The sequence below is a fragment of the Pararhizobium qamdonense genome (genome assembly GCF_029277445.1).
GTDB lineage: Bacteria > Pseudomonadota > Alphaproteobacteria > Rhizobiales > Rhizobiaceae > Pararhizobium > Pararhizobium qamdonense.
Genome location: NZ_CP119569.1, coordinates 57,672 through 115,342, shown reverse-complemented (window position 1 = coordinate 115,342; position 57,671 = coordinate 57,672). Strand labels below are relative to the sequence as shown.

Annotated in this window: 50 protein-coding genes and 5 pseudogenes (2 of these 55 cut by a window edge); 25 read left to right on the top strand and 30 right to left on the bottom strand. The window is 56.7% G+C overall.

The genetic code is table 11. The features are described from left to right. Positions 1-4,570, top strand: the 3' portion of a protein-coding gene (locus PYR65_RS29035; protein WP_276122532.1) for a hypothetical protein. Its footprint begins 1,577 nt before the window's first position; only the last 4,570 of its 6,147 coding nucleotides appear in the window; the start codon falls outside the window, past its left edge; the stop codon is at positions 4,568-4,570. 405 nt (positions 4,571-4,975) lie between these two features. On the opposite strand, the gene PYR65_RS29030 is transcribed toward PYR65_RS29035, so the two are convergent. The 6 genes and pseudogenes from PYR65_RS29030 to PYR65_RS29010 form a co-directional block, all read right to left on the bottom strand. After that, positions 4,976-7,273 (bottom strand): hypothetical protein, encoded by a 2,298-nt coding sequence (locus PYR65_RS29030; protein WP_276122531.1) that lies wholly within the window; start codon positions 7,271-7,273, stop codon positions 4,976-4,978. Positions 7,274-7,318: 45 nt separating this feature from the next. Then, a pseudogene (locus PYR65_RS30685) lies at positions 7,319-7,564 on the bottom strand (GAP1-N1 domain-containing protein); the annotation flags it as partial. A gap of 8 nt (positions 7,565-7,572) precedes the next feature. After that, positions 7,573-8,415 (bottom strand): TRAFAC clade GTPase domain-containing protein, encoded by an 843-nt coding sequence (locus PYR65_RS29025; protein WP_276122530.1) that lies wholly within the window; start codon positions 8,413-8,415, stop codon positions 7,573-7,575. Next, the gene (locus PYR65_RS29020) at positions 8,412-9,464 is read right to left on the bottom strand and encodes a TRAFAC clade GTPase domain-containing protein (protein ID WP_276122529.1); all 1,053 of its coding nucleotides are present in this window, start codon (positions 9,462-9,464) and stop codon (positions 8,412-8,414) included. The genes PYR65_RS29025 and PYR65_RS29020 overlap by 4 nt, the downstream gene beginning before the upstream one ends. Then, positions 9,461-10,495 carry a GTPase-associated system all-helical protein GASH gene (locus tag PYR65_RS29015; RefSeq protein ID WP_276122528.1) on the bottom strand — a complete coding sequence of 345 codons (1,035 nt, stop codon included), beginning with the start codon at positions 10,493-10,495 and terminating at the stop codon, positions 9,461-9,463. The genes PYR65_RS29020 and PYR65_RS29015 overlap by 4 nt, the downstream gene beginning before the upstream one ends. Then, positions 10,492-11,940: a metallophosphoesterase gene (locus PYR65_RS29010; protein WP_276122527.1), complete on the bottom strand. Its 1,449-nt coding sequence runs from the start codon at positions 11,938-11,940 to the stop codon at positions 10,492-10,494. The genes PYR65_RS29015 and PYR65_RS29010 overlap by 4 nt, the downstream gene beginning before the upstream one ends. A gap of 44 nt (positions 11,941-11,984) precedes the next feature. Between PYR65_RS29010 and PYR65_RS29005 the strand changes: the two are divergent. Further along, a pseudogene (locus tag PYR65_RS29005) lies at positions 11,985-12,161 on the top strand (exodeoxyribonuclease III); the annotation flags it as partial. Between the two features lie 176 nt (positions 12,162-12,337). On the opposite strand, the gene PYR65_RS29000 reads toward PYR65_RS29005, so the two are convergent. Together PYR65_RS29000 and PYR65_RS28995 are read right to left on the bottom strand one after the other, a co-directional pair. Further along, a complete protein-coding gene (locus tag PYR65_RS29000; RefSeq protein WP_276122526.1) occupies positions 12,338-12,616 on the bottom strand; it encodes a hypothetical protein in 279 nt (92 codons plus the stop codon). 363 nt (positions 12,617-12,979) lie between these two features. Further along, on the bottom strand, positions 12,980-15,265 hold the full coding sequence (locus PYR65_RS28995; protein ID WP_276122525.1) for an FdhF/YdeP family oxidoreductase: 2,286 nt from the start codon (positions 15,263-15,265) through the stop codon (positions 12,980-12,982). Between the two features lie 157 nt (positions 15,266-15,422). Here PYR65_RS28995 and PYR65_RS28990 point away from each other — a divergent pair, with 157 nt between their 5' ends. Continuing rightward, the gene (locus PYR65_RS28990; protein WP_276122524.1) at positions 15,423-16,646 is read left to right on the top strand and encodes an MFS transporter; all 1,224 of its coding nucleotides are present in this window, start codon (positions 15,423-15,425) and stop codon (positions 16,644-16,646) included. Between the two features lie 10 nt (positions 16,647-16,656). Further along, positions 16,657-17,725 (top strand): annotated as a pseudogene (locus PYR65_RS28985) (FAD binding domain-containing protein). Positions 17,726-17,822: 97 nt separating this feature from the next. Here the strand turns inward: PYR65_RS28985 and PYR65_RS28980 are convergent. The 5 genes from PYR65_RS28980 to PYR65_RS28960 form a co-directional block, all read right to left on the bottom strand. Continuing rightward, positions 17,823-19,496 (bottom strand): FAD-dependent oxidoreductase, encoded by a 1,674-nt coding sequence (locus PYR65_RS28980; RefSeq protein WP_276122523.1) that lies wholly within the window; start codon positions 19,494-19,496, stop codon positions 17,823-17,825. A gap of 56 nt (positions 19,497-19,552) precedes the next feature. Next, on the bottom strand, positions 19,553-19,858 hold the full coding sequence (locus PYR65_RS28975; RefSeq protein WP_276122522.1) for a UBP-type zinc finger domain-containing protein: 306 nt from the start codon (positions 19,856-19,858) through the stop codon (positions 19,553-19,555). A 24-nt stretch (positions 19,859-19,882) separates the two neighbouring features. Beyond that, positions 19,883-20,254, bottom strand: coding sequence for a response regulator transcription factor (locus PYR65_RS28970; protein WP_276122521.1), 372 nt, complete (start codon positions 20,252-20,254; stop codon positions 19,883-19,885). A 91-nt stretch (positions 20,255-20,345) separates the two neighbouring features. Next, a complete protein-coding gene (locus PYR65_RS28965; RefSeq protein ID WP_276122520.1) occupies positions 20,346-20,987 on the bottom strand; it encodes a response regulator transcription factor in 642 nt (213 codons plus the stop codon). Beyond that, on the bottom strand, positions 20,980-22,557 hold the full coding sequence (locus PYR65_RS28960) for a sensor histidine kinase (protein WP_276122519.1): 1,578 nt from the start codon (positions 22,555-22,557) through the stop codon (positions 20,980-20,982). The genes PYR65_RS28965 and PYR65_RS28960 overlap by 8 nt, the downstream gene beginning before the upstream one ends. A gap of 259 nt (positions 22,558-22,816) precedes the next feature. Here PYR65_RS28960 and PYR65_RS28955 point away from each other — a divergent pair, with 259 nt between their 5' ends. Then, positions 22,817-23,335: a Dps family protein gene (locus PYR65_RS28955; protein WP_276122518.1), complete on the top strand. Its 519-nt coding sequence runs from the start codon at positions 22,817-22,819 to the stop codon at positions 23,333-23,335. A 67-nt stretch (positions 23,336-23,402) separates the two neighbouring features. After that, a complete protein-coding gene (locus PYR65_RS28950; protein ID WP_276122517.1) occupies positions 23,403-24,374 on the top strand; it encodes an alpha/beta fold hydrolase in 972 nt (323 codons plus the stop codon). Between the two features lie 205 nt (positions 24,375-24,579). On the opposite strand, the pseudogene PYR65_RS28945 reads toward PYR65_RS28950, so the two are convergent. Then, positions 24,580-24,690 (bottom strand): annotated as a pseudogene (locus tag PYR65_RS28945) (cupin domain-containing protein); the annotation flags it as partial. A 117-nt stretch (positions 24,691-24,807) separates the two neighbouring features. Here PYR65_RS28945 and PYR65_RS28940 point away from each other — a divergent pair. The 3 genes and pseudogenes from PYR65_RS28940 (at position 24,808) to PYR65_RS28930 (ending at position 25,650) form a co-directional block, all read left to right on the top strand. Next, positions 24,808-25,008, top strand: coding sequence for a hypothetical protein (locus PYR65_RS28940; protein WP_276122516.1), 201 nt, complete (start codon positions 24,808-24,810; stop codon positions 25,006-25,008). 258 nt (positions 25,009-25,266) lie between these two features. Then, positions 25,267-25,464: pseudogene (locus tag PYR65_RS28935) on the top strand (hypothetical protein); the annotation flags it as partial. After that, entirely contained in the window at positions 25,453-25,650 is a 198-nt protein-coding gene (locus PYR65_RS28930; protein ID WP_276122548.1) for a hypothetical protein, read from the top strand. The pseudogene PYR65_RS28935 and the gene PYR65_RS28930, both read left to right, overlap by 12 nt. A 93-nt stretch (positions 25,651-25,743) precedes the next feature. On the opposite strand, the gene PYR65_RS28925 is transcribed toward PYR65_RS28930, so the two are convergent. Beyond that, on the bottom strand, positions 25,744-26,772 hold the full coding sequence (locus PYR65_RS28925; RefSeq protein WP_276122515.1) for a calcium-binding protein: 1,029 nt from the start codon (positions 26,770-26,772) through the stop codon (positions 25,744-25,746). Positions 26,773-27,031: 259 nt separating this feature from the next. Then, a complete protein-coding gene (locus PYR65_RS28920; RefSeq protein ID WP_276122514.1) occupies positions 27,032-27,310 on the bottom strand; it encodes a hypothetical protein in 279 nt (92 codons plus the stop codon). Between the two features lie 377 nt (positions 27,311-27,687). Between PYR65_RS28920 and PYR65_RS28915 the strand changes: the two genes are divergently transcribed. Beyond that, on the top strand, positions 27,688-29,442 hold the full coding sequence (locus PYR65_RS28915) for a flagellin N-terminal helical domain-containing protein (RefSeq protein WP_276122513.1): 1,755 nt from the start codon (positions 27,688-27,690) through the stop codon (positions 29,440-29,442). Between the two features lie 252 nt (positions 29,443-29,694). Here the strand turns inward: PYR65_RS28915 and PYR65_RS28910 are convergent, their stop codons facing one another. Continuing rightward, positions 29,695-30,003 (bottom strand): DUF6894 family protein, encoded by a 309-nt coding sequence (locus PYR65_RS28910; protein ID WP_276122512.1) that lies wholly within the window; start codon positions 30,001-30,003, stop codon positions 29,695-29,697. Positions 30,004-30,604: 601 nt separating this feature from the next. Between PYR65_RS28910 and PYR65_RS28905 the strand changes: the two genes are divergently transcribed. Continuing rightward, complete coding sequence (locus tag PYR65_RS28905) at positions 30,605-30,886, top strand: aminotransferase class I/II-fold pyridoxal phosphate-dependent enzyme (RefSeq protein WP_276122511.1); 282 nt, start codon at positions 30,605-30,607, stop codon at positions 30,884-30,886. Between the two features lie 516 nt (positions 30,887-31,402). On the opposite strand, the gene PYR65_RS28900 is transcribed toward PYR65_RS28905, so the two are convergent. The 4 genes from PYR65_RS28900 to PYR65_RS28885 are packed head-to-tail and all read right to left on the bottom strand — an operon-like array spanning position 31,403 to position 36,039. Further along, entirely contained in the window at positions 31,403-32,227 is an 825-nt protein-coding gene (locus PYR65_RS28900) for an alpha/beta hydrolase (protein ID WP_328518533.1), read from the bottom strand. A 48-nt stretch (positions 32,228-32,275) separates the two neighbouring features. Beyond that, on the bottom strand, positions 32,276-33,724 hold the full coding sequence (locus tag PYR65_RS28895; RefSeq protein WP_407951382.1) for an NAD-dependent succinate-semialdehyde dehydrogenase: 1,449 nt from the start codon (positions 33,722-33,724) through the stop codon (positions 32,276-32,278). Between the two features lie 57 nt (positions 33,725-33,781). Continuing rightward, the gene (locus PYR65_RS28890) at positions 33,782-35,008 is read right to left on the bottom strand and encodes an iron-containing alcohol dehydrogenase (RefSeq protein ID WP_276122508.1); all 1,227 of its coding nucleotides are present in this window, start codon (positions 35,006-35,008) and stop codon (positions 33,782-33,784) included. Then, positions 35,005-36,039, bottom strand: coding sequence for an Ldh family oxidoreductase (locus tag PYR65_RS28885; RefSeq protein ID WP_276122547.1), 1,035 nt, complete (start codon positions 36,037-36,039; stop codon positions 35,005-35,007). The genes PYR65_RS28890 and PYR65_RS28885 overlap by 4 nt, the downstream gene beginning before the upstream one ends. A gap of 106 nt (positions 36,040-36,145) precedes the next feature. On the opposite strand from PYR65_RS28885, the gene PYR65_RS28880 reads away from it, so the two are divergent. From PYR65_RS28880 to PYR65_RS28860, 5 genes are all read left to right on the top strand, one after another. After that, positions 36,146-36,829: a GntR family transcriptional regulator gene (locus tag PYR65_RS28880; RefSeq protein ID WP_407951380.1), complete on the top strand. Its 684-nt coding sequence runs from the start codon at positions 36,146-36,148 to the stop codon at positions 36,827-36,829. A 10-nt stretch (positions 36,830-36,839) separates the two neighbouring features. Then, positions 36,840-38,417, top strand: a complete 1,578-nt coding sequence (locus tag PYR65_RS28875; protein ID WP_407951379.1) for a sugar ABC transporter ATP-binding protein — start codon at positions 36,840-36,842, stop codon at positions 38,415-38,417. After that, the gene (locus PYR65_RS28870) at positions 38,414-39,406 is read left to right on the top strand and encodes an ABC transporter permease (protein WP_276122506.1); all 993 of its coding nucleotides are present in this window, start codon (positions 38,414-38,416) and stop codon (positions 39,404-39,406) included. Before PYR65_RS28875 ends, PYR65_RS28870 begins: the two co-directional genes overlap by 4 nt. 56 nt (positions 39,407-39,462) lie before the next feature. Continuing rightward, a complete protein-coding gene (locus PYR65_RS28865) occupies positions 39,463-40,413 on the top strand; it encodes a substrate-binding domain-containing protein (RefSeq protein ID WP_276122505.1) in 951 nt (316 codons plus the stop codon). Between the two features lie 61 nt (positions 40,414-40,474). After that, positions 40,475-41,089 (top strand): DJ-1/PfpI family protein, encoded by a 615-nt coding sequence (locus tag PYR65_RS28860; protein WP_276122504.1) that lies wholly within the window; start codon positions 40,475-40,477, stop codon positions 41,087-41,089. Between the two features lie 212 nt (positions 41,090-41,301). On the opposite strand, the gene PYR65_RS28855 is transcribed toward PYR65_RS28860, so the two are convergent. From PYR65_RS28855 to PYR65_RS28840, 4 genes are all read right to left on the bottom strand, one after another. Beyond that, positions 41,302-41,529: a DNA cytosine methyltransferase gene (locus PYR65_RS28855; protein WP_276122503.1), complete on the bottom strand. Its 228-nt coding sequence runs from the start codon at positions 41,527-41,529 to the stop codon at positions 41,302-41,304. A 292-nt stretch (positions 41,530-41,821) separates the two neighbouring features. Next, entirely contained in the window at positions 41,822-42,598 is a 777-nt protein-coding gene (locus tag PYR65_RS28850; RefSeq protein WP_276122502.1) for a FadR/GntR family transcriptional regulator, read from the bottom strand. 158 nt (positions 42,599-42,756) lie between these two features. Further along, positions 42,757-44,148: an APC family permease gene (locus tag PYR65_RS28845; protein ID WP_276122501.1), complete on the bottom strand. Its 1,392-nt coding sequence runs from the start codon at positions 44,146-44,148 to the stop codon at positions 42,757-42,759. Between the two features lie 23 nt (positions 44,149-44,171). Further along, positions 44,172-45,092, bottom strand: a complete 921-nt coding sequence (locus PYR65_RS28840) for a proline iminopeptidase-family hydrolase (protein ID WP_276122545.1) — start codon at positions 45,090-45,092, stop codon at positions 44,172-44,174. 732 nt (positions 45,093-45,824) lie between these two features. Between PYR65_RS28840 and PYR65_RS28835 the strand changes: the two genes are divergently transcribed. The 7 genes from PYR65_RS28835 (at position 45,825) to PYR65_RS28805 (ending at position 51,912) form a co-directional block, all read left to right on the top strand. Then, positions 45,825-47,183: an NAD(P)H-dependent oxidoreductase gene (locus tag PYR65_RS28835; RefSeq protein WP_276122500.1), complete on the top strand. Its 1,359-nt coding sequence runs from the start codon at positions 45,825-45,827 to the stop codon at positions 47,181-47,183. A gap of 11 nt (positions 47,184-47,194) precedes the next feature. After that, positions 47,195-47,503, top strand: coding sequence for a putative quinol monooxygenase (locus PYR65_RS28830; RefSeq protein ID WP_276122544.1), 309 nt, complete (start codon positions 47,195-47,197; stop codon positions 47,501-47,503). Between the two features lie 18 nt (positions 47,504-47,521). After that, a complete protein-coding gene (locus PYR65_RS28825) occupies positions 47,522-48,406 on the top strand; it encodes an NAD(P)-dependent oxidoreductase (RefSeq protein WP_276122499.1) in 885 nt (294 codons plus the stop codon). Between the two features lie 46 nt (positions 48,407-48,452). Continuing rightward, positions 48,453-49,448, top strand: a complete 996-nt coding sequence (locus PYR65_RS28820) for a DctP family TRAP transporter solute-binding subunit (protein WP_276122498.1) — start codon at positions 48,453-48,455, stop codon at positions 49,446-49,448. Between the two features lie 77 nt (positions 49,449-49,525). Next, positions 49,526-50,077 (top strand): TRAP transporter small permease, encoded by a 552-nt coding sequence (locus PYR65_RS28815; protein WP_276122497.1) that lies wholly within the window; start codon positions 49,526-49,528, stop codon positions 50,075-50,077. A gap of 3 nt (positions 50,078-50,080) precedes the next feature. Next, complete coding sequence (locus tag PYR65_RS28810; RefSeq protein WP_276122496.1) at positions 50,081-51,361, top strand: TRAP transporter large permease; 1,281 nt, start codon at positions 50,081-50,083, stop codon at positions 51,359-51,361. Positions 51,362-51,363: 2 nt separating this feature from the next. Further along, entirely contained in the window at positions 51,364-51,912 is a 549-nt protein-coding gene (locus tag PYR65_RS28805; protein WP_276122495.1) for a gluconokinase, read from the top strand. Here the strand turns inward: PYR65_RS28805 and PYR65_RS28800 are convergent. Beyond that, complete coding sequence (locus PYR65_RS28800) at positions 51,904-52,815, bottom strand: LysR substrate-binding domain-containing protein (protein WP_276122494.1); 912 nt, start codon at positions 52,813-52,815, stop codon at positions 51,904-51,906. The two genes, PYR65_RS28805 and PYR65_RS28800, sit on opposite strands and share 9 nt — an antisense overlap. Before the next feature lie 196 nt (positions 52,816-53,011). On the opposite strand from PYR65_RS28800, the gene PYR65_RS28795 reads away from it, so the two are divergent. Next, positions 53,012-53,137 carry a hypothetical protein gene (locus PYR65_RS28795; RefSeq protein ID WP_276122493.1) on the top strand — a complete coding sequence of 42 codons (126 nt, stop codon included), beginning with the start codon at positions 53,012-53,014 and terminating at the stop codon, positions 53,135-53,137. Between the two features lie 182 nt (positions 53,138-53,319). On the opposite strand, the gene PYR65_RS28790 is transcribed toward PYR65_RS28795, so the two are convergent. The 4 genes from PYR65_RS28790 to PYR65_RS28775 form a co-directional block, all read right to left on the bottom strand. Beyond that, positions 53,320-53,943: a plasmid pRiA4b ORF-3 family protein gene (locus PYR65_RS28790; RefSeq protein WP_276122543.1), complete on the bottom strand. Its 624-nt coding sequence runs from the start codon at positions 53,941-53,943 to the stop codon at positions 53,320-53,322. A 260-nt stretch (positions 53,944-54,203) separates the two neighbouring features. Beyond that, positions 54,204-55,664, bottom strand: a complete 1,461-nt coding sequence (locus PYR65_RS28785) for a PAS domain S-box protein (protein WP_276122492.1) — start codon at positions 55,662-55,664, stop codon at positions 54,204-54,206. A 337-nt stretch (positions 55,665-56,001) separates the two neighbouring features. Next, positions 56,002-56,277 carry a hypothetical protein gene (locus tag PYR65_RS28780; protein ID WP_276122491.1) on the bottom strand — a complete coding sequence of 92 codons (276 nt, stop codon included), beginning with the start codon at positions 56,275-56,277 and terminating at the stop codon, positions 56,002-56,004. Positions 56,278-56,427: 150 nt separating this feature from the next. Then, positions 56,428-56,637 carry a cold-shock protein gene (locus PYR65_RS28775; RefSeq protein ID WP_027687039.1) on the bottom strand — a complete coding sequence of 70 codons (210 nt, stop codon included), beginning with the start codon at positions 56,635-56,637 and terminating at the stop codon, positions 56,428-56,430. Between the two features lie 387 nt (positions 56,638-57,024). Here PYR65_RS28775 and PYR65_RS28770 point away from each other — a divergent pair, with 387 nt between their 5' ends. Beyond that, positions 57,025-57,671, top strand: partial view of an ATPase domain-containing protein gene (locus PYR65_RS28770; RefSeq protein ID WP_276122542.1) — the 5' end (the start) only. 796 nt of this gene lie beyond the right edge of the window; 647 of the gene's 1,443 nt are visible here — the first part of the coding sequence; it begins with the start codon at positions 57,025-57,027; the stop codon falls past the right edge of the window.

Below are 57,671 nucleotides of genomic sequence, written 5' to 3'. Positions count from 1 at the left end.
CTTCGCCGATGCCATACGCACTGGCAAGGGCACGCCGAGCCATGTCGTCGTTCTCGCCATGATGGCAGCAGGACGGGCGAGCCCGGACAAGGGCATTGCTCAGATCGACAAATTCGCTGCGATCTTTCCTGAAGCAACTGCCTTCTTCGATGCGTGGCGCCAACAGTTCGGAGCAGACGGGGGCACCGGCGGGTCCGCGTTCTTTGCTCAAAGCCTTCGTGACAGTCTTGCCACCGATAATGCCGCATCGGTCTATGGCTACCTCTCAAGCCATCTTTCAGAAGTCGAAAACCTCCTCGCCGGTGCCGATTTCCTTGCGTCCCGAGGTGCCTTCGACCTTGTCGATCAGCTTCGTCCAGCGCTCTCAAAAATACTATCCGCACGTGCTATCGAGCTTGCGGCGGTGGCAGCGCTCAACAGCGACGATGCGAGAGCGTCCATCGAGATCCTCGATCAGGCACTGGCACAAGGGATGGATAATACGCGCCGGCTTTCCTATGTCCGGATCCGTGCTTGGAAGGCGCTTGGCAATCACCATGCCCTCATAGACGATATTCAAGAACAGCTTCGAGACCGGGAAGACCCGGAATTGCGCGAGGAGCTGCTCGAAGCCTATCTGCGGATCGGCGCGCTCGATCGGGTCAAGGAGCAGGCTGAGCTTGCCCTGGACAACGGCATCATCGACAAACGCAAAGCAGTTCAGCTCGCGATTGCCTTGCAAAGCTATGCGCCCGATGTTGCACGTCGCGCGCTGGAGGGTCTTGGCAGCTACGATGTGCCAACCGACCTTGAAAATGTGGTCCTTGAGCTTGCGAGCAACCTCGGTATCGCATCCCTGCAACAGGAGATGATCCGCAAACTCGTCACCGATCCTGAAAAGAAGGCCAACTTCAGAAGCTTTGACACTGTTGAAGAGCTTCTGGCGATGCTCGAGGAACAGGCAAACGGATATCGGGCACTGCTTGACCAATGGCTACATGGGACGATCCCTGCGGTCGCTGCCATGCGAAATGACGGCAAGGATTTTGTATCGCTTTTCCTCGCCAGCAAAACGGCACGCCGTCACCGCGCCGGAAACCCCATCCCGATGATGTTACGATCGGGCGCCGAACGGCCGGACGTGCGCATCCCAGCCGGCGAGCGCCCGACCTTACGCCTCGACCTCAGCGGGCTGCTGATTGCCCACAGGGTGGGCATTATTGACGCGCTGGACGACGTATTCTCGATCCAGGTTCCGGCATCTCTTCCGGAAGCCCTGGTTCTGCTGGAGACCCAATTCCACGACGTATCAAAGGTTATAGCCGAAGGCATCAGAGCCGTTGCGCGCGGCGACAGCTCGGTCGCTATTCGCAAAACGATACCCGCAGGCGTTCCGGAGTTGTCGGTCGTCAGGGGAGGGGTCGAGGGCGACGACTTGCACCGCGTTGCTTATATCCTCGATCGGGCCTTCCAAACCGGCCATATCGACCGCTCACAGCTTGAGAGCATGTCCGCGCAGCTCGAAATCTCACCCGAGACACCTCGCCAGCAGATTGCAGAACTCGCTCTTGGTCAAGATGCCATCACCGCCTTCGCTCAGGCGGGCCTGCTGGAACCGCTTGCCAGATCCATCTTATTGATGACCGAACGACGAACAGTCGATCATATGCTGAGGCAGCTGGATTTCGCTGAGGACGAAGAGGAGATCAAGTCGAAGCTGCGTAGCCTGACGAAGGTTGTCGCCACCAGACTTGCCACTTCAAAATGGACGACGATTGCGCCGGACAGATCGGCTCGAGAGGACGAGCGGTCGGGCATGCTTCCGTCGCATGCACGTTGCCTGGTGGAAGTCTTGCCAAAAGACCATGCCACATTTGACGACTTTCTGTGGATCGAAGATCGGACAATCTCTAGGCAGCCTATCAAACACCTTTTTACGCTGCCGGAAGTTTTGGCGGTCCTGCACGAACGAGGCCTTCTCGATAAGCCGAGCTACGCCCGTATTCGGACGTCGCTTCGTCAATGGGGCTACCTTTGCCTTCCGATCGATAACGAAGAGATCGCGACAATCGTCGAGGCAGCGCCAGTTGTTGACGGCGCAATTGTGGAAAATGGGCCGCTTGGCGATTTGCGGCGTTGGTTTGCCAACGAGCTCCAGCATCTTAGCTATGTTGATCAGAGCCATCAGGCGGATAAGCAAGGTCGCATCATCGGGGAAGTGCGCCGAACGATCGATCTGTCTTCGCTCTCCAGCAAGCTCATCAAGCGGTTGTGGTTAGACGGCAAGGGTTCCGACGATGAACTGAATGCGCGCTCGACCTGGGTCTGGTCAAACCTGCGCCTTACGCACCTGCCTTCGCCGCTCGGAGCTCCTGACCCCGATGGAAGACGATCAGTTGCAGCCTTGAATGCCGCACAGATGCTGATGGTGCCGGTTCACACCAGTCTCGACCGTCGAAAGCTTAAAAAAGAGCGCTATGCCGGGCTGATCAACTGGACCATAAATTCGGTCATGAGCCCGCTTGCAAAAGCAGATCCCGAAACCGCTGACCTGACAGCGGACACGGTCGCCTCGATGCTGTCGCATCTGGTCGAGATCCCCGAAGGACTAGAAATCGACGTCGCGCAGGCGCTCAAGATGCAGATGACGCTATCGGCCCGCCGTTTTCTGGATTTGTTGCCAGATGACTGGGAAGAACGGATCACCAGCCGGGGCGACCTGAAACAGAAGCTATCGATCGTCATGGTGATGTTGCTGACGGTTGATGGCGACCTGCAGCTCAGCGTCAAAGTTCTGGAAGAAACACTGCAGCGTTGTGTTACGGAAGGGCTCACGCGCTGTGACCTCGCCCTGCATAATTCACGCAGGAAGGCGAAGCTCGAATTGGGCACGGATGCCCAGGGCTTGCCAACCGGTACGCTCGTCATCGGGCGGCGTCGCCTCCCGATCCACCCAAGCACAATGGGGCTGGCTCATCCCGACAAGGCCGTTCGCGCGAAATTGCTGCAGACAATCGGGGAAGAGGGACCCGTCGGACGACCGATCACGTCGGCCTATCTGGACGATCTTGCAAGCAACGAGAACGTCGAGTTTCGCGTCGACAATTTTCATGGACGGCTGAGATCTGACTTTCGACGGACAAAGCAGCTGTTGTGGGAACGGTTGTCAAAGACCGGTTCGGTCGAGCTTGCCGATTTCGACCTTCCATCACCAGACTATCTTTTCGATTATCTCGGCGTTTCAAGGGAATTTCGGGGTTCGGCTTCTGACCTTGTCTCGGCGTCCATCGAAGCGCTTCGCCCAGCTGTGGGCATCGAGCAGGCGATCTACCGTGTGTCGGCTATCCCCTACAGGTTCGAGCGCAAACTTCTTCTGGAATTCGAGGCTGCGGTCTCGCAAGCAGGACAAGGTACCTGGGCGCCACGGTGGGAATCGATCAATACGTCGCTTGTCTGGCTGCTTGCATCGGCATCAGCCGGGAAACCGATCCGCGACGACGAACCCGGCCTTGACTGGGGCCTTTCGCTGAGCCACGCCAAGCTCGTCGTGCGTTTGCTGCGACATAGCGCGCGGCAGGCGACAAAGGACCCCGCTTGGCGGGCGCTCCCGGCCGAACTCGCGTTCTGCCTCGTCTGGCTGCATGCCGATCAGCTGGCGCGCGTTGTGGCTGGATCGGGGATCGATCCTCACGAATTTGGACGATGGCTGTCGGCGCGCACACGGCCGATGATATTCGACTTCAAGCACGAGGAAATCTGGGACGACTGCTTGCGCCAAAGCTCCATTCAGCTGACAGGTCATCTTCTTCTTGCAAAGGCGGTATCAACTCTGCTGTCTGCGGGAATTTCGGTCCCGGAATGGCTGAAGACGATGATCGGGCAGGCCGGAGAAAAGCACTGGACGCCACTGCCAGAGGTGATGGTCGCAACGCCTGAAGCGCTAGATGCCCCATTCTGGATTTCGGTCGATCCGATCCCCGCGATGATGACTGCCGGGTGGATGGGCCTTGATCACCCCTTGCGCCACCGCGACCAAAATGCGCTCCTGGCCAGTATTCTTGAAGAGAGCAAGGAAGCGGAGGCCGGTTTCCTTGCCTCCCTCGTCCTGGTCATCGTTGACCTTGATCGCGTAAGCGCCGAGCCTCTAAACTTGTTGCGCGAGCGTCTCAAGGCAACGATGGAACGATCACCAGTGCTCGATGATCATGTCTTCCTCGCCGTTACGGACGCGCTTGCTCGGGTCTTTGCACGACTGCACGATCTCTCCGGGTTCGAGAGCTGGCTTGCAGGCCTTGCCGAATACTGTGCGCGGAAATGGGCGCGCGCCCGCGTGGGTTTGAATGAAGACAACGAGTCCAGCAAGGCGGCTGTCGCGTTGTTTAACGCAGTCTACGTTTTTTCAGCTACCAACAGGCGTCCGCTAATGGAGATCTGCAATTTGCTTGCCAAGAATATTGTCGCCATTGCCGACGCGTGGCCGGCCACGTTAAAAGCCGCGATCAATTGCCTAGATGGCATATCGCACCATGTCGACATAGCGACAGCCGCCGAGGCGATCTTTCCCGCTCTTCTTCAATTGAAAGCGCGCTAGACACACCGACTGACTTCCCGCGTGTTCGAGTGTGATTGATTGGGGCGTGCGCGGGCTTTTGCCGGTGCGACAGCAGACATCAGAGAGCTATTCGGATACGCTAAGCAAGTTTGGCGTTCTCCAGTGTCCGAATGAAATTTTCAGCTATACGGTTGCTCTCAATCTGCACGCCGAGCTCGCGCATTGATCGAGATCGATACTCGTTCCCAAAACTTGGCCGTAAATAGCATTTCCGCCTAGAACGTTATATTCAGCACAAGGCGCAAACTACTGAAATTATGCACAAATTCGGCTAGCGTACGATTTCGCACTAACCTTGTTCTGACCCGCAGATGAGATTCGATCGTAGAAATGTGATCATGGGAGCTGAGCAGCGGGTACGTTAGAAATTGTGAAAAATTGCCATTAGATGCCCTTGATTGCCTGCCCGATATCCGAGCGCCACGGCTCAGGAATACTGGAAATATTTTCCGCAATCGTCTCGATAACCGCCGATCCGCCCAGTTTGTCGATCCGCCGGAGTATCCTCACAGCATCGCCAGCACGGGATGCGGCCAATGCAATATCCGTTCCGCGCCAATCGGAAACAAGGAACTGATCGACTAGATCGTGACGGGCAACTTTGCACTTATCCCAATCCACGAACAGAAAAAATCGTAAGAAGTCCGGTGCTTCGTCTGCCTTCTTCAGCTCGTGGTATACCGGCGGAAAGACTGCTGCGATGAGCGGGCCAGCAGGTTCTCTGATAGACTTCATGACAAAGGGGAGCAGCGAGCTGCTGGCCTTGACGAAACCAGCGGGGTTAACTCTCGATGCATCCCACAGAAGTGCCGCGGCAGCTTCCGCTCCGCCGTAGCCATAATCAATCGCGCCTCGAGCAGTCAGAGCTCTACCGAAATCCTCAACGTTCTTAAGAAAGCGAACTCTTGTATCTTCGGGCGAGCTGTTGAAGACACTGATATTCGCGGCTGCGATAGTTCCGGGAACTGCCTTCGAAAGCCCGACGCGAATGATGCTCGAGATATCAATCTTGTGGCCGAGCTGAGCGAGCAATGTTTCAATGATGGACTGACGGTCTGGCCATTCTTGCGCCAGCAAGGCTTCAATAGCCCTTCTAGAAAGCCTCGTTTGACTTTCGCCAGTTGCATGCGGAAGGATGTTGAGAAGAGTCCGCACGACAGCTTCGCTGTTTTGTTTCACCTCACGGAGGAAAGCATCTATCAACTCAATGTTCGAAGCAGGATCCACGGCAAGGAGCGTCAACAAATCAGTTGCGACATCATAGGCCGCAATCGATCGGATACGGTCCGGGCTGACCTCAGACAAAATGCGCGAAATCAGATGCGATTTCCTTTCGTCCGATAAATCATGCTTACTAATGAGCCAGGTTAGACCTTCCTCTGACGGACCAACGAGGCCTGATAATAGGAAGTCTGCACCAGGTCCCGAACTAACATGGGAGGCAATGTCCCTCAGAACCGCAACCTGTCCGAGCTGGGCGGCACGATCGATAAGTACACGACCGATCTCTTGGGAGGCGTAACCGTTTATTTTCGCGAGCCATTTAGCTTCATTCACGAGATCTTGTTCATCAAGTAAAGGAAAAATCGCCCTTGCGAGTGGCGCATCTTCATCTCGGACGAGGTGGCGCAAAAGAGTTCGGCGTGCTCTATCTTGCACCGCCGCTGATGAGTATTCAATCTCAGAGGCGAGCTGTTCCGCAAACTGCGGCATGCTTTGCAAGGTCGCCTCGGCGAAGGAGCCGTTATTAATCAGCAGAAGCAGCAGTTCGCTCGGTGGTAACATCCCGAGAGTTTCCACCAATTCGGGAAGGCCAAAATTAGATAAGCCTTCACCTATTGCTCCCAAGAGAAGTTGCTTACCTTTTCCCGATGAAACTATAGGTACGTTCGCCAAAGCCTCTTCGGGGCTTCTCTCTGCCAACTTTATCGCGGCTGCCCTAATGACCTTTGCGGCCGACAAATTAAGGCGAATCTCGCGCAGCTTTTCGGTCAGGGCATAGAGAAAGCGCCAGGCGTCGCTGGGAGAAAGCTGAACGACAGCTCTCTTGGCGGCATCTGCCAATGCAGGTTCGAGCGTCCGAATTGCATCGAGACTACGCTTCGCACGACTGTTTGCGATATCGAGCAAGCCAAGCACTGCGTTAGGAGAGTGCTGCAGCTTGGTATGAAGTTCGTTCCATAGTAGCGAGATTCTGAAGTCAGCCTCGCCGCCACCAGAGCTTAGCTCGCCTAGCGTATCCTCCTTCAGCAAGGACGGCCATTCAGCTCCGAATACCCGTTCGGCAATTTGAATTGACCAACGGTGCCGCGGATTTGTCTCCTTCCTGACATCGATCTTACGGCCATCCCAATCGGAGAAGCGCGAGCGGGCGTCTCTCGAAGAGAAAATAAGATCGAAGTTGCGGCCACCAATGGATCTTGGAGATAGCGCAAACGTTGTAGCCGCGAACTGACGTCTGAACGAAGGCCAAAAAGCTATAAAGAGCCTGACGGTGATCGCTTCTGGCGAAAAAGCATCGAAAACGACTACCGGTTTACGCTCTTCTAGAAAAATAGCTTCTATAAGTTCAATAGTTTGAGACGGCTCTACCATAGGCAGAGTAGACTTTTCATTTACAAGACTGAAGGTCGTGGCTGGGGAAACAGGACCTTCGAAAGAAAGCTTCGACGCCAGTTCCATCACGTCTATGCCTTTTACCCATTCCTCCATCGGAAGGACGGCGCTACGCGTTCTCACGCAGCCGGCGCGAGGCGCATCAAAGTCCTGCCAAGTTCTCGCGACGACATAATGCTCGCCTGAGGGGAGAGGGTAGAAGGTTAAATACGGTTCAAATTTCTGCCCAGGCCTGAGAGGACCCGCAACGTCCGAGAGTCGGTCAATCGAATTCTGATCATTCTTGCTCAACTTAATGGAGGTCGAGAGTAGTTCGTGCCCCTGCCTGTATCCATGTAGCTGCTGCTCAAGACGCATTGTTCCCATCAACTAATCGCCCAAGAGATAGGCAGGGTAACATCGTGGTTGACCTCCACGCCCGTAGTGCTCTCGAATGTGATGGAACCCGCATCTGCTAGATTAGATGCCAGAATCTTGTCCTTGAAAGCCTGATCTCTCTCCGGATCGCCATCGACGATGCTGACGCCGTAAACACCGACATCAGCTCTCACGAGATCCCCTAACGCTCCCCAAAACAGTGGAAACTGACGCCTTAAGAATTGCATCGGGCCAGCAGCTCTCGCGGCAGGATCGAGTAGGTCCCAGGCCGTGACTAGCACGGCAATTCTTGGTCGCACTTCGGGATTTTGAGATCCCAGTCGATCTTCCAGAAGCCTTAGCAACTCGCATAAGACAACTTGTGTAGGAAGCTTGTGATCGTCATCGTTATTTCCTGTCAGCCGCAATACTTCGCGCGCCGTAACCCAATCTAACGGTTGGATGTTCTGCGGCGAGAGGACGCGCACGAATAGAAGAGCGCTGTCAGCCTTCTCGATTTCATCTAGCCAGTCCTGCGGGAGTTCCGAGTTGACGACGGCATTTAGCCACAACTCGCCTGTGAAATCTGGAACGACGAGTTCTGTTATGTCGCCTTCACCAAATTGCACCGGAACGCAGAAATCCTTTCGCTCCATGTTTCGATCGGTACGACCGGCGAATTCACCTTTGAGGATGTGCGCGCAAATAGCCTCGATGTATTCGATGTCGCTGGGCATGCCTGCGCGTTTCAGCGAACTCTTGCGTTCCTTCAAAGATAGCCAAACGCGGCCCACGTAATTGGTCTTTCCAGAGTCAGGCCCACCGACCAAGATGATCGATTTTTTTCTCATGCTTGCCTCCGAAAGTCCAAATACAAGCGCTCTGACGGGTTCGGAAGGCTTTCGGAGTGAGGCCACGGGTTTTCCCGTTTCGAACCAGCGGTCAAGGACGCGACGATTAGCTCCGAAATGCCGATGCCCGGCCTGACTGCGTCATTCTCAGAGAAAGACGCAATGGAAGCAAGCTCTACATCAAAACCTAATGGCTTCGCATAAGCCTCAATTCGATCGAACGCATCTCTTGGGAAGTCCGAAATATCGCGCCAAGTGGATACCAGTATAAGCCGCGGGCGAGCGTTTTTCAAAAGCTCTGAGAGGCGCTCTATCAAATTGGTCGTATCGTGTATGGCTGCTTGCCGCGTCGCGCTTTGATAGAAGTCACGCCCGTTGACCATGACCCAAAGGACTTCGGCCGATCCAAGAAAGCTAAAACGGTCGGAATCTGCATGCGTGATCAGCTGCCTTGACCACTCACCAGGAAGATCCGGGACGACAATATCTATTTTCTTTGAGTCGGCTTCCCGTAAAAGTCTGAGATGGAGAAAGCCTGCCTGACGGTCATCGGCCAGCTCGGTGTGTAGTGTCATCTGTTCCGGATAACCGTTATTCCATCGACGAGCGCCTCGCGAAATTTCGTCGAGGGCGATCAGCGTTTTACTGTTGGCATAGGTGAAGCCATCCAGCATTCCATGCGCTAGAAGTAAATAGAGGCTAGCAATGCAGGCAGTTTTTCCTGCGTCCGGTAATCCGACAATGCCTATCAAATTGACATAACGGTCCCGCATCAGGAGATCTAAGTCTCGTGAGCCCAATGTGCCGCTTCTTGGCAAACTCGGGTCGACTACGGGGGCGGAAAGGACTGGCTCACCAATTGTTGTGACTACGTTGCCATCCCCGACGCTTTGCACCATTCTTCCCGCCGACGATCCTCCAGCTTTTTCATTCAGCTGACCACCGGTGCCGTTCCTGTATGGACATTCCTCCGGATCGCTGTAACTCCGGGCGCATACCCCGGTCAGGCTGAACGAGCACTCCGTGTCTGCGCAAACCGTTTCCGTCATAGCATTTTCACAGAAGAGAACTGCAGCTGATAAATCGCATTCTCAAGAAGCGATTTGGCGGCCCACTCTCTCGCTCCAAATTTTTGGCCGGCAATTAGTTTGGTAGTTTTTCCAGTTTGAATTGAGGCGAGCAAAGGAAATACTGAAGTCAGGTTCTCTAGGGGTGATTTAACAATGGATGCAATTTTTGCTTGATCCGAACCGAACGCGTTCAAAATCTCATCGAACGACATCTCACCATCGTCCTCGATATTGCGCTGAACCATGTGGCGGTGCGCGTCGGCCGGAAGCTTTTTTAAGCGGAGAGCAGCGTCAAATCCAGTAATGACAGCTCTGGGTCCGTTCTCAAATTGCCTGAATGGCCTGTCTAACGTGTCGCTCCGATCTGACAAAAGCCACCAAGCAAAGTCGAGCTCTTCTCGATCCAAAGCTGCGTTCTCCAGCAGGGCGTCAAGCAGAGGCTGTACTGCTTTTGCAAAGGCTGTATTGACTTTCTGTCCAGAGGGGGAGTCCTGTCCAATGTTCACTGGTCCGACTTGTGGGACATCTCGTCGCGAGCGAGACGAATTTGCTACTGCAAGGACATGGTCTCGACTTGCCCTAAGCAAGTCCGTTCGTAATTTCTCCAGTTTCGCTTGAGTCACTGGTATTTGAAACCATAAGGCCGACCATAAACCGGCTGCGAGCGCTTGTTGAGCATTCCAACCGCCATTGCTACTTTCTTCGCTAACTAGGTCCACCGCGGCCGAGAGCATGACGACAAGAATTTCTAGATCCCCGTTTTCACCGTCCCGTAGGAAGGATGGAGCATACTCCTGTATTGTCGCTTCACCTTTTATAGCGAGCTGATTTGGTAAGGAGTAAGTCTCTAAGATCGCTGAGGACAATGCGGATGCAGCTGTGAGAGCATCCAAAGTGGTCAAGCCGCGATACCATTCAGTAATTTTGGCGGCGGCTTGCTTCCGTTTGACGACCCAATCGTCGTCTACTCCGGTGCCCAAGATCCGGGCATACTCTGCCATACTGCTCATGCTTCTTTCCCCGTGGTTCCCATATGCCCCCGCAAAGCGTCGCGGACTGTATTTTTCAGATCATCAAATCGACCGGCCTTAACAATATTCCGCAAAAGGCGGCTTTCAGTTTCATGATTGAAATTTACGTTCAAGCCGGCCGGAATTGCCCCTAAGTCTACAAGAATGCGAAGGCGATCTCCCTCCGCTAAATCTCTGAAGAAGCGAAGATAGAGATTCTGATATTCGCTTTCGTCAATCTTGATGTCGGTGGCCAAAGCTACCTCCTCCTGCGATACCATGATCTCGACCTCAGGTGATTGCGGTGGCGAGGGGAGGATATCCGCACGTTTCTCCGGCGTTTCACCTTGACGGAAATAAGGCGATCCTAGCACGAAACGAGCGTCACGTCCGCCGAGGCGTCCTTCATCTGCCTCGAACCTTTTCATTCCATCGTTCCACCGCCGCGGGTGGATAGTGACGGCTAGGGAGTCGGTCGGTTCGTCCCAGTCAAACTCGATGACGTTGTAGGCGTATGTGTAGACATCATCAACTAGGTCCGGGGTTGTTGCGCCGGAGGCAATCATCAAGATGTCGCAGCCTGGCTCAACCTCTTCAACGTCAACCGCGGCGAGATGCTCATGCCCCGACATGCATACGCGAGCCCTCCCATGGAGAAATTTACGCATGTCATCACTATCGGATATCCAGTTGAGCGGGTGATGAACGAGGACGATGAGTTCTTCCCCCACGCTCTCTTCCAAGATTCTTTGACGTTGGCCCAGCAGGAGCTTGCCCTCTTCGTCTCGTCCCTTTGTACATATGAGGGCAGAGTTTAGCCGCACAAATCTAATGGCACGGCCTTCAGCCAGCTCAACACGGCGATCAGCGCTATTGTGACCTTCGCAGTCCAGGGGGCACCGGTAGGCTTTTGCAAATGGCAAATAGCCTTCAAAACGAGAATAGAGCACTTCGCGGTCCATCGGATTCCCGAGAAAGGCCTCAAGCTTTTCCTCGCCTTCATCGTGGATGGTAGTTAGCATCCACTCGGCTGCGCCTGTGATCTTGTCGCGATCGATGTCATGGTTGCCAGGTATCACCTGAACGGTGGATGGCTCACAGCCAACGCTTTCGGCGAGCTGATCCAGCCATCTTCCGGCTTCATCGTACTCGTGCGCCTTCCCGGCGTACGCGATATCTCCGGTGACAATAATTCCGGTTGCTTTTCTGCTCGGAAGCCCTGCTACAACGCTTGCAGCATCACCCATAAGCTTTCTACGCGCATCGTCGTTGGCAGCTCTAGCGCCGCCCTTCTTTTCCTGACCAAAGTGAATGTCTGAAAGATGGACAAATACAGCTGGCAACTGAATTTCCTTGGAAATAGAACTCTGGCGCAAGGTATAACGAGGTTGCATGCGGCTGCAACTTAATGGCGCGCTCGGTGAAAGCATTTCCTCATTATCCACCGGAATGTCTTGAGCATTCAGCTCTGGTCATGCGGGCGTAGGCGGGGCTGCACCTTGGCTGCCTCTATTTGCCCAGCGGCAACCCAGTGCCCGGCCCCAAGTTCGATTACAACCTGCGTTGGTTCCACCGTCTCAGCGCCTATGCGGCGGAACTGATGAAACTCGAAGTTCCGGTCGCGCTGGTTGGCGACTTCAACGTCTTGCCTTCAGATCTTGATGTCTAGTTCGCCGGTACGGCTGGGATCAACCGTCGGCGATGATGGTTGGGCGAAACACCACGCCGAAACATAGCGGATCTCGATCCAGCCGCGTCCATCTTTGGTTTAGTCCGCCTTGAGATCGAGGCCGACAATCTCGGAGCGGCGAAGGCCACCGGAGCCAACAACGGTTCTGGATCCTACCAAATGGATAGGAACGGATATTTAAAGGCCAACAACTGACTGGTGCAAAGCAAGGCGAAAACTCCGGACAAGGTCATCCAGAACAGGCTGGCAACAAGCCAAAATTTCTCTTTGAAGGTGGGTGTTGCCTGCGCGTTCTCTTCAAGCTTTCGCCTCTCAGACGGCCAAGTTTCGTCTACCATTCCAGCAACCGTTGAAGACGAATTGGCACTAAATTTACCCCAAGCTAATGCCAAAACCGTTAGTGAGGCGACCAACCCAAGAAACCATCCCATGACCACCCCCTTGTTTGATATCCCTGGCTCGTACCTCTGAGATCTTAAAGAATGAAGTCGTTATTCTAACCATTTTGAACTACTTCGCATTCAGAGCTTTCGACTTGGGAAACCGTTAATTTGGCTGCTGGGTTCACTGGGACGAATCCGATCGAAAGTTCATAACCAGGCTACGCTGAGCCGCCATTTCGTATTCCTGAAAGGAAAGACGTTTCAGTCACTTAGCGGAACTTGTCGGCAGGTCGTAGGTTCGAATACCTTCAAGGCAACTAAGTTCGAAAGCAGGCAATGTGAACGAAGCCGAGATGGTCCGCCGTCTGTCCTTCACGACAACTTGCGATCCCGACCATGCGGCCAGGCGTCTCATGCGGATCCGCGTATCCTCACTGGAACGCCCTTATATGCGGGCGTTCCAGATTTTCTGTCGTAATCCGCCAGTGCAATGACCTGGTTCATCTCGGGGTAATATCCGGCCACCGAGCCGGGCGGAATATCATAGACAACAGCAGTAAACCTGGCCACGGTTTTTGCACCAGTTTCCGAAATCGCTTCGATGTCGATCAGGTCGCCGTCGGCAAGACCGCGCGTTTCCAGGTCGTATCGGTTCATGAAGATCACATCGCGGCGGCCGAAAACACCCCGATAGCGGTCGTCGAGGCCGTATATGGTGGTGTTGTACTGGTCGTGACTGCGCAATGTGGTCAGCACGAGAGCATCGGGGTCCCGCAAACGGGCGTCCTCATCAAGACCAGGGGCGATAAGAAATTCGGCCTTGCCGGACGGTGTATTCCACACCCGGTCCGACGCTGCGACAGTAAGGCGAAAGCCGCCAGGCGTTTTCACGCGCGTATTGAAGTCATGGAAGTCTGGAAAGACGATCTCGATCTTGTCACGGATCAGGCCGTAATCGCCAGCCATACCCTCCCAGTCGATGCCGTACCGATCGCCGAGCGTCGCCCTGGCCATGCTGGCGACGATCCACGGCTCCGAGCGCAACTGATCGCTTGGCGGTTTAAGGAATCCCCGCGACGCATGCACCATCGACATAGAATCTTCCACCGTGACGGACTGGCGCCCCGTTGCCTGAATGTCCAGATCCGTCCGGCCCAGCACCGGAAGGATGATCGACGTCTTTGCCAGAAGCAGATGCGAGCGATTGAGCTTTGTCGCGAGGTGGACGGCCAGATCGAGCTTCCGCATTCCTGCGAATGTGGCTTCCGGATCCGACATGGCGACGGCGAGGTTGCCGCCAAGGCAGATAAGCGCTTTCGACCTGCCGTAGCTAATCGCTTCGATTGCCTCCACGGCGTTGTGGCCCTTTTCCGCAGGCGGTCGAAAACCGAAGGCTTTCTCCATGCCATCCAAGAGAGCCGCATTGGGGATTTCAGTAATGCCGACGGTCCGGTCGCCCTGAACATTGGAATGGCCGCGCAAGGGGCAGATACCGGCGCCCGGCCGGCCTATATTGCCGCGCAGCATCAGGAAATTGGCGAGTTGCTGTACGTTGGCCGTGCCATTGGCGTGTTGGGTAATGCCCATGCCGTAGCAGAGGATGACGTTCTTCGCTTTGAGGTAGACGTCGACGGCGCTGTCCAGCGCTTCAAGCGACAGACCGGACTTTTCGATGATCTCAGGCCATTCGGTCTGCTCGACATCGGCTTTCAGCGTATCGAGCCCGATCGTATGGGCGTCGATGAATTCGCGGTCGAGCACGCCCGGACCACCTATGGCGATATCGTCCGCGTCGCGTTCGAAGATGCGCTTCATCAGCCCCTTGAGCGCGGCAAGATCGCCGCCGGTGCGAACCTGATGATAGGCGGACGCGATCGGTGTCGAGGACATTGTCGCCATTTCGACCGGATCCTGCGGCGCCGCAAACCGCTCCAGCGCGCGCTCCTTGAGCGGATTGAAGACGACGATGGGCACGCCCCGGCGCGACGCGTCGTGAAGTGTGGTCATCATGCGGGGATGGTTGGTGCCGGGATTGTGTCCGAAAGAGAAAATCGCGTCGACATGGTCGAAATCTTCAAGGGTCACCGTTCCCTTGCCCACGCCGATCGACAGCGGCAAGCCGACGCTGGTCGCCTCGTGGCACATGTTGGAACAGTCGGGAAAATTGTTGGTACCGTAGGCGCGTACAAACAGCTGGAAGAGGAAGGCAGCCTCGTTCGACGCGCGGCCGGAGGTGTAGAACTCGGCCATGTCAGGGCTGGGCAGGCTGTTCAGTCCTGAGGCAATACGGGCGAATGCGGCTTCCCATTCGATCGGCACATAGCGGTCACTCGCCTGATCGTAGATCAGTGGATGTGTCAGACGGCCCTGGTCTTCAAGCTTGTGGTCGGTCCACTGCCAGAGGTCGGTGACTGTATGAGCGGTGAAGAAATCGGGGCCGACGCGCTTGGCCGTCGATTCCCAGGTAATCGCCTTGGCGCCATTCTCGCAGAACTCAAAAGAACTTGTGTGCTTGGGGTCCGGCCAGGCGCAACCGGGACAATCGAAACCGTTGGGCCGGTTGGCCTTCAACAGTGTCACAGCACCCTCGGCAATGATCTGCTGGTGCGCAAGGGTTTTGGCAACAGCCTTGAGTGCGCCCCAGCCGCCGGCTGGCGCCGTATAGCTTTCAATCCCATCCGGCCGCTTCTCGCTCATCGCAAATCCCTTCAACGTGTTTCGGCAAATCTAACATCCAACGCATCGATGCTAACCTAGACCGATGTATAGGTCCTGATAGACCTCCATTGAATGTGCCTGCACCGCCATCCGGCATACCGTCTGCACAGATCAGGATTGGAAATGGAGCAGGATCATGGAAAAGACAGGACCGATACAGGCCGGGATGGCGCCGGATGCTCGTAGTCGGGAAATTGGGCAGGTGGCGCTTCTGGCAATGGCCGTTGCTGGCGGCATTGCGGTTGCCAACATCTATTACAATCAGCCAATGCTCGGCATCATCGAGAGTGAGTTCGGCGACCAGCCCATTACCGGCATGGTACCGACCGCAACGCAGCTCGGCTACGCGCTCGGGCTGTTCTTGCTGTTGCCGCTAGGCGACCTGGTGAACCGGCGCAAAATGATTATCGGCCAGTTCGTGGTGTTGGCGGCGGCACTGGCGCTTGCGGCACTGGCACCATCGGCCTGGACGCTGGTTGCGGCGTCGGTCATCGTCGGAGCCTGCTCGACGGTCGCCCAACAGATCGTGCCATTTGCCGCATCGCTGGCAGCACCGGAAAAGCGCGGCACTACGATCGGCACGGTAATGGCCGGGGTGCTGTCGGGTATATTGTTCAGCCGCACCCTGTCGGGCTTCGTCGGCGAACATGCCGGCTGGCGTGAGATGTTCTGGATCGGAGTGCCGCTTGCCCTCCTAGCCGCAGGTCTCATGTTCGCAGTCCTTCCCCAGCACCGGCCCACATCGACCCTGCGTTATCATCAGGCGATCCGGTCGCTCGGTCAGCTCTGGACACGTCATCCGGCATTACGGGCTGCGACCATCATCCAGGGATTTCTGTTTGCTTCGTTCACCGCCTTCTGGACAATCCTGGCGCTCTATCTCGCTGGGCCGAAGTTCCAGCTGGGAGCGGACGTTGCAGGTCTGTTCGGTATCGTCGGTGCGGTGGGTGTCTTTGCAGCGCCTCTCGCAGGCAGGGTTGCTGACAAACGGGGACCTCACTTTGTGGTCTGGCTCGGCGCGGCGCTCACGATTGTTGCCTGGCTGATCTTCGCCGCCTGGGCGTCGATCGCTTCCTTGATTGTCGGCGTGATCGTGCTCGATTTCGGCACACAGAGCGCGCTGATTTCTAACCAGCATCTCATCTATGCGCTCGATGCGGATGCGCGCAGCCGGCTCAACACCGTCTTTATGACCGGCATGTTTCTCGGTGGGGCGGCCGGCTCGGCCCTGGCGACGTTGGCGTGGGGGCAGGGCGGCTGGCACCTCGTCAGCCTGCTGGGCGCGGCACTTGGCATCGCAGCCTTCGCGGTGAAAATCTTTCATCACCGTCGGCATTCGCCGACGGTTGTCGGGCAATGAGGGCGGGACGATGAAACAGCTCCGTATCAGAATCGTCGGCGGGTCGCTCGCCGGTCTGTTCGCCGGCATCATGCTCCAGCAGGCCGGCCACGATGTTCGCATCTACGAGCGAACGACCTGCTGCATCTACTCCGGCTGATCGGCTGCGAGCATGTAGCGCGCGTCGGCGTGGTGGCAAAGGAACGCATCTATCTCAATCCGACGGCAGTATCGCCCATACCGTGCACATGCCCCAGACACAGATATCATGGGATTTCCTGTTTGAGACCGTCGCATCGCGTATCGCCCCGGAGACCTATGTACTGGGCCGGGGTGTGGCCGATGTGCTCGACGGAAACGAAGGCGCCCAGCTGGTTTTCCAGGATGGGACGCGGGAGCTTGCTGATCTTGTCATCGGCGCCGATGGCCTCGGCTCCGTGGTGCGCCGTGCGGTCAATCCGCAGGATCATGAGAACCGCTATGCGGGTTATGTCGCATGGCGTGGACTTATCCCTGAGACCAGCCTTCCTGCGGCAGCGGAGCTGCTTGTCGATCGCTTTGCCTTCCATGTCAGACCAGGGGTCCATGTGCTTGGCTATCTGGTACCGGGATCGAAGGGCGAAATGAGTAGAGGTGATCGCCGCTATAACTGGGTCTGGTTTCGCAAGGTGCAGCCAACCGAACTTGCCAGCACGTTCACCGACCTCGATCACCGGAAGCATGCTTTCTCGCTGCCGCGCGGCGGTTTGTCGAACGAGCGCCTGCAGTCCTTGCGCACTGACGCCGCGCAGATGCTGCCGCCGCAATTCGCGCTGGCGGTCGAGGCAGAGCCAAGTCCTTCTGTCCAGGGCATTTTCGACTACGAAGCACCCCGTATGATTGGGCGATCAATCGTGCTGATCGGTGACGCCGCCTTCGTCGCGCGCCCGCACACTGCGATGGGCGTGTCGAAAGCAGCCGGGGACGTCATGGCGTTAAGCAACTGCCTCGCGTCGGAGATTGACCTTCCCGCCGCCCTGCAACGGTTTGAGGCTGATCGCATTGTCGTTGGCAGGGAAATCGTTGCCTACGGTCGCCAGCTTGGTGCGTCGGCAATTTGAGCACTGTCTGGATGTCTCTCACATCCCTTATGAACGACAGGTTCGACCCGCCGGCATTTGCCAGTGGGTCGTTTGATTTTGACAAATGTCGCATGCTTCAGTGCGGGGTCTTCATCAGGCTGAGCGCATTGTGGATCTGCGAGACGACGGCGGCACCTTCGCCCACCGCTGCAGCAACCCGCTTGGTCGAGCCTGACCGAACGTCGCCGATGGCAAAGACATTCGGCAGGCTGGTTTCCAGGGGCATGGGCTTGCGGGCGAAGCTGCAAAGCGCATCGAAGGACTGGCCGGTAACAATAAAGCCCTTGTCATCGGTATGGACGCGGTTGCTGATCCAGCCGGCATTGGGATCGGCTCCAATGAACAGGAAAAGGTGATGAAGTGACAGCTGTCGTTCGCTTCCATCCAGCCGATTGCGCAGGGTAGCGGAATTCAGGCCGCCTGCGGGATCACCTTCGATCGCGTCCACTTCGCAATGCATGTGCAGTTCGACATTGGGGAAAGCCTTGATGCGGTCGATCAGATATTGCGACATCGTTTCTTCGAGCGCGCGCCGGACGACGAGATGCAGTTTCTTGACCTGAGGTGCGAGAAAAGCGATGGCCTGGCCGGCCGAATTGCCGCCGCCCACCAGGGCGATCTCTTCGCCGGCGCAGAGTTTTGCCTCGATTGGCGAAGCCCAATATGAGATGCCGTTGCCCTCGAAGCTCTCTATGTTGGCAAGGTCGGGCCGCCTGTAGCGGGCGCCGGAGGCGATGACCACGCTGCGGGCCGTTACAGATTTTCCGCCGCCAAGTTCGAGTGTCAGCGCACCGGCATCATCTTTCGGGGGGATCAAACCGCTGACACTGACGGGCAGAACCATTTCCGCCCCGAATTTAAGTGCCTGGTTATAGGCGCGCCCGGCCAGCGCCTGGCCGGATATACCGGTCGGGAAGCCGAGATAGTTTTCGATGCGTGAGGAAGCGCCTGCCTGTCCTCCCACTGAGCGTTCGTCGATGACAATGACGTCGAGCCCTTCGGAGGCGGCATAAACGGCGGTGGCAAGGCCTGCCGGCCCGGCCCCGACGACGGCAACGTCATAGAGCTTGCCGGGCGTCAGCTCCGGCGTCATGCCAAGGCACGCGGCGGCTTCCGTGTCGGTCGGGTTTTTCAACACCGTTCCGTTGGGGCAGACCATCAGGGGAAGTTCTGAAGCGACGATGCCGAGCCGTTCGATCAGTGCGCGGCCTTCGCCTTCGGCCAATGAATCGAGCACGATATAGGGAAACGCGCTGCGGGCGAGGAATCCCTGCAATCGTGAAAGTGCTGCATTGCCCGGAGCACCGATGAGCACCGAGCCAGCGCCGGCATCGATCAGTCCGACACGCCGCAGGATGAAGGCGCGCATGATAATCTCGCCGACATCGGCTGATCCGATAACAAGTGCGCGCAGATGGGCTGCGTCGAAAGGAATTGCGACACAGCCTGCGGCCCCCGCACGCGCACCGGCCAACGTTGGGCGTCCGGAAAGCTGGTTGACCTCGCCGGATAGCTGGCCAACGCCATGCGTGGTGATCGGTGCCTCATGCGAGAGGCCTTCATGGCGAAAGACATCCATCGCGCCTTCCAACACCAACCACGCGGGTGCGGCGTGATCGCCCACCTTGTACACGAAGTCACCGGCTTCGAAACGCTGCGGCTCGCCACTGGCAAAGCGTTTTGCCGTCTCGACCTGACGAGGGCTCAGCTCCGGAAACATCTGGTGTTGTCTTGCGCTGAGATCCGCCATCGATTCTTCCCTTGGTTTGATACGTGTCTAAATTGGCGTCGCCGTTTCGAGATGGTCTAGTAATAGCGAGGTATCGGTCCGCGCTGGGGTGTCTGGTCCGGCAATTCCACCATCGTCTCGTCAACAAAACACCATCCCCAGCCTTCCGGCGGATCGTAACCTTCTATGATCGGATGCTGCGTGGCATGGAAATGCGCGGTGGCGTGACGACCGGGGGATTGGTCGCAGCAACCGACATGGCCGCATTCGCGACAAATCCTCAGATGAAACCAGGCTTGTCCGGTCTCAAGGCATTCCTCGCAGCCGAGCGTTTTGGGATGAACCGTGCGGATCGTCGATGTATGCGAACAACCGTGCGACATGCATTTGCTCCTTGTTGGCAGGGATCAGTGCTTCAGCGCCTGTTCAAGACACTGCACCAACTGGCTAAAATTCACGGGCTTGCCGAGAAAGGCAAAAGCGCCGCCACTCATCGCCGCAGCCTTGGTTTTGTTGTCGCTATAGGACGTCATGAAGATCATCGGCGGCTTCAGCGCATCTTGTTCGTTCAGCGCCGCCTGCAACTCGATGCCCGTGAGACCGGGCATTTTGACATCCACGAGCATGCAGTCAATCGACGAGCGATCCGGGGCAGCAAGATACTCTTCCGCAGACGTGAAAAGCCGGCTCTCGTACCCGCAAGACAAAATGAGATCGTCAAGCGCTTCGCGGATCGACTGATCGTCGTCAACAATGGCTATGACTGGTGTTCTGGACAATTTCTCTGGCCTTGCCGTGTTAGATCAACAGCCCGGTATATGCGCCTTCGAGCCCGGTCCTTGTACCATACAAGGGTCTAGGTTTTGCCATTCACAGCCCAAGCAGCTCGGCTTTGCGGACCAGATCTGCGACCGAGCGCGCCTCCATCTTGCGCATGACATTGCCACGATGGAGTTTGACCGTGATCTCGCTGATGCCGAGGTTGAAGGCGATCTGCTTGTTCATCAGGCCCTGAACGACAGCCGTCATGACCTCATGTTCGCGGCGGGTCAATGACTTGGCCAGTTCCGTGACGGCGCCATTTGCAGCAGACTGTTGGCGCAGGTCCCGGTCTTTCTGGAAAGCGACGGCGACAGCATCGAGGATATCCTGATCCCGGAACGGTTTTGCCAGAAAATCCACCGCGCCGGCCTTCATCGCCCGCACGGTCATCGGTATGTCGCCATGGCCGGTCATGAAGATGATCGGCATCCGGTTACCGAGTTTTTCCAGATGAAGCTGAAAGTCCAGGCCATTTGCGCCGGGCAGCCTTACGTCGAGCAGGATGCAGCCCGGCCGCTTGAGATCGGCATTGTAAAGAAGGTCCTGCGCGCTTTCGAAGGCCAGCGCCTCCGTGCGGACCGACAGGAAGAGATCGACCAGTGCCTCTCGGATCGAGGGATCGTCATCCACGACGTAAACGACAGGCGTATCGTTGCTCGTGGTTTTGGCGGATTTTCTGGCATCATTCATGGACAGCCTCCATTGGCACGATCATTTCGAACAGCGCGCCGCCTTCCGCATGGTTGCTCGCGGTCAGAGAGCCGCCACGGGCTTCCAGCATGCCGCGGCAGATGGCAAGCCCCATGCCAAGGCCTGTTTCCTTGGTGGTGGAGAACGGCTTGAACAGGTTTTTGAGGATTTCGTCGCTCAGACCAGGGCCGCTGTCACGAACACTGACCCGCATGCTTTGGCCCTCTGCCGGGTTGATCGACACCGAAATCCGTCGAAGCTCTTCTGGCGTCTCCGCCATGGCCTGAATGGCATTGGTGATCAGATTGATCAGCACCTGCTGCAACTCGATGCGGACCGCACTAACGTTGGTGATCCCGGGAGCCTCGCTCGTTTCGAATGTGATCCGGTTCCTGGAAAGCTCATTCTCCATGAGAGCTTGCGTCTCACTGACAAGATCGGCCAATGACACTGCCTTGAGGACCGGCGTACGCTCGCTCAACATCGATCGGGTGCTCTGGATAATGTCGCTGGCGCGTTGGCTGTCGCGCACGATGCGCTCGGCCGAGCGGGACACCGCCGCCAGATCCGGCGGATCCCGATCGAGCCAGCGCTGCAGGGTTTGGGCATTGACGACAATAGCACCGAGTGGCTGGTTGAGTTCGTGTGCGAGAGACGCCGAAAGGGCTCCGACAGTTGCCGCACGCGATGCGAGTGCGAGTTCGGCCTGGGCCTCGAACAACGCCTTCTGGGCCAGTTCGCGCTCCGTAATGTCGAACATGCCGACGATGACGCGGTTGAAGTTGGCGACGTCCACTGGAAAGCCCACCGTCAGCAAAACCAGCTTGGTGGGGCCGTCGCTGGTGATGATCGTGCCCTTGCCCTCGAAATAGCTCTGATCATCGAAGATCGCCACCATGAGATCGAGAAAGGTCTCGTCGTCCTGCGCGATGTAGCGGCGCATCGAGCCTGCATTCTTTGCACTGACATTACCGAGAAGCTCGAGCGCCGCGGCATTGGCAGCGACCGTGGGTATGCGGGCAATGCAGTCGCCGATGAAGTTCGGATTGTGTCGGGCATAAGCACGCAGATCGGCGACGCCCTGCGCTTTAAGGGCCATCAACGACGCGCGTACCTCGGAATAATCACGCTCCCACAGAGCGACGCGGCTCTGCTCGAAAATCGTCCGGTAGCGTTCTTCGCTGCTCTGCAAGGCGATATTGGATTTTATCAGATCCAGCCGCGCACGGTGGTTCCGTATGATCAGCGCACAGGTAATCGAGATGGCAGCAACGGCCACCGCCAAGCGCAATATTGCCGCAAGGTCGGCGTCTGTACCATGGGCCGCGGCGTAGGAGAGAATTGACAGACCGATGCAGACTGCCGTCAGCAGCAGCGTTCCCTTTTCCGTCAGCGTTTCCGCCGAAAGAAGCAGCGTGATAACATAGAGCGTGGCAAGCGCGCTGTGGATGTCGGTGAATGTATCGAGATAGAAAACAGTAGCCGCAAGAACGAATGCGAACGACAGAATGCCGGTTTCGTAGCGAGCCGATAACCGTCGTTTCGGGTTCACAAGTCCAAGCGAAGGCATGTCGTTTCCCATGTTGACGGCGATTGCCTCATCAAGCCATCCCGGTTGGTAAAACGCAAACTCAAAATCGACTATTCCCGTGTAAAACCAGACCGATAGGTTGGCGCTCGCAGCATTGATAGCGGGGGTGTTTCGAAATGCCGAGAGTTCCGAAACTATACCTTGGTGTGGGTTTGACTAGCCAAGCATTGGATACCGAGGGGTCGCTCGCCGATCTAGAAAAATCCTCAGCAGCCCACACAATCCAAAGGAGATCATCATGGACCGCACGCTCGCCGAGAAACATCGAAAATCGCCGCTCGCAACGCCGACGACCCTCGGTGCCAACGCAACGACCGACATCTCCGGTGCGCTAACCGCGCTTCTGGCCGATGTCTTCGCCCTTTACCTCAAAACCAAGAATTTCCATTGGCACATGAGCGGGCCGCACTTCCGCGATTACCACCTGATGCTCGATGAGCAGGGTGAGCAGATTTTTGCCATGACGGACGATATTGCCGAGCGAGCTCGCAAGATCGGCGGCACCACCATTCGTTCGATCGGCCACATTTCCAAGGTGCAGCGCCTGCTTGACAACGATGCCGATTTCTTGATGCCGGCCGACATGCTGGCTGAACTTCGTGAAGATAACCTCACTCTGGTTTCTTTGATGAGGGAGACCCACAATCTTTGCGATGAGCATGGCGATATCGCCACTGCCAGCCTGATCGAGAACTGGGTGGACGAGGCCGAGCGCCGTGCCTGGTTCCTGTTCGAGAGCACCCGCGGCGCCGAGTAAGCGCAACAGTGCGTCAACGGCTGAGTTGGCTGTTGGTTTGGCCGGCTCGAAATCCTGGAGACATCTCATGACCAGCGAATTTTCCGTCTCCCGTCGGCAGGTTCTGCTGACCGGCACCACCATTTCTCTCGCCCTGGCCATCCCGGCTTTGGCTTCTGAAGAGAAAATCTCTCCTCATCAGCAAGGAATTGAACCAATGACCCATAGTTACGTGACCACAAAGGACGGCGTTGAAATCTTCTACAAGGACTGGGGTCCGAAGGAGGCACAACCGATCGTGTTTCACCATGGCTGGCCTTTGTCGTCCGACGATTGGGATGCCCAGATGCTGTTCTTTGTCAGCAAGGGCTACCGCGTCGTCGCACATGATCGCCGCGGCCACGGCCGTTCGTCTCAGGTGAGCGGCGGTCACGACATGGATCACTACGCCGCAGATGCGTCAGCTGTTGCCGAGCATCTGGACCTGCACAACGCCGTCCATATCGGCCACTCGACAGGCGGCGGCGAAGTCGCTCGTTACGTTGCCAAATATGGGCAGCCGCAGGGCCGCGTTGCAAAGGCCATTCTCGTCAGCGCAGTTCCACCGCTGATGGTCAAGACCGCAGGTAATCCTGATGGCACACCGATCGAAGTGTTCGACGGTTTCCGCAACGCTCTCGCAGCCAATCGCGCGCAGTTCTTCCTCGACGTTGCCTCTGGCCCATTTTACGGCTTCAACCGCGAAGGCGCGAAGGTCTCGCAGGGCGTGATCGACAATTGGTGGCGCCAAGGCATGATGGGCAGCGCGAAGGCCCACTATGACGGCATCAAGGCCTTCTCGGAGACCGACCAGACCGAAGACCTCAAGGCGATCACCGTGCCGATGCTGGTCACACAGGGCGATGATGACCAGATCGTACCCTACAAGGATGCCGTGGAAGTTCAGGCCAAGCTGCTCAAGAACAGCACCCTGAAAGTGTACAACGGGTTCCCGCACGGGATGCTAACCACCCATGCCGACGTGGTCAATCCGGATCTGTTGGCGTTCATTAGGGCGTAGTTTTTAGCTCCAGTGCGAGTATGGCGGCTGATGATCGGGCTGCCATACTCACTTATCTCTGCGGCCTTGGCTGGGAACAATTCTGTTTCAGCAAGGCACTGTTCAAATCGGTTCAATCCGTTTGGCCCTGCGTCGTGTAAAATCTGTAGAGGGTAAAGCCGCACAACAAGGACATGCCCTTCCATGCCCTGTCGGGCGATGCGCCTTACTTTGACGGAACGACCAAAGTTTTTCCGTCCTCGACGATATAGGTGGCAAGCTCTGAGGCTTTACCGCTCCCCACGTTTCGCGCCGCGCGAACAACATCTGTTGGAATGACAGTGACCGACCGGCGGAGAGGGGTCATCCGAAGCGATAGTCAGAGAGATCGACGCCGACGATGAGGGGCTCGGCCGCCGGCGTGTTGTCCGGGGTCCTGGGGAAGACCAGGAACTTGGAAGGCAGCACGATCCCGTGGACGGTTAACCGGCTCGGTCCTCAGTGGAAATCAACACTCGTCAATTTCGACGCGCTCGCTTTCATTGTTAACTTCGCCCGCGCTGAAGTTGGCGCGGCCTATATCGATACTTTCTATTTCGACGAGGCGACGACCGTTTGGTGGCCGATCGCACGGGCGTTAGTGGCTTTCGACTGAGGCGGCGCAAATGCCATAACCATGGAGGTTGGCAAACCCACAACGGCCGCAACCCAGACCGCAACGGCAGCAATTTTTCGGACGCGTGCTCGCCGTGCGCGTTTCTCATTCCACTCGTAAGCCATCTGCAATCTCCCCCACCTGCGTGAAATCAAACACAGACACCCAAGAGAGTCGAGTCTGCTGTGAGCTCCGCAAGTCAACTAAGGAACTTCTGCCCTCTCGACTGGTTGCCCCTCTATTCAAAGGAGAAAGACCATGGTCAGTAACACACCTGCAGACGGCGCAGCCGGCACAACCGATCAGTCCCCACGTTGGGAAGGTCCGGAGGAAACCCGGCCACGGGGCTATCTTCCCGCGAAGGACAATCCAGACGTCGATCGGGACGCCTTGGGTGAAAACAACCAAGACCCGAAGCGCAACAGCCCTTCGGACGCTCTCAAGATCAAGGAAGACGCCAAGGGCCAGTACGCGAAATCTCGCGCTGACGGAGAAAGCACCGGTGTCGCCAGTGCCAAGCCGACCGTGGTGACGGGATCCGAAGACATGACTGGCCATCGCACTCCACCTGGCGGCAAGGGGCCAGATAAGGATTGGGACGTCAACTTCGACCAAACTGAACGGGATCGTTCCCGCGAATAGTCGATTGTGGAGACGAAATAGGTCTTAACAAGATTCGGGTTGGCTGCCCGGATTTCCTTTATGGCCAAATCCCAGCAGGCTGCTCGTCATGAATTAGAGAAAGAAAAAATCATGGCTGTCGAGATACTTCAACCGAACGTCGGCCAGTAGTAGGGTGCCTTCTTCATATGTGATCACGACGCCTCGGGGAGTATCTTTTGCGTGGTCAATGACATCAGAGAACGAATGCAAGTCAGTGCCCTGGAATATGATCAGGTCCTTGCCTGCCTTACCTGGTTTAAAGTCAAAAATAGTGTCTCGGCCAGCGTTCTTTTGGAAAATGAATGTGTCGGCGCCTAAGCCTCCATGCAAAGTGTCGTTGCCAGTGCCGCCATAAAGGCGATCCTCTTGACTGCCACCCGTTAGCCCGTCGTCGCCGCTCCCGCCATATAACTTATCCGAGCCATCACCGCCGTAAATGTAGTCTTTGCCGGACCCACCTTTCAATATGTCCTCGCCGCCTGCTCCGTAGATTTTGTCGTCACCGTTTTCTCCATAAATGACGTCGCCGCCATCGCCCCCTACAACCTTGTCGTTGCCATCGCCACCGAACAGACGGTCGCTCGCTCCGTTTGCGCCTCTACCGTAGATGCGGTCATCACCGGCGCCGCCGTAGATGGTACTCCCGGCCGAGCCTCCGACAAGACTGTCTTTGCTTGAAGAGCCCTCAACGAAGAACTGCCCACCACGTATCGAGTCGTACAAGTAGTCGAACTCTCCGTCCGCAGCCTGATCGAAAACCCGCTGAAGGTCGGCCGGCGAGATTTCAAGCCCGCTCATCTGCATCTCGGTCGTCTGCGTGAACGAGCCGTCAGCGTTGCTCGTGGTTTGCTGCCCGAACGAGATGCTTTGGAGTTCGCCGACTACATGACCGGTAACAGGATCGACGGTCCAACCTGTATCGGAATGGAAGACGATACCGCCACCATTGGGATCGACAAAAGCATACCCCGTCACGTTAGTGTCAGCTGAAAGAACGCCCGCCACGCCGTCGAACGCGGCGAACTTCTGATTCAAATACTGATCAAAATAAATGCCGATGCCGTTGTTGTCAGGATCATAAGCGTTGATCTGAACTGTCATGTTTTTCTCTCCAGATTTTGTCACCGACAGGTATAAGCGCAGCTATACGAAAACATATACTGCACGAGCAAGCGCTCAAATATTTGCGAGAAAATCAATAGTTTTGGGGACGCCGATCCTCGTTCTAGGCGTACCGGCCTAGGAAATTTGAGTGCGACGTGGAGTTTTCAACTCACATGTTGAAGTTGAGTAGCGCGTAGTTTGTCCGGGTTGCCTCGCACTCAAAGCGAAGTGCGAGGCATTGCACAGGAGCGGTTACTCAGCCCCCGCAAGGGCTTTCAGCAAATGGTTTGCCGTCTATCACGCCGTAGCATGCCTCGACACCATCCACGTCGATGATCTCCATCCAGTCGCCGCTTCGGTTACTGGCCGTTTTGTTCCTCACACCCTTGGGGGTGAACTTGAGGATTTTGCCCTTTTCGACACTGGCTTCTCCAGTGGCTCTGGACAAAATCATTGAAATTTCCGCCAAGCGCCCACGAACTTCTTCCGATAGCCTGGCAAGTCGTTGAATGTCGTCGATGCGTATCTCTGCCATGTTGTCACTCCGGGCTGGTGGGTTTTACATCCCATAGTTTGGTTTCGGCAGTATTAGCTTATTTGAATGTAAAGGTGTCGGCTAGAGCTTTGCCGACAATACGGCACCCAACATTATTCGGAGTCGATCTGCCAGGTAGGTCGTTTGCCTCAGAACAAAAAGGGAGCAGCTTTCGCCTACCGGCTCTTGGACCACAGCGAACACTGCGACCAAACCAACCTACAATATCAGCAAGCGGTAAATAAAGAATCGGCTAAAATAGTGCAATCGTTGAGTAATTTTCGCTCGTTAGTAAAAGATTAACCATTGCGGCAACATATTCCGTGCAACCAAACCGCCCATGATGGGGCCTTCAATCAATTTTAAGATGAGCTAAAATGACGAGCATTCTCACGAATGTCGGCGCAATTTCTGCGCTCCAAACACTGCGATCAATCAATGCCAGCATGGCAGCTACCCAGGGTCAAGTGTCTTCGGGCTTACGAATTGAGAGCGCAGACGACAACGCTGCCTATTGGTCGATCGCAACAACAATGAAGTCGGATAATAAGGCTCTCTCCGCAGTGGCCGACGCGCTTGGGTTTGGGGCAGCGAAAATCGACGTGGCCTATTCTGGTATGGATGCGGTGATCGACGTCATGTCTGAATTTAAGGCTAAGCTCGTCGCAGCGAAGGAGCCAGGCGTTGACAAGGCCAAAATTCAGAAGGAGTTGGAGCAACTCAAAGAACAGGTGGTTAGCATCTCCACGTCGGCCAGTTTCGGCGGGCAAAATTGGCTGAACACCGACATCGCCGAACTCGTTGACCCCGCCCTAAACAAGGTATCGTTCGTTTCCTCCTTTGTCCGATCGCGCGGCGGCTCCGTGGCAGTGGAGACTGCTGACCTCGGCCTCGACGAAATATCGCTGTTTAACAAGACGGGAGGTGGCCTTCTGCAGTCAGCGAAGATCACAAAGACGGTCAGCACTCCAGGTGGCTTGGTTTCCAATATTGGCGGCCTTCAGAATGGTGCGGCCTCCGATCTGCCCCACTACGGGCACTCGTGGTTCATTTTCTCTGGCGCCCGCAGCCTCAGTGCTACGGACCAGATTTCCTTCGACATTTCAATTGATGCCAACGGCGCCTATACCGCCGGCAGCAGCTATAGTGTGACGATAGACCAGGCACTGGTGAACGCGGCGCTGGGCAAAAGCGACGGATCGATCACAAACTCCTCCGAAATGTCGATCGTCCTCAAGTCTGCCCTGGCGGCTGCGGGAGCGCCTGCAGACAGTTCGCGTGACTATCATTACTGGCCAACGTCCACCGGTAGTAGCCTCGTAGATATTTTCTCAGTCGAGGCACTTTCGCCGGGTCTGGGATCGAGCATCTCGATCAGCAATGTCACCTCGACGCTTGCTGGCGGTTATAACTTTGGCATGTCCCAAATCAGCAGCCACAACAACATCACGCCTTCCGCCTACGTACCATTCACGGCCGGCTTCCAGTTCCAGATGACCGCCACCTCGCAGTTCTCCTTTGACGTGAATTTCCCAACGGCGGGCACAAGCCAGAGCTACACTGTGACAAAGGCCGACGTCGATGCCGCCCTCGGCACCAGTGACGGGATCGTGGGCAACTTAACCGATTTCGCGACGGTTCTTGGTTCGGTGGTCAGCGACCTGACCTTCTCTCAGAGCAGTGGTAATCTTTGGATATCGCCTGATCCGTCCGGTCCACATATCGGTCGGCATGCGATCTTCAGCGTATCGAACATGACCGTCACCGATATCCTGACCGTAGAAACGACCTCCACCTATGTCACCATAAGCGGGTTCGACTTCCTGTCCATTGACGTCACCGATCCCACTGCGAACATCGATGACCTTATCTCCGCCGTAGACGTTATGACGGAAGCCGTCGTTTCTGGCGCCTCGGTCCTGGGTGCCTTGCAGTCCCGTATCGATATGCAATCTAAGTTTGCCGCAGAGCTTATGGACACAATAGACAAGGGCATCGGCCGGCTGGTCGATGCCGACATGAACGAAGAATCGACCCGACTCAAGGCGCTTGAGACGCAACAGCAGTTGGGTATTCAGGCCTTGCAGATCGCGAATTCTAACTCCGAGAACGTGATGGCTTTGTTCCGGTAAATAAGCAACATTTCAATGATTTTTTGCGCGCCTGTTTCTGGATATAAAGCGGCATTTTCATCTACCATTCGTCCACGCTGCCTTCGTTGTGGGCGCAGGTGCTACGGGCGTGCACATCGGCCTCGAGAGTCCTGGTCGGGCGGGGACATGCCGGCGGGTCCAAGACGCGCACATAGTCTCGAAGCTCATCGATTGCGGGCACATCCTGCACGTCTTGGCGCCCTGGCACTCGGATCGTTTAGGCATAGATATTCATGGCTTTTCCGCGCCTCCACGCCCGTGAATGAAAGCGTGGCCTTCATTGCTGTCTTTTGCCTCTTCCAAGTGCTGGCCCTTGTTATCATCGCCCATTTTCACGGACGCCAACACAGTCCTTTGTCCGTCGGTAATGTCGATGCCGATCATCTTGCTCTCATGCTCACCGGACAGTTCATCAGCTGCCATCTCGAACAAGCTGCACAATGCGTCGGCTTTGGCTTGGTCAATGCTGGGAAAGGTGATCCCTTCCTCATCTCGTTCAAAGCCGTCTGTTGTTCGCAGATGAAAATAATAATGCGGCATGGCTTTGCCTCCAGCTGACAGTTCAGCGTGGCAGTAACCAAGGCGCGAACGCACTGTTCCGGTTGGTTGACACCGTATTCGGTCTTAGCGGTTGACCTTCAAAGGACGGGTGTGCTTGTTTGCCGTGCCTGCGGACCTCGAACGCTGCGGGAAGGAAAGGCCTTCCGTAGATAAGCGCGCAGCCTTTCAACTTTCCTACAGGTCCCAAAATCACTACCTGGGTTTGGTTTTGCAGATTGATTAGAGTTTCGAATCGCTGGCCGATTTTTATCAATTAAGGGGCGAGACCTGGAATACCCCCGTTTTTGCGATAACGTCCGTCGCGTCGTCGCTCTGGCTCAGCCATTCGGCCGACAGGATGCGCGTCGCGCTGTCCTGCACCCCATCCCAACCCCATCAAAGCGCCCACGCCGCCGACGCCTTCGAGTACCAGCACCCCAGAGGGGCCGAGTGCCTTTCGGGACAACCCGCCGACGGCCGAAAGAGCACCCTTGATGCCTCCGCTTTTCGAATCAGGCAACTGCCAAGCTTTTCAAGGCTTGGGCCTCGCCGATCGCGCGCCGACAGCAATCGTAGGACTCTTCCGGTTGCGCAGGCGATCTTGACAGCCGCCCGCAACGCCAACCTGACCATCGTCGAGGACGACTCTTTTGGGGATCTGCCGATGGCGATGACAAACAGGCTGGCAACGCTCGATCAACTCAACAACGTGATCTCCGTCGGGACATTTTCTAAAACACTATCGGCCAGCTTGCGCTCGGGGTTCGTTGCCGCCCGGGGCACGACCATCAGCGCGCTCGCAGAATTGAAAATGCTGACGACGGTAAACAGTTCCGGACACATCGAGCGCCTGCTGCACCGTCTGCTGACGGATGGCCATTAAGACCGTCATCTCAAGCGATTGATGCAACGAGTAGCGGCGGTCTCACAGCGGGTGCAGGCGAGCCTCGCGAAGACGGGCTGCCAGGTTTTTTCCAGCACCATTGGTGGCTACTATCTCTACCTTCTTCTACCCGAAGGTGTGGATGATATTGGGCTAGCCCGCGACGGCGTGAAAGAGGGTATCTTCACGCGCCTGGAAGCGTGTTTTGCATCGACAAAATGAACCCGCTTGCAAAAGCAATCCGGCTGAATGTCTCTCGTGTCGATGACCAACGATTTTACGATTTCCTTCTTCGAAAACTCAGCTAACGCCGTGGCACTGGCGTAGACGATTGGGCAGAAAGGCGCTGTATTCAATCGCTTCGGTCTTCACTTAAGTTCGTATAACTGGGCTCTCCTCTTGGTTGCAGCTGAAGTACAATTTCCTTGCGAATGTCGCAGGATTTTAATTTCCGCATCAAGGATGCTCGCTCGGCCGCAAATTTGCCTTCCGCTCGCGCCCGCGTGACAGCAACCTCTACCCCAAGCGCGTTATTCGCGGTTCAAGCCGCGGTTGCAGTACTCCCTCAATGAATTGGGTCAACATCCCACCGGTCTCCGTGCCAAAGCGCCCCAGGTCACGGACACTGGATATATGGTTTGCGCGCTGAATTATTCGAGCCGACGACAAAAGACCTTGCTGCTCAAGCAGAAGTTTGAAGGCGCCCGCTTGCTGGTGAAAGGGGGGCGTTTCGTCTGCGCCGACCGCGACAGTCACGCGGCATTCAGGGTTATACGAGTGTAGCATCGGAGAAAACGCAGCCACCTCCTGATCGGTGATTCCGATCTCCGGAGCTAGAAACGAACTTTGCAAAGGGCCAAGGTCGTAGATCCCACCCAGCAGGAACGCTGCCCGAACTTTAGGATACGTTGCCCCTTGCTGAAATAAGAACGTCGCCAAGTGTGCACCGGCGGAATGCCCGCTGACGGTCAGCCGATCAACGTCTCCACCGTAACTGGATATATTATCGGCCACCCAGCGCTCGGCGCGCCGGATCTGATCGACAATGACATTCATCCGAACGGCGGGCATCTTGGCATAATCGACAATGACCGCGATGGCGCCCGCGCGGGTAACGGTCTCGGCTACATAGGAGTAATCTTGCTTAGAGAACATCCGCCAGTACCCACCGTGGATGAAGATATGCACAGGAAGGTTTTCGCGAGCGCCAGCCGGGAAGAAGATGTCAAGTCTCTCACTGTCTCCCGTTCCATAGGCAACATCAGCCTCCATTGGCAGTTTGTCACGTGTCCGGGCACTCGCCGCAACGAACTCCTTCACGAGATTGTCGAAATCCGCCACGTGGGCGCGTGTTCGAAATGGGTCTAGTTCCAACGTAACATCTCCGCTTCAGAAGCTTGTTGCGATATATTTGGCTTCCATGAATTCGGCAATGCCGTGATGCTGACCGCCTTCGCGGCCAAGCCCACTTTGCTTCACCCCGCCGAAGGGCGCTGCTGGATCAGAAACCAGTCCCCGATTCAAAGCGATCATGCCAGCTTCAAGGCTGGATGAAACGCGAAGGCCGCGTGCCACGTCGCCGGTGTAGACATAGGCGGCCAACCCATACTCCGTGTCGTTCGCACGTTCGACCGCTTCATCTTCCGTCTCGAAGCGATAGAGAGGGGCGACGGGCCCAAAGATCTCCTCATGCGCCATCTCGGATCTGGCACTAACCTCGACAAGCACCGTTGGAGGATAAAAGAAGCCGGCGCCCGATGGAGTTTCGCCACCGCAAAGTGCACGAGCCCCTCTAGTCTTTGCATCGTCGACCAGCCGGCCGATTTTCTCGACCGCCTTTCTCGTAATCATTGGGCCGCAATCAGTCTGTCCGTCGACGCCCGATCCTACCTTCAGTGCGGCCATGCGTTTGCGCAGTCCTTCTGCAAATGCGTCATATATGCCGGACTGGATATAAAAGCGGTTTGCTGCGGTACAGGCTTCTCCCGCGTTGCGCATTTTAGCGATCATCGCACCGTCGAGGGCTGCCTCAAGATTGGCGTCATCAAAGACCAGGAATGGTGCGTTCCCGCCAAGCTCCATCGAGCAGGAGATGACGTGCTTTGCCGCTTCCGCCAAAAGGTGACGCCCGACCCCGGTCGATCCGGTGAACGACAGCTTTCTCACTCGGGAGTCGCCCAAAACTTCTGAAGTGATCGACCCCGGATCGCTTGTGGTCAGGACATTGACAACGCCGGGCGGAATTCCTGCTTCTTCATAGATGGCGGCAAGTGCATACGCAGTGAGAGGCGTCTCGCTTGCTGGCTTGAGAATGACCGTGCAGCCTGCGGCGAGTGCGGGCGCAATCTTGCGGGTCGCCATCGCTGCCGGGAAATTCCACGGCGTGATCAAGAGGCATATTCCAATGGGCTGGTAATCGACGACGATGCGATTGGCCCCCGATGGGGCGACGCCGTACTCGCCGGTGATGCGAACCGCTTCTTCCGCGTTCCAGCGGAAGAATTCGGCCGCGTACGCGACTTCACCGCGGGCGTCGCGCAGGGCCTTGCCGTTTTCCATCGATATCAAGGTCGCTAGCATCTCGGAGCGCTCAATCATCAGTTCGAAGCAACGCCGCAGAATTTCCGAGCGTTTGCGAGGAGGGGTCGCCCGCCACGAGGGGGCCGCACCTGCAGCGGCTTCCACGCAGAGCCGCGCGTCCTCGACCGTCGCGTCGGGCACGCGGGTCAACCGTTTTCCGGTTGACGGGTCGATGACATCAATATCCCGGCCACTATGGGACGGCCGCCAGCTACCGTTTACGTAGAGACCTCGGGAAGCGGCGGCGATGTCCGGCATCTGATGATCGAGCTCGGGCGTTTTCTGTGCGATGGTCATGGTTGTTCCTCAAAAAAATTAGATGTCTGACGCGGCGAGATCGCCGTCATAGGCTGCTCGGACAAGGCGCTTCATCGCGTCGAGATCGAAGGGCCGCGGGTTGTTCTTGATTAGTCTGTCGATGCCGAAGGCCTGTTCTGCGGTCCAATCGAGTTTGTCGGCTGGAAGGCCGAGGTCTGCCAACGTCGGTGTGATTCCAATCGCTGCGAACAGTCTGCGGATCTCTTCAATCGCTGCCTTCGCGTGGTCTTCGATGTTGGTGCCTGAGATCTCCAGCCCAAGGGCTTTGCCAATTTCGGCCATCTCAGCACTTGAGACCGACTGATTGTAGGTCATCACGTATGGCATCATGGTCGCAACGCCGAGGCCGTGGGCTGTGTGTGTGAGTGCCCCGGCAGGGTATTGGATCGCGTGCGCTGCGGCAGTCCCGGCCGTGCCAAATGCGCAGCCGGCAGCCAAGGCCCCCATCATCACGTCCGCGCGCGCGTCCTCGTCGGAGCCATCCTTGCAGGCCTTCTCGAGGCTACGGGCCAGAAGCTTGATCGCCAGCAAGGCAAAATGGTCGGTGAGAGCGCTTTTGCCGATGAATACGTGAGTTTGCGCCAAGGTGTGGTCTGTACCCCGGCGCGCTGCGGTGAATGCCTCGATGGCATGGGTCAACGCATCAGCGCCCGCGATTGCTGTCAATCCGGGCGGGCAGGTCATGGTGAGTTCAGGGTCGCAGAGCGCTGCAGTGGCGATCAGATACGGACTGGATATACCGACCTTCAGAGTGCGTTCGGAGTCGGAGATCACCGCTACGGGCGTTACCTCGGAGCCCGTTCCAGCCGTCGTCGGTACAGCAATCACGGGGAGGATCGGCGCTGGAACCTTAAACTCGCCGTAATAGTCTTTCAGCTCTCCGCCGTGGCTGAGCAGCAGCGCCGCGCATTTCGCCATGTCCAGACAACTCCCACCACCGATACCGATGACCATCTCGGGCTTGAAGTGGCGCGACTGATCCACACAAAATGCCACGGTTTCCTGCGGGACGTCTGGCTGAACTGCGTTGTAAACAAGAACTTCGACAGACACGGCCTCAAGTCCAGCAACCATCTCAGCGAACATCGCCGTCGCCGCGAACCGTTCGTCGGTACAGATGAGAGCTCGTTTCCCAAGTTTTGCGGCAACTGCCGGCAATGCGTATCGCTGGCCCTTGCCGAACAGGATTTCATGTGGAAGCCGAATGGCGGCGAAAAGGGTCATCGTGCATGTCCTCTGGAGAGTGATTTGATGGAGCAAGAAAGATCGTTCAAGTCCTGCCAAAGGCTCGGCGCGATCTCGAAGCCATCATCGAGCGCCTCGCGACGTCTTTGGGCCGCACGGTCACCGGGCACTGCAACGGGAATGCTTGTATCCGACGGCGTCGAAGCGCGAACCAGATCGAGGTAGGCAGACAGGCGAAGCATAAGGTCAGGCTGGGTGCCGATATCGATTGCGATGAACACATCGCCCTTGTTGCAAATTGCCTCTGCATCGAGTGTGCCCCTGACGTCCGGTGACAGGGCGGACCCGGCCAGAGCGGCGACCAGCAGTTCCAGAGCCATGCCAAGCGCGTAACCCTTGGCATCGCCGAATGGAGCAATCGCACCGTTCATCGCCCGTTGTGCGTCGGTGGTCGGCTGGCCCGCCGCATCGCGCGCCCAGCCAAAAGGGATCGACATCCCGTTTGCCGCGTGATGGTGGATCTTCCCCATCGACACGACCCCTGTTGCAAGGTCAACCACGACGGGACGGTCCGCAGTTGGAACCGCGATCGCTAGCGGATTGGTGCCAAGCATGGCGCGCGTGCCGCCATAGGGATGGACCAGCGCTTCGCTAGACGAAAAGGATATTCCGATCTGACCGTGTGCCGCGATCCATTCGACATAGTGCGCGAGCATTCCCAAGTGATTCGAGTTTCGGACGCCGCATAACGCTATCCCGGACTTTCGAGCCCGTTCGCTCACCTGTTTCAGGGCTGAATCAGCAACCACAGGCCCAAGGCCCCGGAGCCCGTCAACCTCAAGAAAAGACGACGAGCGCCAAGTCGCTTGTCCTTCGGTTTGCGGGTCGATCAGGCCGCGTTCGATGCGCGCAAGAATGCGCGGCAATCGTTGGAGGCCGTGGGAGGGGTGACCCTTCAGTTCCGCTTCGACAAGGACATTTGCCTGGATTTCCGCATGACGCGTGGGCGCGTTCCGCTCCACCAACAGGGTGGTCGATAACCGCAATGCGTCGGCTTGAGATACCCTCATAACGTCTCCAATATAAAATCCTATAGGATATGGGATTGCATATAGGGCACCATCGTGGTAGCTCTTCGTCATGTCAAGAGGCAACGAGATGCAGAACAGAAATTCAATGAACCTGACCGAAGCACCCGATCAGAGCGCCTTTATCCAGCGGAGCAACAGCCTGGCTGGAAGCGTTTATGAAGCTATCTTTGCTCAGTTGATGGCGTTGAAAATCGCCCCAGGCGCGCGCATGTCCATCGACAACCTCGTTCGCGAACTCAACGTTTCGCAAACGCCAATCCGGGAAGCGCTCGGCCGCCTGGAGGGTGAGGGGCTGGTCGTCAAGACTCACCTGATTGGTTACAGCGCGGCTCCACAGATTACCCGTCGCCGGTTCGATGAACTCTACGAACTGCGCCTGTTGCTCGAGCCTGACAGTGCGGCAAAGGCGGCCGCACGCATGGACGAGGCTAAGCTTTTGTCCCTTCAAGAGGCGGCCGGCGTCATGGGCCGGCGCGAAGGGACCGATGAGCGTATCCGATACTCTACCTTCGCCCGGCAGGACGCAGTCTTCCACGATAAGATCCTCGAGTACGCAGGCAACGAGCTCATTCGCGAAACGCTGAACCATCAGCACACGCACTTTCATATTTTCCGATTGATGTTCCATTCCAGGGTGACGGAGGAAGCGCTCGACGAGCACGAAGCCCTGTTGTCTGCGTTCGCCGCCGGAAATGCTGCCGCTGCGGAAAAGGCGATGCGGGTGCACTTGGAGCATTCACGTGACCGCTTGCTTCCGGCCTTCGAATGAGGGGCGTGCCATGTCCGCTGTCTTGAGCTTCCAACGGGAAAAAAGCGATTTGCTGAGTGGCGACCGTTCAAAGAGTCAGCCCGTCCTGCGAGCTGAGGGAATGTCAAAGAACTATGGACCGGTGACTGTTTTGTCCGAGGTTTCGCTCGACGTTCTTCCTGGTGAAATCCATGCCATCATTGGCGAGAACGGCGCAGGCAAATCGACGTTCATGCGACTGCTTTCGGGCTACGCGCAGCCGACGACCGGCACCATCTCGCTCGGGGGCAAAGATGTCGCGTTCTCAAAGCCGGAGCATGCACAGCAGGCCGGCATAGTCCTGGTACACCAGGAAATCTTGCTCGCGGACGGGCTCACTGTCGCTGAAAACCTGTTCCTCGGGCGCGAATTAACGCGCAACGGAATGGTCGACGACCGGTCCATGCGGCGTATCGCCACCGAAAAACTGTCTGAACTGGGTTGCAAGGCTTCTCCAAACGCATTGGTTCGCGACATAGCGCTGGCCGATCGACAGCTCGTACAGATCGCCCGCGCGCTTCTCGACGATTATAAACTGGTTATTTTCGACGAGCCCACGGCCGTATTGACAGGCGACGAAGTCGAACGGCTCCTCGCAATCATCCTGCAGCTCAAGGAGCAGGGGGCTGCAGTGCTGTACATTAGCCATCGGCTCGATGAGGTGCAGCGTCTGGCCGATCAGGTCAGCGTGCTGAGAGATGGCAAGCTGGTCGGGACCTACCCCGGCGAAGGGCTTACACAGATGGACATGGCGCGCCTGATGGTCGGCCGAGACCTTGCGGCGCTGTATCCGGAGAAATGCAACGCCGCCATCGGTGAACCCGCCCTTGAAGTCAGCGGTCTGACAGTCCCAGGATATGCCAAGGACATTTCCTTCATTGCACGACAGGGCGAGATTGTCGGTTTCGCTGGAATGATCGGTGCTGGAAGGACTGAAGTGTTCGAGGGCATCATGGGGCTGCGCGCAGCTCATGGGTCGGTAACGCTTGACGGTGAACCGATCAACATCCGTTCCCCTCGCGCGGCGATGGACGCGGGCATTGGCTATCTTACCGAGGATCGCAAGGGAAAAGGCCTGCTGCTTCAGGAGCGACTTGCGCCAAATTTGACGCTGTCTGCTCTGGCACGGTTCCATCCGGGCTTGATGATGCGGCGGGGCCGCGAGAAGACCGCGCTGCTGGACGCCGTTGACGAATACGACATCCGCTTGAAAACAATCGGGGTAAAAGCCGGGCAGCTCTCCGGAGGCAACCAGCAGAAATTGCTGCTGGCAAAAGTGCTCATGACCAATCCGTCGCTCGTCGTCATCGACGAGCCCACGCGTGGCATCGATATCGCCAACAAGGCCCAGATTTACGCCTTCATACACCGTCTCGTCGGCGAGGGGAGGACGTGCATCGTTATTTCTTCGGAAATGCAGGAGTTGATCGGCATCTGTGATCGGATCCTAGTGATGCGGGAGGGGCGCATCGCCGGGGAGGTCAGCGGCGAGAGGATGACAGAACATGAAATTGCGCTTCTGGCGACCAGCAATGTGTCGGCAGCGGCCAAGCAGGGAGGGAACCCATGAGCGTGATCGTAGGCTCGACGCCGCTAAGGCAAGAGCGGGAATGGAACATTGGCTGGGCTGACGTGGGACCATTTCTGGCGCTTCTGGCATTGCTCGTCATTGGCTTCGCCGTCAACCCTGACTTTTTGTCTCCGACTAACCTTGGAAACGTCATAACCCGCAGTGCCTTCATTGCCATCATTGCGGTCGGCGCAACGTTCGTGATTTCGTCAGGTGGGCTGGATCTCTCCGTCGGCTCGATGGCCGCCTTTATCACTGGCATCACCATCATGTTCATGAACGCGATGGCGCCGGAGTGGGGCGTTGCGTCTATTCCGGCCGGCATGGCAGTCGCTGTCGTTGTGGGGACCGCTTGCGGCCTCATGAACGGGTTGATCGTGACCGTCGGAAAAATTGAGCCGTTCATTGCCACGCTCGGCACCATGGGTATCTTCCGGGCATTGATCACCTATATGTCCGACGGCGGGACGATCCCGATCGACCGCAGTCTGCGCGAGGCCTATCGACCGGTCTACTTTGGGACCGTGGGGGGAATACCGTTCCCTATCGTGATCTCGATTGCGGTCGCGGCGGTCGCATCCTTCATGCTCTATAAGATGAAGTATGGGAGGAAATGTGCGGCGGTCGGAGCCAATGAGGAAGTTGCCCGCTATTCCGGTATTTCGATCATAAAAACACGCACCATCGCGTATGCGATACAGGGAGCATGTGTTGCGATTGCCGCGATTTGCTACGTTCCGAGACTTGGTGCGGCGACGCCCACGACAGGGGTGCTTTGGGAACTCCAGGTCATCACCGCAGTCGTTATCGGCGGGACGGCTCTGCGCGGCGGCAAAGGTCATGTTTGGGGCACGGTCGCGGGCGCCGTCATCTTAGAGTTGATCGCCAACCTGATGGTGTTGTCGGACTTCGTCTCTGAATACCTCGTGGCCGGGGTTCAGGGCGTCATCATCATCATTGCCATGCTTATTCAAAGGTTCTCGAAATAATCCGTGTCCGGACCGCACGGGTGCTTCATTGTGGGTCCAATTCTGGGAGGAATTTAATGTTTAAGACTAAATTCATTGCGGCGGCAGCCATCGGCAGCATACTCATCGCGAGCCAAGCGTTCGCCGCCGATAAGAAGGTGGTAGCTGTTTCAATCCCGGCTGCCGACCATGGCTGGACGGCAGGTGTCGTCTATCATGCCCAAGCCGCAGCAAAGGAAATCAACGCTGCTTTTCCGGGCGTCGAAGTCGTCGTGAAGACTTCGCCTTCGGCGACTGCGCAAGTCAGTGCTCTTGAGGATCTGTCGGCCGGCCGCAAGCTCGACGCCCTGGTCATTCTACCGTATTCCTCGGAGGAACTGACGACGCCAGTCAAGGCCGTCAAGGACGCCGGAACTTTTGTCACCGTCGTCGACCGCGGTCTCAGCGACGCCTCGATCCAGGACCTTTACCTTGCAGGCGATAACATCGCTGTCGGCCGAAACACCGCCAAGTATATGATCGAAAAGCTGGGCGGCAAGGGCAATCTCGTCGTTCTACGCGGTATTCCGACCGTCATCGACGACGAGCGCATCAAAGGCTTCAACGACGCCATTCAGGGCACCGAGCTAAAGGTTCTCGACATCCAGTATGCCAACTGGAATAGCGACGAAGCCTTCAAGCTGATGCAGGACTACCTCGCAAAATATCCGCAGATCGATGCGGTCTGGGCCAACGATGATGACATGCTGCTAGGCGTGCTGGAAGCGGTCAAGGAATCCGGTCGCAAAGACATCAAGCTTGCGCTCGGCGGTAACGGTATGAAGGACATCATCAAGAAGGTCATTGATGGGGACGCGATGACGCCCGTCGAGACACCTTATCCGCCCGCGATGATCAAGACCGCGATCTATCTGACAGTCGCCAATCTTATTGGCCAGGCACCGGTGCGTGGGACCGTCAAGCTCGACGCTCCGCTGATTACCCAGGAGAATGCGCAGGAATATTACTTCCCCGACTCTCCGTTCTGACACCAATCCAAACAGGGGCGGCACGCTGCCGCCCCACTGCATGAGCAAGAGGAGCATAGTCATGGCAGGCAAGAAGATACTGATGCTAACCGGTGAGTTCACCGAAGAATACGAGATATTTGTTTTCCAGCAGGCGATGGAAGCGATCGGACATACGGTACACGTCATCTGCCCGGATAAGAACGCCGGCGATCTCATCAAAACCTCGCTTCACGACTTCGAGGGTGACCAGACATACACGGAAAAACTCGGCCATTTCTTCACCATCAACAAGACGTTTTCAGAGGCCGAAAAGCAACTCGATCAGTATCACGCGGTCTACGCTGCAGGTGGCCGCGGACCGGAGTACATTCGAACCGACAAGCGGGTGCAGGCTATCGTCCGGCATTTCCACGAGACGCAGAAGCCGATCTTCACCATCTGCCACGGCGTTCAGATCCTGATCGCAGTCGATGGTGTGGTGCGCGGCAAGAAGGTCGCGGCGCTTGGAGCCTGCGAGCCTGAGGTGACGCTGGCGGGCGGTACCTATATCGATCTTTCGCCGACTGAAGCCTATGTCGATGGGACCATGGTGTCGGCAAAGGGCTGGACTGCTTTGGCCGCGTTCATCAGGGAATGCCTGAAGGTTCTCGGCACGGAGATCCGCCACAGCGAGGACGTTGCAAAAGCAGCTTGATCAATTTTTGATCCGAATGGAGCGGCCGCCACGGAGAGGCGGCCGCTCTTTGAAAAGCATGAAGCTATTGATGACCCATCCATGGCATTGCTGGGTGAGTACAATCAGGCCAGTGATTTCGCCTCTGCGGCCTGTGGCCCCGCTGCATCGTGCGATAGCGGCGGTAAAACGACACGAATTCTATCACGCCCGCTCCTTTCGATCGTCGCCTTCTAGTCGATCTCTTGCGGCTTGAGCGCTGACAACATGGCCAAACCCATGGCCTGACCGACAGTCGGCTCGACCGCGTTCCCGTTTTGGTCGGCAACGCTTCCCAGTCCGCCTATGAATTCCCAGTTATCCGCAAAGTCCTGCAGTCGGGCACGCATACGGTTCGTGAGCTCAGGAATGAACCCTTCCCTGGAAGCTAGTTTGGCGGCGCGGCCTTTGTAGACGCGCATAGGAAACGCCGTTTTCAGCGAGGGTCGGGATTCGCCGTCATTAGCGAATCGTTGGTACCATCGCATCGTGTTGGATAACGCCAAAGTTCCATAAACATGCTTGAGCCGCAGCAGACATTCCGCTGTTCTAATTTATTGATGTTTCAATCGCTTCGGGAAGGTACGGCGCGTGTCGATGGTTCAGTTCACATCAAGGCGCCGGTAGAGCGGTAACAGGGTCGCCGGCGCCATCCCTTTAAGAACCCCACGTCTATCAACCGATGTGCGCCCGCCGCACGATGTCTTTTATGGGTCACCGCTGAATCACTTCGGTTCCAGCATTTGATTTTAGGAAAGCCTCCTCGACAATCTCCAGCGTTAATGCGAAATGCCTGTACGCACTCTGGTACGCCCTCTCCAGATCCTGCGTGACAATGCTCTCTACAAGATCGGTATGTTCATCGCGCGCTCGTTGGAGATAGTGGGAGGGATAGGGCTCTGCGCCGAAACCCATAGTTGCTTTCGAATTCAGTTCGGCTGCCAAGGCGGCAAGCTGGTCATTGCCGGCCATAATCGTAATTTGCTGGTGTAGAGCGACATCGACGCGGCGCGCCGTGGCGGGATCGCCTGCAGCAAGAAACTCTTCCAGAATGAGCGTCAGTTTACGCGCCTGCTCGGACGAGCGCCTTTCCGCTGCAGTCCGTGCTTCCAATGCGGCGATAAGACAACGGAAATCGACGAATTCCCTCAGACGCGGAATCTCCGCCTCAAGCATTCGTTGTGTGAATCCCATAACGACTTGCTCGAGATCTACATTCGCAACGAAGGTACCGCCTCCGCGACCCCGCTTCGAACTTAATAACCCTCGTTTTCGAACGATTTCGAGTGCCCCGCGGACGGTGACCCGACTGACGCCTTGCCACTCTGAAAGGTCTCGTTCCGAAGGCAACTGTTCGCCCGGCGAATACGCCCCGATTGCAATTGCCGTAATTATTCGCTCGGCAAGCTCACTTCGGGCCGTGCTTACTTTCAGGCCCCCAGCAGCCTGGAAAAAATCCTGGCCTTTAGCGCCAACTTCATCATCCGACATTGAGCAGGATTGCCTTTCAAATCTGCGTTGTGCGCTAGTGTATCACAGACAGAGCAGTGCATTCCAAGCCCTTATAACCAATTCCATGTGCTGAGCACCAAACCCCAGAATATTTGCGGTGCAGGGAGAGCCCCAGTACCGCGCGTCCCAACTATGGGCTAGGTTCGAACTTCCCTGCTGGAATCGAGCCGACCCGCGACGTGAAGGCCAATCGCGACCGCTATGCCAGCAACCATCCAGACGCCACCGAGGATCTGCGCATTGGTGTCTGCGTGCGAAAGTGCGTAGGCAAGAATAAACGTGCCGACTACCGGAGAAACCCAGTGGAGGAACAGCTTGGGGCTGCGGTCAATCAAGCCAAATCGATACAGAACAGCAATGTTAAGTAAAATGTAGGCGGTCAGGGCGCCGAATGTGACCAGCGTCGTCAACAGGCCCTGATGCTCCGCGCCGAAAACGCCAATGGCGAGCGAGAGCGCCGATATGAGGAGGGTCGCGTTGCGGGGTGCATTGTTCTTTTTGCTTACGGTCGCAAGCACCATGGGAAGCTGGCGGTCGCGCGCCATACTGAAGATAAGCCGAGACGATGTGGCCATTGATGCGATAGAATTTGCAAAAATTGCGATCAGCGCGGACGTCAGCGTTACGATAATCCGAAGCCAGTCTCCCCCGACCTGACCAGCGATGGTGTAGAACGCGTTGTTCGTCGCATCGCCCTCTGGAAAGATTGTGCCCGGCTTCACATAAAGCGAGGCGAGATAGACCTGCAGCATGAACAAAACCGTGACTGCTACCAAGACGATCATTGTCGCTGTCGAGACCGTTTCGCCACCGCCCTTAGCCTCTTCGTTCAGCGTCGATATTGCGTCAAAGCCCACGAAGCTGAGTGCTGCGATTGGAATGGCAGCGAATACAATGGACCAAGAGAAAACATCGCCGTTGAAGAACGGGCTTATCGACAGGGAAACCGTTCCACGTGCCAAGTCGAGTCCAACGGCGCCGACGAAGATTGCGACCACAACCAGTTGAATGCAGAGAAACAATTTGTTCATCGTAGCCGTTAAAGTGATGCCACCTAAATTTATGAAAGCGGCAAGTGCGACGAAAGTCGCCACCCAAAGCCAAGCGGGCACATTTGGCCAAAGTCCTGTCATGGCGCTTGCAGCAAATACCGATAAAAGCGCGGGAAGGAGTAGATAATCCAAAAGGATCGCCCAGCCCGCGAGATATCCGACATAGCTGTTTATACCGAAACGAACGTAAGAGTAGACCGAGCCGGCGACCGGATAGCGTTTGGCCATTTCCTTGTAGCTGAGCGCGCTGAACAGCATGGCAATTGCGGCGACCAGATAGACGAGAGCCGTCATGCCGGATGAAAAGTTTGAGGTGAACCCAAAGACGGCCATCGGGGCCATCGGAACCATATAGATCATTCCATAGATAACGACGTCCATAAGCGACATCGTTCGCTTAAGTTCTTGATGATACCCGAGAGACTCTAGTGTGTTCGCCGAGTTTGATAGTTCGGCATTTCCTTCCAGTACTGGCATTGTTTTTCCCCTGTTGAATGTGTTTAGGCCTTGATACCGTCGTGCTTTTTCAAGAAGTCACTCACGACCTGAAAAAACTCGCCTGGCGTTTCCAAATGTGGCGTATGGCTCGCGCCACGGAAGACATGGTGCTCGACTGACGGGATGTGCCTGACAAATGGCTCCCACGAGACCGGGGTCGCTTCGTCAAATTCTCCAGCAAGAACCAAGGAGGGCACCGTTATCTGCGGTAGCCTTTCAACGACGGACCAGTTTCGGAGCGTCCCGACTGCGGAAAATTCGCTTGGGCCGACCATAGTGTGATAGACGGTGGGATCTTCCGCCAACCGCGCAAAGCTACTTTCCAACACATCCGGATAGGGCTGCACTCGGCACACGTGCCGCCTATAGAATTCGGCGGCAGCCTGTTGGTATGCTTCGGAATCTGTCGTTCCAGCCGCCTCGTGCTGGCGGATAGTCGCCTGAACGTCTGCCGGGAGCTGCGACAGTAGTTGCTCAGTCCCTGTCGCCCACAAGGGCATCGAGGCTGGAGAGTCTGCGAGGATCATGCTGAGCACGCGCTCCGGATGGCGCAGAACATATTCCGGGCCGAGCATGCCTCCCCATGATTGACCCAGCAAATGGTATCCGCCCATCAAGCCGAGGTGGTCCACAAGGTTTCTTAGCTCATCGACGAAAAGCTCGACGGTCCAGAAGTCCGCTGGAGCATCCGGCAGACGGCTGCTGCGGCCGCACCCTATTTGGTCGTAATGAATTACGGCGCGCTGGTCATCACACAAGGCAACCATCGGCAGACAATAGTCGTGCGGTATTCCAGGGCCACCGTGTAAAACGATCAAAGGCGGCCGTACGCACTTGCCTTCGCGGGGCGTGGTAACGCGTACCCATGTCGTGTAGCTGAGAAACGGAATTGAGTACTGCGTGACGGTATAGCAGCTGGTCATTATGTCCAAGATAGGTCCCCATTGTTTGGATGTTCACGACACCTAAAGGTATTTCGCCAATACCTTACACATAAAAGGCATCATGTTAATACCTTTTATGTAGTTGTGATGGGACACACTCGATTTTGCCGCAAAGGCTGACTGAGTTGCAGAGTCCTCCTAACGTCTAGGTACAAAGGAATTCAGTGGATTAAGGGAGGGTTTCGGGCGCGGACCGAGGCCAAGACTCAAGAAAACAAAAATCCGTAATGTTCAGTCATAGGCCTATGTCATGCCACAGCAAAGCATCGCCGATCCCTGACTCTGGACGGCGGCCCGCCGCCGGATGCCAAACTGACAGTGGAATTACTGGTCTAGGGTTAGAGTCCTTTCAAGGCGTTAGAGACATGGCGCTTAACTTTGGCCATGCGCTGAATGGCTATCGTCCTGGTAGCGCTTTAGCAAAAAGTCTCAGGTCACCGAAAACGGGAACGGCCTGGAATATTTAGAAAATCTAACATTTTTCTCCATCTTTCTAAATTGAGCTAAGTTCTCCTGTGGAATAGGGTTTGATCAGAGCTGCTTGGGAGGCAGCTGGGAGTGGCGGCTAACCCGCGCTTCCCCGGAGGAAATTAGAGTGCATTCAAGCCACCGCGAACCAGCTTGGCGAGACGCCTTGCTGCGGCGAGCCCTTGTGCACTGACGTTTGCGGGGCACTCCTCATATTCATTCCCTAGTCGAGGACGCTGTCTTATGAATCTCTATTCTCTTCTTTCGTCGCGTGCTGCAAGTGGTAGACCCGTACGGGTCGGGCTGATTGGCGCTGGCAAGTTCGGCTCGATGGTGTTGGCTCAGGCGCAGCGCATCGATGGTCTCCATATGGTTGCTGTTGCCGACCTCGACGTGGGCAAGGCGAAGGAGTCCATGAACCGCGTCGGTTGGCCGAAGGAGCGCTACTCCGCCACCAGCAGTGGCGATGCGATCAAGAATGGCACCACCTTCGTAACCGACGATGTCAACGCATTGTTCGAATGCGGCGATATCGAGTGCATCATTGAAGCGACCGGCCACCCGATTGCCGGCACCCGCCATGCGCTTGGCGCGATCGAACACAACAAGCATGTTGTCATGGTCAATGTCGAGGCTGACGTCATGGTCGGGCCGATCCTCGCGGAAAAAGCCCGTGCCAAGGGCTTGATCTACTCCATGGCTTATGGCGACCAACCAGCACTTATCTGCGAACTGGTCGATTGGGCCAGAGCCACGGGCTTTGAAATCACATCCGCCGGCAAGGGCATGAATTTCGAGCCGCGCTACCGTTATTCCACGCCGGATACGGTCTGGGGCCTGTTCGGCTGGACCGAGGAACAGGTGGCTGCCGACAATCTCAATCCAAAACTCTACAACTCCTTCACCGATGGCACAAAGGCCGCGATCGAGATGGCGGCGGTTGCCAATGGTACGGGCCTTGATTGCCCTGATGACGGCCTCGCATTCCCGCCGGCGGGTCTGCATGACCTGGCTCGGGTCTTCCGTCCGGTCGCCGATGGTGGTCGTATGGCGCGCTCGGGTCTTGTCGATATCGCCGCGAGCCAGGAGCCGGACGGCCGTGAGGTGTTCAACAACATCCGTTACGGCGTCTTCGTCACATTCAAGGCTCATAACGAATATGCGCGTGCCTGCTTCAAGCAGTACGGCCTGCTGACCGATCCGTCGGGCTGGTATGCGTCGATGTGGCGCCCCTTCCACATCATCGGCCTCGAAACGTCGATCAGTGTGCTGTCAGCTGTGCTCCGCAACGAGCCGACCGGATCCTCCAAGGAGTTCCGTGGCGATGCGGTCGCGACTGCAAAGAAGGACATGCAGCCCGGCGAGATGCTGGACGGCGAGGGCGGTTATGCTGTCTGGGCCAATGCCATTCCCGCAAGCCGCAGTCTCGACCTGAAGGCGCTGCCGATCGGCCTTGCACATAATGTTAAGCTCAAGCGCGCGATCAAGAAAGACCAGATCGTGTCGTTCGATGACGTCGAAATCGTCAAGGACCTGGACGTCGTCACACTTCGTCGGGAGATGGAAGATCGTTTCCGCCCCTCCAAGATCGCGGCGGAGTGAGTGTCGTGACAATGCTAAACAACAAGGCCTTCGTCGTGATTGCGGAGTTCCAGGTAAAGCCCAGCAAGCTCGCCGCTTTTCTGGAGGCAGCGCGTGACGACGCGAAACACTCGGTCGCCGATGAGCCGGGTTGCCGACAGTTCGACGTTATCCGCCCGGAAGGTTCCGACGATACGGTCGTCTTCTACGAAGTCTACGACAACCGCGCGGCGTTTGATGCCCATCTGGAAACGCCTCACCTGGGGCGTTTTCGCGAGGCTTTCCCGCCACTGATCGTGGAGGAGAGGCCGGTTCGCTTCTCGGAGCGGCAATATCCTTGATATGCAGGACATACAGCCATGACCAGCACGATTCATCGCATCGCCGTCATTGGTACTGGCATCATGGGTGCGCCTATGGCCGGTCGCCTGGCTGAAGGAGGCTTCCAGGTTGAGGCCTGGAACCGGACAGTGGAAAAGACCGCTGCTCTTCAGTCGAAAGGTATTTCGATCGTGGAGCGGGCAGACGCCGCAGCGAAAGATGCGGATGTGGTCGTCTGCATGCTCAGCTCCGGCCCGGTTTGCGAAGCGGTATTGCTTGGCGGCGGCGGCGTTGTGCAAGCAATGCGGCCGGGGTCGATGCTGGTCGTTATGAGCTCCATCCCCGTGGAAACGGCCATTGCGATCGGCGAGGCATCTGCAGCACGAGGCATCGCCTGTCTCGATGCACCGGTTTCGGGTGGGGAAAAAGGGGCCAAGGAAGGTACGTTGGCGATTATGGCCGGTGGTGACCAGGCGGCTGTTGACCGCCTCGATCCGGTCTTTGCCTGTCTTGGACGTGTCACGCATGTCGGCCCATCCGGCAGCGGTGCGCTGACGAAGCTTGCAAACCAGCTGATCGTCGCATCGACGATCTGCGCTGTCGCCGAAGCGCTGACGCTGGCAGAGCGTGGCGGAGCGAACCCCGCCCGGGTCCGTGAAGCGTTGCTCGGGGGGTTCGCCGACTCTACCGTCTTCCGGCAGCACGGGCTGCGCATGGTCGAGAGGAATTTTGCGCCCGGCGGTCCTGCGAAATATCAGGTGAAAGACACATCCACGGCGCTGGCTTTTGCGCGAAGCCGTGGCTTGACACTACCGGTCGGCGAGGAGGTTGACCGGCTCTTCCAGGCTATGGTCGATAATGGCGATGGCGATCTGGATCACAGCGGGATCATCCGCGAACTGCAACGCATGAATCAACAATGAGCATGCCAAACGCATGCTAGTTTGACCATCAACGGGAGGAATGACCATGAAACACTTTACGATTCGCAGCCTGATCGCCGCAGCCGCTCTCATGACAGCTTCGATCGCCCACTCGGAAACCCTGACGCTGTCCACGCCGGACGCGGACGCGTCGGAAATCACGCTCGCTGCAAAGAAATTTGCCGAGATCGTATCCACCAAGACCAATGGCGAACTCACCATCAAGGTCTTCCCGAACGGCACGCTCTATGGCGGCGACCCGTCGGCAGGGGTGAAGCAGCTGGCCGGCGGCTCGCTGGATATGCTGCTCAATTCGACATCGCTCTACGCGACCTTCAATCCCAAGTTCACGGCGATCGCGATACCCTACCAGTTCCGCAATATCGAGCAGTTGCGGGCCTATCTCGACAGCGATCTCGGCCAGGAACTGCAGTCGGATCTGGGCAATATCGGCATCAAGGGTGTCGATCTCTGGTCGCGTCCGCTACGCCAGATCACCAATTCCAAGCTCCCGATCACGTCCCCCGCCGATATGAAGGGCATGAAGCTGCGCGTCCCGAACAACCCGCTGTGGGTCGAGTTTTTCGGCGCCATGGGTGCCGCCCCGACACCGATGGCTTTCGCGGAGGTTTATAACGCCCTGCAGCTGAAAGTCGTCGATGGTCAGGAAAATCCGATCAACGTGCCGGTCAGCGCCAAGCTTTACGAAGTCCAGAAATACGCAACGATCAGCAACCATATCGCCGATGCCTGGGTTCTTGGCATGAATCCGGCACGCTATGATGGCTTGAGCGACGCCTTCAAGGCGGCATTGAATGATGCTGCGATGGAGACGGAAGCCTGGAAAGCCGAGAATGACGCGGCCGATATCGAGAAATCCATCGCAACTCTGAAGGCAAATGGCATGGAGGTCAACGAACTGACCGATGACCAGCGCAAGGCCTTCGTCGATGTCGCGGCCGGTCTCGAGGAAAAATTCTCTGCACTGGTGAAGGACCAGTCCTTCTTCGACCGCACGCGCGCCTTCGCCACCACGAACTGATGCCTCGCCGGCACCTTGCCTCAAGATTAGGTGCCGGCATCCATCCGTCCATGCACTCCTTTCGGAAGGGCATTCGCATGCGTAGTTCCATGAGTTCACTGCTGGGTACTGTGGTCAGAATCGTTGCCGATGTTGCGGCGGGTGCTGCCTGTGCCGGCGTCCTGATCGTTGTCCTTCTGCAGGTTATCGGCCGGTTGTCGGGGCACCCGTTGCCCTGGACCGAGGAGGCCACCCGCTTTCTTTTCATCTGGATGGTCTTTCTCGGCCTTGCGGCAGGTTTTAGAACTGTGGAAAGCGCCCGCGTCGTTGTCTTCCTCGTCATGGGCCGGCGGCTGTTCCAGCATCTGGCGGTACCCATCTATGTCGGGTCATCCGTCCTTTTCTTTGGCCTGATGGGCTGGACCGGGTTCACGCTCATGCGCCAGCAGATCATGATGAACGAAACGGCTGCGACTCTGCCCATTCCCATGTGGCTCATCGGCATGGTCATGCCGGTGTCGGCAGTCATTGCGATTTTGGCGATCATCGACTCACTGCACAGCCGTCGCGATCTGATCGCCCTTCCCGAACTCGGACTTCCGGCGGGCGAAATTGCCCATGCCGATGTGTCCATCAAATCAGGACATTGATCCATGTCGGTCTTTCTTCTCGTCGCCTTTTTCGGGCTCAGCATGCTCGGCATTCCGCTGGCGGTTGCCTTGGCGCTGGCCAGCGTCGCCACCTTGTGGCTCTTCACCTCGATGCCGCTCGATCTGTTGTCACAGACCATGTTCTCCTCGATGAATTCATTTCTGCTGGTTGCGGTGCCTCTGTTCATTCTGGTCGGGACGGTGATGGAGCGTGGCCGTGTCGCAGAACGCATCTTCGATTTTGCCGAGGCCATCGTCGGCTGGTTGCCGGGCGGCCTGGGCCACGTCAACGTGATCTCATCGGTGATTTTCTCCGGCGTGTCAGGCTCATCGGTCGCCGATATTGCCTCTGTTGGCGCCATCGAAATCAAAGCAATGGAGCGCCATGGCTTTCCGAAGGGTTATGCGGTGGGCATGACGCTCTGTACTGCGACATTGTCGTCGATCATTCCGCCATCGATCCTCGTCGTCATCGCCGGCTCGATCGCCAATGTTTCCATCGGGACTTTGCTTGTCGCCGGTCTGGTGCCAGGCCTCTTCATCGCCTTCGCCTTCATGGTCTTCAACCACTTCTATTCCGTCTACTACGGCTACAACCCTCCCTCGCCCTTCAACCTGCGTATGGTGGTCGTCACCGGTCTTCGCGCCATCCTGCCGATGCTGACGCCGCTGATCCTGATCATCGGGATCGCCAGCGGCCTGTTCACGCCGACCGAAGCAGCCGCGATCGCTGTCGTCTATGTCGGCATACTCGGGGTTCTGGTCTACCGCACGCTTCCGGTTCGCGAATTGCCGGAAATCCTGATCTCGACGGCACGTATTTCCGGAACCATCTTGTTCATCGCAGCGACGTCCCAGATTGCCGCCTGGGTGTTCACCTACGACGGCTTACCGGAAAAGGTTGCGGATCTGCTGCAGGCGATGAACCTCGGTCCGTTGACGGGCATGCTGGTCATCTTCGTCTTCCTGCTTATCATCGGCATCTTTATGGAAGCTATTCCGGCCATGTTCATCCTCATTCCGGTGCTGATGCCGCCGGTGGAGGCGCTCGGCATCGATCCCATCCACTTTCTGATCGTCACCGTCATGACGCTGACACTCGGTCTCGTGACGCCACCGGTCGGCGTTTGCCTGTTTGCCGCAGCTCAGGTGGCCAATATGAGGGTCGAGGACGTCATCCGTGGTTCGCTTGCGCCGATGGCGGTGCTGACACTGGCTATCTTCGCTCTTGTGCTCTTCCCCATCCTGACACTCGGCCCGATTCGCCTGCTGGGGATGTATTGAGCATGGCAGGGCAGCAAGCCTCCTTCATCCGGAGTGGCCAATACACAAGGTTTGTCGTGGTCATGGGTGTCGCGGGAACCGGCAAATCAGAGATAGGTCGGCGTCTCGCCAGCCTTCTCGACTGCGCCTTCATCGAAGCGGATGAATTGCATTCGCCCGAAAACGTCGAGCGAATGCGCAACGGCCATCCCCTGACGGATGAACTGCGTATGCCTTGGCTACACAGCGTATGTGATAGCGCATTGGCGATCGGCGCATCACCTGTGGTCGTCGCTTGCTCGGTCCTGAAGCGCAGCTATCGGGAGTTGTTGCGAGAAAGGCTACGAGGGGTCCGTTTCCTGTTCTTGCATGGCTCCCCTGAGTTGATCTCAGCGCGTCTGGGAGCAAGGAAGGGGCACTTCGCCGCCGGTTCATTGCTGGAAAGCCAGCTTGCCACATTGGAGGTACCCGGCAGCGACGAAGAGGCAATCTGGCTCGAAATTGCGCTGCCGCCAGATTTGCTTGCGCAGAGGGCAGTGGCAGAACTGCTTGATCCCGCTCACTCAACGTGACAGGGAGCCCAATGGATAGGTTGTCTGCCAAGTCTCCCTTTCCAGTCGCAACCAATCGAGAAATATACGCACCTTTTTCTGTCGAAGATGATCACGCGGACAAACAATCCATTGTGTCGTGATCTGAACGACCGGTGGAGACGCCACAGGGCAAACGAGACGCCCGCTTTCAATCTCGTCACCCATCATGAGCGTGCTTTCGAGGGCGATGCCCATGCTCCGGACCGCAGCGTCAATTGCCATGTGACTCCGGTCGAACAGAATACGGCGCCAACGTTCTTTCGGAGCAACTCCCGCTAACGGAAACCATCCGTTCCACTGTGCTTGCGATTTTGCAGAATGGATGAGGCGATGATCAAGAAGGTCTTCGGGCTTCAAGCTGCCAGCCGGTGCATAGTCTGGAGAGCACACCGGGTAAAACTGTTCGTCCGCGACACCCTCGACGAAAAGACCCGGCCAGCGGCCGTCCCCATGCCGGATCTCGATATCGACGGCTTCCTGGTTGAAGTCTGTCGGTTCGTTGGTGCCATCGAGGCGAAGCTCGAGGTCGGGATGCTTGTCGAGCAGGGTGCTTAGCCGGGGCAGCAACCATTTGTTGGACAGGGTGGGGGTAGCGCGCACAGTCAATGTTGTAACGGATCTGAATCCCCGGATCGTTCCCGTGGCGTCTTCGATACGCTCGATCTGATCGGCGATCATCGAGAAATATCGCTCACCGGCCTCCGTCAAGACGATACCGCGGCCCGCTTTCGCCAAAAGCGTCACCCCGAGTTGACCTTCCAGCAACTGAATCTGCTGGCTGACCGCGGATGGTGTCACGCGCAGCTCTTCTGCGGCGCGCGAAATACTTCCTGCGCGTGCGGCTGCGTGGAAAACCAGGATAGACTTGATGGGGAGTTGCATACTTGTCCTGAACTCTCTTGGTCGAGCTAATCTATTGCAAATGCTTTTGAAACGAAACTCTCCCTTTGTGCGAAGTCAGGTCCGTGACAAAACCGTGCAATGCGAAAATGCATTGCTGCGATGCAATCTCTCGACTGCAGCTCGCCGCCTGTTTCCTCTATAAGGTCTTTAAGAGTTTACATCAAAAAGCGATCCAATGACCCACGGTTCAGAACATACACGTTGGCATGTCGGCCAGAAGCTCTGGGGCGCCCTTGTCTGCGCACGGACGCGCGAGGCTAAACGTATGCTGTCGCAGACTGGCAAGCGTATCGAGCGCTGAGCTTCAGTGATTTATTAGGTTCGACGTGGTCTTACTGTGCGGTCGGCCAATTAACTGCAGATATGTAGAAGGCTGCCCCAACGCTAGAGCGCTAAAAGGGTGGTTTTTAAACCGCGCAGTAGATTCGCAGCCACACTGTGGTTCGATTCCTTTCAAGAGCGTTCACGCTAAATCTTGGTAAATCATTTCTTCGGAGCCGCTTTTGGCTTCGGTTGATACAAGCGTCGTTTGGCGTTCGAGCGCAGAGCATTGCGAAGATCCTTGTCCGCGGTCGAAAGGTCGAACCATTCCGGATCAAAGTAGCCCCCGCACCACTGCATGGTTTCGACATATTCGGGATCATCCCGGTCGGTGATGATCTCAAGAAACCGCTCATAACCTGAAACGCCGCCAACATCCTCGGGCGGTCGTGCCCTCTCGCCAGCGATGCAGGCCCCGTGTTTGGGCGTAGCAGTGAGCGTCAAGAACTCCTCGACCGCGACGGTATGCCGCCAGCCATCCCCGAAATCATAGTGGTAGCTGAAGACAGCACCTTGCTCGAAGTCCAGCAGCCGTACCTCTTTCTGATCGAAGACCCGAGGATCTTCGTCGGACGCATCCTCCGCCAGAATCTCAACGTCTCCATACCGGAGACCACCGATGCGAAACTCGTAGAGATGATAGTTCCACCAGTTGAATGCGGCCTGTATTCCGAGATGCAGATGCTCAAGGTTCCAATGGACCGGCAGGACCAGACGGCGCCAGACGCCCGGCTCGATCTCATCGACCGAAACTCTAATCTGGACAGCGTTTACGGCTTTGAACATTGCCTGAATAAACAAAGTTGGGGGCGTATCGTCAAGACGGTTGCTCGCACCGCATGCCAGGATATTTTGCGGCGTCGTCCGTTCGATCTCGTCATCTGCTGCACAAAACCTGTGAACGTAGAATGTCCGCCACAGCGAAGGAATTCCGCAAGATCGCGGGCAACCCTTGGGAAGAGGGGCCACTCGGCCATATCATCCCCGGCACCTTGTCGAGCGCATCAAGCATTTGCGGCCACCCTGACAACGCAGTTGCCCTCGCGTCAAAGCCGTGACTGAATATGATCGTAGTCGCTCCATCCGGTGTCATGCGGTGCGCGTATCAGGCAATGGACGCCGCAGACGTCATATGTGAGCTCTACGTGGCCTCGGAGTTGGCCGGACGAGAGGGCTTCAATCAACCGGGATCCGAAGCCCTTTCGGGTCGGCGGCGCGACTTTTGGCCCTCCGACTTCTTTCCACGACAGAGTGAGTTGCGCGCCGGGAGCCGAGACCTCCCATGACACTGCCACTTTTCCGGAACTGGCTCCCAACGCGCCATATTTCGCAGCATTTGTGGCAAGCTCGTGCAGAATGAGCGTGAGGGCCACTACGGCCTTCGGCGAGACGTCGATTTCTGGACCGCTGACGTCGAGCTGTTCAGGTGGATAGGGAGATAGTGCTTCGGAAACTGCGGTACGAAGGCTGGCTGCCTCCCAACTCCCACGCGTGAGAAGGTCGTGTGCTCTGGCCAGGCTTTGCAACCGGGCGTCGAAGGCGGCACTCGCGAGGCTGATGTCATTGGCGCCGGCAAAAGTCTGACGGGCGATAGCCGCTACCGTGGCAAGGACGTTCTTGACGCGATGGTTCAGTTCACCAATCAGCAGTTCCTGCACGCGCTCTGCTTCCCTTCGTAGCGTAATGTCGCGGGCGATTTTTGAAGCGCCGATGATCCTGCCATCTGCGTCATAGATTGGCGAAACAGTCAGCGAAACATCCAGAAGCCGTCCACTGCGATGCCGCCTAACGGTCTCATGGGTCTCTACCCGCTCTCCTGCCTTGATGCGGGCGATGATGTGCGCCTCCTCGTCGACCCGGTCATCGGCAATAAGAAGCGTGACGGACCGGCCCACAATTTCCTCGGCCGAGAATCCATAGAGCTTTTCGGCTCCACTGTTCCAATCGGTAACCGTCATGTTGAGGTCGATGCCGAGGATCGCATCTTCCGACGAGGAGATGATAGACGCAAGGCGTTTGAGCGTTGCCTCGTAGCCGACGCGTTCCGTCGTCTCATTGACGATACACAGCACCGCGAGCACATGACCGTATTCGTCGGAAACAGGAGAATAGGAGATGTCGAAGTAAACCGTTTCTGGCACGCCGTGCCGTTCGATATAGAAGGGCCTGTCCTTTGCAACGACGGTCTCGCCGGCGTCGCGAACTTGAAGCAGAAGGGGTTCCAGGTCGTCCCAAAGTTCGGCCCAGTTTTCTTTCGCCGGCCTCCCTAACGCGCTGGGATGCTTGATCCCGATCGAGGGGGCGTATGCATCATTGTAAATAGCAGTGAAGTCATTGCCACAAAACATCACAATCTGCGCACCGGACGGGATTATGATGTCAACCGCACATTTTAATTGAGCCGGCCAGGATGACATCGGTCCGAGGCTGGTGCTTGCCCAGTCATAGTCGCGAATGATGTCAGCCAGTGAACCCTGATCGGAGGTGGCCGGATTATGATTGTGCATTGAAACCCCTCTCTCTCTCCCATTTGGTCCAAAACTCAAGTTCAGCAATTCAACCTATATCAACGGCTAAAACTATAACAGTTTCGAGCGCAAATCCTATTTGAAACATAGCGTTAACGCAACATGTCAGTCCGGGTGGGCGTTTAGGTATTTGATTGCACGCAAGGCCGGGAGTAGGGGCGGCGTTAGCGGGCCGCATCCCCCTAATAGCTGCACATCCGAGTTCTGTCAGGCGGGTTGCCGCGCCGGTGTATGCGGTATTAGGGTCGCGAGAAACCAGGGCGCATGGCTTGTCAGAGATAATCGGCAATTGCAAAGCCGTATAACGTTGCGCCCGTCAGACCCGATCGTACGTGAACGACGTCAGAAGGGTTGTAACGAAATTGCTAGCCTTCTCCTTGACGAGGACCTCGGTCCACTCGTCGGTCCCGCGCAGCATTAGCCCGGTGTAAATACTGTCGACGGCAGCCTCTTCAATCCGTTTGATATGCGCGAGGAATGAAGCCTCGTCGCCGGATTTGTAAAGGTCGCGGACGACCATTCTCAAAATTTCCTGGATCGCAATTTGCCATGCGGTGTTTATCGCCTGAAGTTCACTGATTTTCTCGTTCATCGGATCTCTCGTGATTCTGGTAGGCGTTGCCGCAGGGCTGTGTGCCGTGGCGTCAGGCACAAAAAAAGGCCAGGCGACCTGCCTGACCTCGATTGGTAGTTGCTTTCGACAGTGCCAGTACATCCGTGGTCAAAGGAAAGCAGTTACCGATTATACGGCCTGCAGGTTGCAAGCAGACATCTTGCCCGACTTGTTGTCGCGCTCGAGGTCGAAACCGATCTTCTGGCCTTCGACGATTTCGCGCATTCCGGCGCGTTCGACGGCAGAGATGTGAACGAAGGCGTCAGCGCCGCCGTTGTCAGGCTGAATGAAGCCGAAGCCCTTTGTGGAATTGAACCATTTTACGGTGCCAGTTGTCATGATGAAACCTTTCATAGCATAATATACGACCGCAACGCAAAGCATCGCGGATGATGATAACGATCATTTTAAAGAGAGGGTTCGTTCAAAACGCGGTGCCAGTCGCGTGGTAACCAAAGCTCGGCAAGAAAAAATCGATAACTCAGCTTGTAGTCATTTTGGAATGGCTGGTCAACGTTTAGTTTTTGACAGCAAATTTCTGTAGAAGCTAGGCGTCCATTCTTCGGGAAATCGATTTTCATCAAGAAATTCACATGCCATGCTGCCCGCAGCACAGGCATCATTGAAGTTTTTAGAAAGGCACATATAACATGAAAGCGGCTCTTCCCTGGATGATGCTCGCCATTGATTTTCAATATGCGCAGAGCATTGCAGCGGAAGACGAACATGCCCAAACAGAACAAACCCGCAGTTGTTAGCACCGGAATTGCGGGACTGAACGAAATCCTGCGCGGTGGGCTGCCTGCATCGAACCTCTACATGCTTCAGGGTGCGCCGGGCTCGGGAAAGACGACGGCCGCGCTGCAGTTTTTGCGCGCTGGCGTCGAGGCCGGTGAGAGCTGTATTTACGTCACGCTGTCTCAAACGGCCGCAGAGCTCGAAGCGATCGCCGTGTCGCACGGCTGGACGCTCGACGGTATCCGGGTCGAAGAGCTGTCCACATCTGGCACGGTGAATGAGGCCGATGACCAGAGTATCTTCCTGACCTCCGATCTGCGGCTGGATGAGACGCGAAAAGCGATCGAAGCTGCGATCGAGGAGCATAAGCCTCGCCGACTGGTCTACGATTCACTTCTCGAAATCCGGCTGATCACCGGTGATAGTCCACGCTTTCGACGCGAATTGATCGCCTTCAAATCGTTCCTTGCCAAAAAGAACGTTGTCGCACTGCTGCTGGATACACAGACGCCCGGCTACGACCGCAGCGGCGAGGAGGTAGAGGGTCTTGCCCACGGCGTTATCCGGTTCGACAAGTCACTGGAGGAATATGGTGGCGTGCGCCGCCGCATCGAGGTTTCGAAGATGCGCGGCGT

Coding starts and splice junctions, on each gene's coding strand:
- PYR65_RS28965 (WP_276122520.1), bottom strand. CDS start 20,987: ATGAATGATGCCAGAAAATCCGCCAAAACCACGAGCAACGATACGCCT.
- PYR65_RS28805 (WP_276122495.1), top strand. CDS start 51,364: ATGGCAGGGCAGCAAGCCTCCTTCATCCGGAGTGGCCAATACACAAGG.
- PYR65_RS29025 (WP_276122530.1), bottom strand. CDS start 8,415: ATGAGAAAAAAATCGATCATCTTGGTCGGTGGGCCTGACTCTGGAAAG.
- PYR65_RS28780 (WP_276122491.1), bottom strand. CDS start 56,277: ATGAACGAGAAAATCAGTGAACTTCAGGCGATAAACACCGCATGGCAA.
- PYR65_RS29020 (WP_276122529.1), bottom strand. CDS start 9,464: ATGACGGAAACGGTTTGCGCAGACACGGAGTGCTCGTTCAGCCTGACC.
- PYR65_RS28785 (WP_276122492.1), bottom strand. CDS start 55,664: ATGCACAATCATAATCCGGCCACCTCCGATCAGGGTTCACTGGCTGAC.
- PYR65_RS28775 (WP_027687039.1), bottom strand. CDS start 56,637: ATGACAACTGGCACCGTAAAATGGTTCAATTCCACAAAGGGCTTCGGC.
- PYR65_RS28860 (WP_276122504.1), top strand. CDS start 40,475: ATGGCAGGCAAGAAGATACTGATGCTAACCGGTGAGTTCACCGAAGAA.
- PYR65_RS28865 (WP_276122505.1), top strand. CDS start 39,463: ATGTTTAAGACTAAATTCATTGCGGCGGCAGCCATCGGCAGCATACTC.
- PYR65_RS28870 (WP_276122506.1), top strand. CDS start 38,414: ATGAGCGTGATCGTAGGCTCGACGCCGCTAAGGCAAGAGCGGGAATGG.
- PYR65_RS28895 (WP_407951382.1), bottom strand. CDS start 33,724: ATGCCGGACATCGCCGCCGCTTCCCGAGGTCTCTACGTAAACGGTAGC.
- PYR65_RS28815 (WP_276122497.1), top strand. CDS start 49,526: ATGCGTAGTTCCATGAGTTCACTGCTGGGTACTGTGGTCAGAATCGTT.
- PYR65_RS29015 (WP_276122528.1), bottom strand. CDS start 10,495: ATGAGCAGTATGGCAGAGTATGCCCGGATCTTGGGCACCGGAGTAGAC.
- PYR65_RS28820 (WP_276122498.1), top strand. CDS start 48,453: ATGAAACACTTTACGATTCGCAGCCTGATCGCCGCAGCCGCTCTCATG.
- PYR65_RS28830 (WP_276122544.1), top strand. CDS start 47,195: ATGCTAAACAACAAGGCCTTCGTCGTGATTGCGGAGTTCCAGGTAAAG.
- PYR65_RS28890 (WP_276122508.1), bottom strand. CDS start 35,008: ATGACCCTTTTCGCCGCCATTCGGCTTCCACATGAAATCCTGTTCGGC.
- PYR65_RS28885 (WP_276122547.1), bottom strand. CDS start 36,039: ATGAGGGTATCTCAAGCCGACGCATTGCGGTTATCGACCACCCTGTTG.
- PYR65_RS28800 (WP_276122494.1), bottom strand. CDS start 52,815: ATGCAACTCCCCATCAAGTCTATCCTGGTTTTCCACGCAGCCGCACGC.
- PYR65_RS28990 (WP_276122524.1), top strand. CDS start 15,423: ATGGAAAAGACAGGACCGATACAGGCCGGGATGGCGCCGGATGCTCGT.
- PYR65_RS28915 (WP_276122513.1), top strand. CDS start 27,688: ATGACGAGCATTCTCACGAATGTCGGCGCAATTTCTGCGCTCCAAACA.
- PYR65_RS28845 (WP_276122501.1), bottom strand. CDS start 44,148: ATGCCAGTACTGGAAGGAAATGCCGAACTATCAAACTCGGCGAACACA.
- PYR65_RS28960 (WP_276122519.1), bottom strand. CDS start 22,557: ATGCCTTCGCTTGGACTTGTGAACCCGAAACGACGGTTATCGGCTCGC.
- PYR65_RS28995 (WP_276122525.1), bottom strand. CDS start 15,265: ATGAGCGAGAAGCGGCCGGATGGGATTGAAAGCTATACGGCGCCAGCC.
- PYR65_RS28980 (WP_276122523.1), bottom strand. CDS start 19,496: ATGGCGGATCTCAGCGCAAGACAACACCAGATGTTTCCGGAGCTGAGC.
- PYR65_RS28790 (WP_276122543.1), bottom strand. CDS start 53,943: ATGTTCAAAGCCGTAAACGCTGTCCAGATTAGAGTTTCGGTCGATGAG.
- PYR65_RS28840 (WP_276122545.1), bottom strand. CDS start 45,092: ATGACCAGCTGCTATACCGTCACGCAGTACTCAATTCCGTTTCTCAGC.
- PYR65_RS28910 (WP_276122512.1), bottom strand. CDS start 30,003: ATGCCGCATTATTATTTTCATCTGCGAACAACAGACGGCTTTGAACGA.
- PYR65_RS28875 (WP_407951379.1), top strand. CDS start 36,840: ATGTCCGCTGTCTTGAGCTTCCAACGGGAAAAAAGCGATTTGCTGAGT.
- PYR65_RS28975 (WP_276122522.1), bottom strand. CDS start 19,858: ATGTCGCACGGTTGTTCGCATACATCGACGATCCGCACGGTTCATCCC.
- PYR65_RS29000 (WP_276122526.1), bottom strand. CDS start 12,616: ATGGGATGGTTTCTTGGGTTGGTCGCCTCACTAACGGTTTTGGCATTA.
- PYR65_RS29030 (WP_276122531.1), bottom strand. CDS start 7,273: ATGGAACTGGCGTCGAAGCTTTCTTTCGAAGGTCCTGTTTCCCCAGCC.
- PYR65_RS28835 (WP_276122500.1), top strand. CDS start 45,825: ATGAATCTCTATTCTCTTCTTTCGTCGCGTGCTGCAAGTGGTAGACCC.
- PYR65_RS28950 (WP_276122517.1), top strand. CDS start 23,403: ATGACCAGCGAATTTTCCGTCTCCCGTCGGCAGGTTCTGCTGACCGGC.
- PYR65_RS28855 (WP_276122503.1), bottom strand. CDS start 41,529: ATGCGCGTCTACAAAGGCCGCGCCGCCAAACTAGCTTCCAGGGAAGGG.
- PYR65_RS28850 (WP_276122502.1), bottom strand. CDS start 42,598: ATGTCGGATGATGAAGTTGGCGCTAAAGGCCAGGATTTTTTCCAGGCT.
- PYR65_RS28920 (WP_276122514.1), bottom strand. CDS start 27,310: ATGGCAGAGATACGCATCGACGACATTCAACGACTTGCCAGGCTATCG.
- PYR65_RS28795 (WP_276122493.1), top strand. CDS start 53,012: ATGACCCACGGTTCAGAACATACACGTTGGCATGTCGGCCAGAAGCTC.
- PYR65_RS28810 (WP_276122496.1), top strand. CDS start 50,081: ATGTCGGTCTTTCTTCTCGTCGCCTTTTTCGGGCTCAGCATGCTCGGC.
- PYR65_RS28825 (WP_276122499.1), top strand. CDS start 47,522: ATGACCAGCACGATTCATCGCATCGCCGTCATTGGTACTGGCATCATG.
- PYR65_RS28955 (WP_276122518.1), top strand. CDS start 22,817: ATGGACCGCACGCTCGCCGAGAAACATCGAAAATCGCCGCTCGCAACG.
- PYR65_RS28925 (WP_276122515.1), bottom strand. CDS start 26,772: ATGACAGTTCAGATCAACGCTTATGATCCTGACAACAACGGCATCGGC.
- PYR65_RS28880 (WP_407951380.1), top strand. CDS start 36,146: ATGAACCTGACCGAAGCACCCGATCAGAGCGCCTTTATCCAGCGGAGC.